Origin of the sequence: Glycomyces arizonensis DSM 44726, from assembly GCF_000482705.1 — a bacterium.
In the GTDB taxonomy this organism is placed as follows: domain Bacteria; phylum Actinomycetota; class Actinomycetes; order Mycobacteriales; family Micromonosporaceae; genus Glycomyces; species Glycomyces arizonensis.
The window spans coordinates 55950-113620 of the sequence record NZ_AXWO01000017.1 but is presented as its reverse complement, the minus strand read 5'-3'; the positions used below and the strand labels follow the sequence as shown (position 1 = coordinate 113620).

At 70.4% G+C, this 57671-nt stretch carries 47 protein-coding genes and 1 pseudogene (2 of these 48 cut by a window edge); 25 read left to right on the top strand and 23 right to left on the bottom strand.

The window, feature by feature from the left end:
• From H613_RS0113505 to H613_RS0113490, 4 genes and pseudogenes are all read left to right on the top strand, one after another.
• Nucleotides 1-52, top strand: a pseudogene (locus H613_RS0113505) (transposase family protein); its annotated part reaches 200 nt to the left of the window's first position; the annotation flags it as partial.
• A gap of 374 nt (nt 53-426) precedes the next feature.
• Complete coding sequence (locus tag H613_RS0113500) at nt 427-612, top strand: ricin-type beta-trefoil lectin domain protein (RefSeq protein ID WP_026924221.1); 186 nt, start codon at nt 427-429, stop codon at nt 610-612.
• A 126-nt stretch (nt 613-738) separates the two neighbouring features.
• Complete coding sequence (locus tag H613_RS0113495; protein WP_156926019.1) at nt 739-2199, top strand: arabinofuranosidase catalytic domain-containing protein; 1461 nt, start codon at nt 739-741, stop codon at nt 2197-2199.
• A gap of 238 nt (nt 2200-2437) precedes the next feature.
• Nucleotides 2438-4033: a lectin gene (locus H613_RS0113490; protein ID WP_026924219.1), complete on the top strand. Its 1596-nt coding sequence runs from the start codon at nt 2438-2440 to the stop codon at nt 4031-4033.
• Between the two features lie 234 nt (nt 4034-4267).
• Here the strand turns inward: H613_RS0113490 and H613_RS32385 are convergent, their stop codons facing one another.
• Nucleotides 4268-4402 carry a hypothetical protein gene (locus H613_RS32385; RefSeq protein WP_281171193.1) on the bottom strand — a complete coding sequence of 45 codons (135 nt, stop codon included), beginning with the start codon at nt 4400-4402 and terminating at the stop codon, nt 4268-4270.
• 105 nt (nt 4403-4507) lie between these two features.
• Nucleotides 4508-4927: a VOC family protein gene (locus H613_RS0113480; RefSeq protein ID WP_026924218.1), complete on the bottom strand. Its 420-nt coding sequence runs from the start codon at nt 4925-4927 to the stop codon at nt 4508-4510.
• Between the two features lie 111 nt (nt 4928-5038).
• On the opposite strand from H613_RS0113480, the gene H613_RS26450 reads away from it, so the two are divergent.
• The 4 genes from H613_RS26450 to H613_RS0113460 all read left to right on the top strand — a co-directional run bounded on the left by H613_RS26450 (nt 5039) and on the right by H613_RS0113460 (nt 9549).
• Nucleotides 5039-6070 (top strand): helix-turn-helix transcriptional regulator, encoded by a 1032-nt coding sequence (locus H613_RS26450; RefSeq protein ID WP_051393323.1) that lies wholly within the window; start codon nt 5039-5041, stop codon nt 6068-6070.
• The gene (locus H613_RS0113470) at nt 6045-6641 is read left to right on the top strand and encodes a YdeI/OmpD-associated family protein (protein WP_026924217.1); all 597 of its coding nucleotides are present in this window, start codon (nt 6045-6047) and stop codon (nt 6639-6641) included. The genes H613_RS26450 and H613_RS0113470 overlap by 26 nt, the downstream gene beginning before the upstream one ends.
• 1142 nt (nt 6642-7783) lie before the next feature.
• Complete coding sequence (locus tag H613_RS0113465) at nt 7784-8149, top strand: nuclear transport factor 2 family protein (RefSeq protein WP_026924216.1); 366 nt, start codon at nt 7784-7786, stop codon at nt 8147-8149.
• Nucleotides 8150-8541: 392 nt separating this feature from the next.
• A complete protein-coding gene (locus H613_RS0113460; RefSeq protein ID WP_026924215.1) occupies nt 8542-9549 on the top strand; it encodes a LacI family DNA-binding transcriptional regulator in 1008 nt (335 codons plus the stop codon).
• Between the two features lie 33 nt (nt 9550-9582).
• On the opposite strand, the gene H613_RS0113455 is transcribed toward H613_RS0113460, so the two are convergent.
• The gene (locus H613_RS0113455) at nt 9583-11631 is read right to left on the bottom strand and encodes a cellulase family glycosylhydrolase (RefSeq protein WP_156926017.1); all 2049 of its coding nucleotides are present in this window, start codon (nt 11629-11631) and stop codon (nt 9583-9585) included.
• 312 nt (nt 11632-11943) lie between these two features.
• On the opposite strand from H613_RS0113455, the gene H613_RS0113450 reads away from it, so the two are divergent.
• Nucleotides 11944-12747, top strand: a complete 804-nt coding sequence (locus tag H613_RS0113450; protein ID WP_026924213.1) for an alpha/beta fold hydrolase — start codon at nt 11944-11946, stop codon at nt 12745-12747.
• Between the two features lie 90 nt (nt 12748-12837).
• On the opposite strand, the gene H613_RS26445 is transcribed toward H613_RS0113450, so the two are convergent.
• From H613_RS26445 to H613_RS29300, 3 genes are all read right to left on the bottom strand, one after another.
• Entirely contained in the window at nt 12838-14748 is a 1911-nt protein-coding gene (locus H613_RS26445; RefSeq protein ID WP_169731995.1) for a carbohydrate binding domain-containing protein, read from the bottom strand.
• A 143-nt stretch (nt 14749-14891) separates the two neighbouring features.
• Nucleotides 14892-15740 carry a phosphotransferase gene (locus H613_RS0113440; protein WP_026924212.1) on the bottom strand — a complete coding sequence of 283 codons (849 nt, stop codon included), beginning with the start codon at nt 15738-15740 and terminating at the stop codon, nt 14892-14894.
• Between the two features lie 195 nt (nt 15741-15935).
• Nucleotides 15936-17963 carry an OmpL47-type beta-barrel domain-containing protein gene (locus tag H613_RS29300; protein ID WP_051393322.1) on the bottom strand — a complete coding sequence of 676 codons (2028 nt, stop codon included), beginning with the start codon at nt 17961-17963 and terminating at the stop codon, nt 15936-15938.
• 936 nt (nt 17964-18899) lie between these two features.
• On the opposite strand from H613_RS29300, the gene H613_RS31720 reads away from it, so the two are divergent.
• Complete coding sequence (locus H613_RS31720) at nt 18900-20777, top strand: peptidase inhibitor family I36 protein (protein ID WP_211234814.1); 1878 nt, start codon at nt 18900-18902, stop codon at nt 20775-20777.
• 114 nt (nt 20778-20891) lie between these two features.
• Nucleotides 20892-21776 carry a sulfotransferase domain-containing protein gene (locus tag H613_RS0113425; protein WP_026924211.1) on the top strand — a complete coding sequence of 295 codons (885 nt, stop codon included), beginning with the start codon at nt 20892-20894 and terminating at the stop codon, nt 21774-21776.
• Nucleotides 21777-21826: 50 nt separating this feature from the next.
• Here H613_RS0113425 and H613_RS0113420 read toward each other — a convergent pair whose 3' ends face one another.
• Nucleotides 21827-22222, bottom strand: a complete 396-nt coding sequence (locus tag H613_RS0113420; RefSeq protein WP_026924210.1) for a RidA family protein — start codon at nt 22220-22222, stop codon at nt 21827-21829.
• Between the two features lie 125 nt (nt 22223-22347).
• Here H613_RS0113420 and H613_RS0113415 point away from each other — a divergent pair, with 125 nt between their 5' ends.
• Nucleotides 22348-23331 (top strand): helix-turn-helix transcriptional regulator, encoded by a 984-nt coding sequence (locus H613_RS0113415; protein WP_026924209.1) that lies wholly within the window; start codon nt 22348-22350, stop codon nt 23329-23331.
• Between the two features lie 78 nt (nt 23332-23409).
• On the opposite strand, the gene H613_RS0113410 is transcribed toward H613_RS0113415, so the two are convergent.
• From H613_RS0113410 to H613_RS0113385, 6 genes are all read right to left on the bottom strand, one after another.
• Nucleotides 23410-25584 (bottom strand): heavy metal translocating P-type ATPase, encoded by a 2175-nt coding sequence (locus H613_RS0113410; RefSeq protein ID WP_245598555.1) that lies wholly within the window; start codon nt 25582-25584, stop codon nt 23410-23412.
• Between the two features lie 177 nt (nt 25585-25761).
• Nucleotides 25762-26610, bottom strand: a complete 849-nt coding sequence (locus tag H613_RS0113405; RefSeq protein ID WP_035738055.1) for a S1 family serine peptidase — start codon at nt 26608-26610, stop codon at nt 25762-25764.
• A 156-nt stretch (nt 26611-26766) separates the two neighbouring features.
• Nucleotides 26767-27909 (bottom strand): Gfo/Idh/MocA family protein, encoded by a 1143-nt coding sequence (locus H613_RS0113400; RefSeq protein WP_439330248.1) that lies wholly within the window; start codon nt 27907-27909, stop codon nt 26767-26769.
• A gap of 26 nt (nt 27910-27935) precedes the next feature.
• Entirely contained in the window at nt 27936-29051 is a 1116-nt protein-coding gene (locus tag H613_RS0113395; RefSeq protein ID WP_026924205.1) for a Gfo/Idh/MocA family protein, read from the bottom strand.
• Nucleotides 29048-29818 carry a ThuA domain-containing protein gene (locus H613_RS0113390; protein ID WP_026924204.1) on the bottom strand — a complete coding sequence of 257 codons (771 nt, stop codon included), beginning with the start codon at nt 29816-29818 and terminating at the stop codon, nt 29048-29050. Before H613_RS0113390 ends, H613_RS0113395 begins: the two co-directional genes overlap by 4 nt.
• 88 nt (nt 29819-29906) lie before the next feature.
• Complete coding sequence (locus H613_RS0113385) at nt 29907-30971, bottom strand: LacI family DNA-binding transcriptional regulator (protein ID WP_026924203.1); 1065 nt, start codon at nt 30969-30971, stop codon at nt 29907-29909.
• A gap of 232 nt (nt 30972-31203) precedes the next feature.
• Here H613_RS0113385 and H613_RS26420 point away from each other — a divergent pair, with 232 nt between their 5' ends.
• Nucleotides 31204-34521 carry a DUF4132 domain-containing protein gene (locus H613_RS26420; protein ID WP_156926016.1) on the top strand — a complete coding sequence of 1106 codons (3318 nt, stop codon included), beginning with the start codon at nt 31204-31206 and terminating at the stop codon, nt 34519-34521.
• A gap of 10 nt (nt 34522-34531) precedes the next feature.
• On the opposite strand, the gene H613_RS0113375 is transcribed toward H613_RS26420, so the two are convergent.
• Complete coding sequence (locus H613_RS0113375) at nt 34532-35533, bottom strand: LLM class flavin-dependent oxidoreductase (protein ID WP_026924202.1); 1002 nt, start codon at nt 35531-35533, stop codon at nt 34532-34534.
• A 150-nt stretch (nt 35534-35683) separates the two neighbouring features.
• Here H613_RS0113375 and H613_RS0113370 point away from each other — a divergent pair, with 150 nt between their 5' ends.
• The 8 genes from H613_RS0113370 (at nt 35684) to H613_RS0113335 (ending at nt 44384) form a co-directional block, all read left to right on the top strand.
• Nucleotides 35684-36697 (top strand): LacI family DNA-binding transcriptional regulator, encoded by a 1014-nt coding sequence (locus H613_RS0113370; protein ID WP_026924201.1) that lies wholly within the window; start codon nt 35684-35686, stop codon nt 36695-36697.
• Between the two features lie 272 nt (nt 36698-36969).
• A complete protein-coding gene (locus H613_RS0113365) occupies nt 36970-38226 on the top strand; it encodes an ABC transporter substrate-binding protein (protein WP_156926015.1) in 1257 nt (418 codons plus the stop codon).
• A gap of 63 nt (nt 38227-38289) precedes the next feature.
• Nucleotides 38290-39246 carry a carbohydrate ABC transporter permease gene (locus H613_RS0113360; RefSeq protein ID WP_026924199.1) on the top strand — a complete coding sequence of 319 codons (957 nt, stop codon included), beginning with the start codon at nt 38290-38292 and terminating at the stop codon, nt 39244-39246.
• Nucleotides 39243-40097, top strand: coding sequence for a carbohydrate ABC transporter permease (locus H613_RS0113355; RefSeq protein ID WP_026924198.1), 855 nt, complete (start codon nt 39243-39245; stop codon nt 40095-40097). The genes H613_RS0113360 and H613_RS0113355 overlap by 4 nt, the downstream gene beginning before the upstream one ends.
• Nucleotides 40094-41440, top strand: coding sequence for a family 1 glycosylhydrolase (locus tag H613_RS0113350; protein ID WP_084546598.1), 1347 nt, complete (start codon nt 40094-40096; stop codon nt 41438-41440). Before H613_RS0113355 ends, H613_RS0113350 begins: the two co-directional genes overlap by 4 nt.
• A 168-nt stretch (nt 41441-41608) precedes the next feature.
• Nucleotides 41609-42280, top strand: coding sequence for a GPP34 family phosphoprotein (locus H613_RS0113345; protein ID WP_084546597.1), 672 nt, complete (start codon nt 41609-41611; stop codon nt 42278-42280).
• A gap of 39 nt (nt 42281-42319) precedes the next feature.
• The gene (locus tag H613_RS0113340) at nt 42320-43819 is read left to right on the top strand and encodes an APC family permease (RefSeq protein ID WP_035738053.1); all 1500 of its coding nucleotides are present in this window, start codon (nt 42320-42322) and stop codon (nt 43817-43819) included.
• A complete protein-coding gene (locus H613_RS0113335) occupies nt 43809-44384 on the top strand; it encodes a GNAT family N-acetyltransferase (protein ID WP_026924194.1) in 576 nt (191 codons plus the stop codon). Before H613_RS0113340 ends, H613_RS0113335 begins: the two co-directional genes overlap by 11 nt.
• A 233-nt stretch (nt 44385-44617) precedes the next feature.
• Here H613_RS0113335 and H613_RS0113330 read toward each other — a convergent pair whose 3' ends face one another.
• Together H613_RS0113330 and H613_RS0113325 are read right to left on the bottom strand one after the other, a co-directional pair.
• Complete coding sequence (locus tag H613_RS0113330) at nt 44618-45823, bottom strand: FAD-dependent monooxygenase (protein ID WP_026924193.1); 1206 nt, start codon at nt 45821-45823, stop codon at nt 44618-44620.
• 185 nt (nt 45824-46008) lie between these two features.
• On the bottom strand, nt 46009-46659 hold the full coding sequence (locus H613_RS0113325) for a PadR family transcriptional regulator (protein WP_026924192.1): 651 nt from the start codon (nt 46657-46659) through the stop codon (nt 46009-46011).
• Nucleotides 46660-46828: 169 nt separating this feature from the next.
• Between H613_RS0113325 and H613_RS0113320 the strand changes: the two genes are divergently transcribed.
• The 3 genes from H613_RS0113320 to H613_RS0113310 are packed head-to-tail and all read left to right on the top strand — an operon-like array spanning nt 46829 to nt 49171.
• Nucleotides 46829-47926, top strand: coding sequence for an alcohol dehydrogenase catalytic domain-containing protein (locus H613_RS0113320; RefSeq protein ID WP_026924191.1), 1098 nt, complete (start codon nt 46829-46831; stop codon nt 47924-47926).
• A 31-nt stretch (nt 47927-47957) separates the two neighbouring features.
• Nucleotides 47958-48710, top strand: coding sequence for a 3-oxoacyl-ACP reductase FabG (gene fabG, locus H613_RS0113315; RefSeq protein WP_026924190.1), 753 nt, complete (start codon nt 47958-47960; stop codon nt 48708-48710).
• Entirely contained in the window at nt 48707-49171 is a 465-nt protein-coding gene (locus H613_RS0113310; protein WP_026924189.1) for a MaoC family dehydratase, read from the top strand. Before fabG ends, H613_RS0113310 begins: the two co-directional genes overlap by 4 nt.
• 77 nt (nt 49172-49248) lie before the next feature.
• Here H613_RS0113310 and H613_RS0113305 read toward each other — a convergent pair whose 3' ends face one another.
• Both H613_RS0113305 and H613_RS0113300 read right to left on the bottom strand, forming a co-directional pair.
• On the bottom strand, nt 49249-50472 hold the full coding sequence (locus H613_RS0113305) for an acetyl-CoA C-acetyltransferase (protein ID WP_026924188.1): 1224 nt from the start codon (nt 50470-50472) through the stop codon (nt 49249-49251).
• Nucleotides 50473-50501: 29 nt separating this feature from the next.
• On the bottom strand, nt 50502-51674 hold the full coding sequence (locus H613_RS0113300) for an acyl-CoA dehydrogenase family protein (RefSeq protein WP_035738051.1): 1173 nt from the start codon (nt 51672-51674) through the stop codon (nt 50502-50504).
• Nucleotides 51675-51814: 140 nt separating this feature from the next.
• Here H613_RS0113300 and H613_RS0113295 point away from each other — a divergent pair, with 140 nt between their 5' ends.
• Nucleotides 51815-52240 carry an acyl-CoA thioesterase gene (locus tag H613_RS0113295; protein ID WP_026924186.1) on the top strand — a complete coding sequence of 142 codons (426 nt, stop codon included), beginning with the start codon at nt 51815-51817 and terminating at the stop codon, nt 52238-52240.
• Here H613_RS0113295 and H613_RS0113290 read toward each other — a convergent pair.
• The 5 genes from H613_RS0113290 to H613_RS26415 all read right to left on the bottom strand — a co-directional run.
• Nucleotides 52230-53816, bottom strand: a complete 1587-nt coding sequence (locus tag H613_RS0113290; RefSeq protein ID WP_026924185.1) for an AMP-binding protein — start codon at nt 53814-53816, stop codon at nt 52230-52232. The two genes, H613_RS0113295 and H613_RS0113290, sit on opposite strands and share 11 nt — an antisense overlap.
• Nucleotides 53817-53838: 22 nt before the next feature.
• Nucleotides 53839-55047 (bottom strand): acyl-CoA dehydrogenase family protein, encoded by a 1209-nt coding sequence (locus H613_RS0113285; RefSeq protein WP_026924184.1) that lies wholly within the window; start codon nt 55045-55047, stop codon nt 53839-53841.
• Nucleotides 55047-56108 carry a phosphotransferase family protein gene (locus tag H613_RS0113280; protein WP_026924183.1) on the bottom strand — a complete coding sequence of 354 codons (1062 nt, stop codon included), beginning with the start codon at nt 56106-56108 and terminating at the stop codon, nt 55047-55049. Before H613_RS0113280 ends, H613_RS0113285 begins: the two co-directional genes overlap by 1 nt.
• 72 nt (nt 56109-56180) lie before the next feature.
• On the bottom strand, nt 56181-57467 hold the full coding sequence (locus tag H613_RS0113275) for an ABC transporter substrate-binding protein (RefSeq protein ID WP_035738072.1): 1287 nt from the start codon (nt 57465-57467) through the stop codon (nt 56181-56183).
• Between the two features lie 36 nt (nt 57468-57503).
• Nucleotides 57504-57671 carry the final stretch of a branched-chain amino acid ABC transporter permease gene (locus H613_RS26415; protein WP_084546596.1) on the bottom strand. Its footprint extends 900 nt past the window's final position, so the window shows 168 of its 1068 coding nt (coding positions 901-1068); its start codon lies beyond the right edge, outside the window — the gene reads right to left on this strand; it ends in the stop codon at nt 57504-57506.

Below are 57671 nucleotides of genomic sequence, written 5' to 3'. Positions count from 1 at the left end.
CCTCCGCATCGAACGACCCCACCGCCTCGTTCCCACTCAGCGCGCCGCATGACTCGCCCAGAAAGGCTCAGTAATGCCAAGTGTCGCAGCAGTACTCAATGCCCGATTGCTTCGTCGTGTTCGCGAGTGGCCGTGCCGGGACTTGCCAAGATATTGAACCTCATCTATAGTTTCAGGCAAGTAATTTTCGAACCACACTCAGAAAATTTCGAAGATCGCGCCCCTGCGGCACCTCGGATCGGCAATGCCGCCACCCGGCACTGACGACCGCGTCCACCGAGGCTCCGTTACTCGCGGCACGAGCTCCCCGAAGGGCGGACGGTCACGTCTGTCATCAAGTTCGCGAAGCATGGAGCGACCGTGAAAATGAGATCGATAACATGACTCGACGGCGTCCCGACGGCATTCGCCGCGGCGCTGGCACTGGTGCTGGCGATCCTGGTCCTGCCGCGGCTGGACCAACCGCGGTGGAACCTCAACCCCGACGGCACCGTCACCAGCGCCCAGTCCGGGCGGTGCCCGGACGTGGAGGAAGCCGCCATCGCGAACGGCACCCCGGTGATCCTGTGGGGCTGCAACGGCGGCGACAACCAGCAATGGGTCCACGGATGACCCGGTGCTCGGTAGAAGGACGGTGATCCCGTGTCAGGGATCGCACCAGCATCTCTCGGCCGGTTCCGCTGAACGATCGAGCTGAGGACGGCGGAGCCGACCGACCTCTCACTACAGGAGCAATCGATGAAGAACAAGAAGAGTAGATTCCGCCGCCTCATCGGCACAATGATGTCGCTGGCGCTCGTCGGTGCCGGAATCGGAGCGATCTCCACCGCGCAGCCGGCGGTGGCCGCCACGACGGGGCCGTGTGACATCTACGCCTCGGGTGGTACGCCGTGCGTGGCCGCGCACAGCACCACCCGGGCACTGTACGATTCGTACAACGGCCCGCTCTACCAGGTCCAGCGCTCGTCGGACAGCGCCACCCGGGACATCGGTGTACTGAGCGAAGGCGGGGTCGCCGACGCCGCCGCCCAGGACTCGTTCTGCGCCAACGCGGACTGCCTCATCACGATCATCTACGACCAGTCCGGCCGGGGCAACCACCTCACCCAGGCGCCCCCCGGCTATTGGCCCGGCCCCCTTCCGGGCGGCTGGGACAACCTGGCCGACGCGAAGGCGGCCCCGATCACCATCGGCGGCCACAAGGCGTACGGCGTCTACATCGCTCCCGGCACCGGCTACCGCAACAACAACACCGACGGGGTCGCGACCGGCGACGAGCCCGAGGGCATCTACGCCGTCGTCGACGGTACGCACTACAACGAGTGGTGCTGCTTCGACTACGGCAACGCACAGACCGACGGCATCGCCGACTCCCCCGCCATCATGGAGACCGTCTACTTCGGCGCCGACAGGCAATGGGGCTACGGGGACGGCGCCGGCCCCTGGATCATGGCCGACCTGGAGTGGGGACTGTTCTCCGGAGTGAACGCGGGGTACAACCCCCTCGCCCCCATCAACCACCGCTTCGTGACCGCCATGGTCAAGGGCGAGCCGAACCATTGGGCGATCCGGGGCGGCAACGCCCAGGCGGGCGGTCTGACGACTTACTTCGACGGCGTCCGCCCTGATGGATACGACCCGATGAAGAAGGAAGGGGCCATCGTGCTCGGTACCGGCGGCGACAACAGCGTCTCCGGTCGCGGCACCTTCTACGAGGGCGTGCTGACCTCCGGCTACCCGTCGGAAGCCACCGAGAACGCGGTCCAAGCCAACATCGCGGCCGCTGGGTACGCGACGGGCGCCGGACAGCAGAGCACCATGCTTGTCGGCGGTCAATCCGGTCGGTGTATCGACGTGCCGGACGGCACCACCACCAACGGCACTCAGGTGCAGTTGTGGGACTGCTGGGGTGGGGCGATGCAGCGCTGGACGCCCACTTCGAGCGGGCAGCTCCAGGTGTACGGCGACAAGTGCCTCGATGCCGAGGCCAACGGCACGGCCAACGGCACGGCGGTGATCATCTGGGACTGCCACGGCGGGGCCAACCAGCAATGGAACCTCAACGCCGACGGCACCATCACCGGCGTCCAGTCCGGACTCTGCCTCGACGCGGAAGGCGCCGAAACCGCGAACGGCACCAGACTCATCCTGTGGTCCTGTAACGGACAGCCAAACCAGCAATGGAGCCTGCGTAGCTGATCACGCGGCAACACCCGGCCGGTCGCGTCGCCGTACATGATCGTCCCCGGCGAGACCGGGAGTGTCTCGTCGGCATCGAGACCGGCCGCACCTGAGATCACATCGCCTCGCGTCGATCACGAACCGAGATGAAAAGACCTCAGTCCGTACTTGGCATTGAGCTACCTCGATGTAAGCGTCAATTTGCACGATGATCTCAACAAGAGTCATCGGAACACGACAAAAGGAGGATTCCCTCATGACGATCCGATCACGTTGGCGGCGCCTCGTCGCCCTCGGGACGGCGGCGCTGATCACGGCGGTCACCGTTCCCGTCCTGCTCGTCAGCGCGTCCCCGGCACAGGCGCTCGACAACGGCCTGGCCTTGACGCCGCAGATGGGCTGGAACAACTGGAACACCTTCGGGTGCAACGTCAGTGAAACGCTGATCCGCCAGACCGCGGACCTCCTCGTCTCCAGCGGCATGGCCGAGGCCGGCTACGAGTACGTCAACATCGACGACTGCTGGATGGAACGCGAACGCGACGCGGACGGCAACCTGGTCGCCGACCGCGAAAGGTTCCCCAGCGGCATGAAGGCGCTCGCCGACTACGTCCACGGCAAGGGCCTCAAACTCGGCATCTACTCCTCGGCCGGGACGACGACATGCGCCGGCTATCCCGCCAGCATCGGCTATGAGCGGCAGGACGCCGCGCTGTGGGCTTCCTGGGGCATCGACTACCTCAAGTACGACAACTGCGGGGACCACCTGGGCCAATCGGCGCAGGAGCGGTACACCGCCATGCGCGACGCCCTCGCGGCCACCGGCCGCCCGATCCTGTACAGCCTGTGCAGCTGGGGCCTGGACAACGTCTGGACCTGGGGGTCCGAGGTAGGCAACTCCTGGCGCACCACCGGCGACATCACCGACAGCTGGGGCTCGGTGATGGGCATCCTCGACTCGCAGGTCGGCAAGGACGCCTACTCCGGGCCCGGGGCCTGGAACGACCCCGACATGCTCGAGGTCGGCAACCCGGGACTGTCCGAGACCGAGTCTCGCGCCCACTTCAGCCTCTGGTCACTGCTCAACGCGCCGCTGCTGGCCGGCAACGACCTCCGGTCGATGTCGCAGACCACCGTCGAAATCCTGACCAACAGTGAGGTCATCGCCGTCAATCAGGACTGGGGCGGCCGTCAGGGCCACAAGATCAGCGACAACGGCGATCTCGAGGTCTGGCGCAAGCCCATGTCCGACGGCTCGGTCGCGACCGTCCTGCTCAACCGCGGAGGCAGCGGCGCGAACATGTCCACCACCACCGACGCGCTCGGCCTCGGCGACGCCGACTCGTACTCGGTACGGGACCTGTGGGCGCACACGACCAGTTCGTCCACCGGCACGATCAGCGCATGGGTACCGGCGCACGGCGCGGCGATGTACACCGTCACCGGCGGCGGTCTCGTCGAACCCGAGACGTTCGCCCTCAGGGGCGAGGAGTCCGGTCGGTGCCTGGACGTGTCGGGCGCCTCCCAGACCAACGGCACCGAAGTCATCATCTGGGACTGCAACGGCCAGGCCAACCAGGCCTGGACTGCCACGATCACCGGGGAGCTCCGCGTCTTCGGCGGCAAGTGCCTCGACGTCTCAGGCGGGGACACCGCCAACGGGACTCCTGTGATCATCTGGGACTGCAACGGCCAACCCAACCAGCAGTGGCGGTTCAACGACGACGGCACCATCACCTCGGTGAGCGCGGGCAAGTGCCTCGATGTCTTCGGCCGGGGCACCGCCAATGAGACCGCCGTGATCATCTGGGACTGCAACGGCCAACCCAACCAGCAATGGAGCCGCGCCTGAGCTCGCTCCTCGGCCACCGCCTGATGTACCCCTCCGCTCCGGTAAGGAGCCAAAGGGCAGGCGGTGGCCGTGCGACCGGGCCCGTGTCCGTGCGTGTTCGTGTGCGATCACGGCGCCTGGTCATTCGGCTCGGGCAAGTTCCGCGATGAGGCAACGCGTCCGAATCGACGAATTGCCAACGATAACTTGGTGGTTCGCCGCTCCAATCGACCACACTGAGCCTTTCTGGGCGAGTCATGCGGCGCGCTGAGTGGGAACGAGGCGGTGGGGTCGTTCGGTGCGAAGGAGGGCGAGGCGGGCCTTGGCGATGGTCCCGATCCGCCCCGGGTTGAGCGAGACCTTCTGCAAGCAGCGGAAACGCGTCTTCATGACGTTTTCCTTCCGTGGGTTCGGTGGTCCGTTTGCTCGGTGTCGTGACGGGTGCGGGCCGCCCGAGACCGGTGTGGCTCGGGCGGCCATGTGGTGGTCTGCGCCTCAGGTGGGGTTCTCGGTGGCGATGTCGAGGACCCAGGTGATGCCGAACTTGTCGGTGAGCTGGCCGTAGAGCGGTGCCCACTGCGAGGGTCCGATGGGCTGCTTGATGTCCGCGCCCTCGGCGAGCTTGTCCCAGTAGCCCTGGAGTTCGGCGGGGTCGGTGCCGCGGACGGACACGAAGAACGGGTCCTGTCCCTGGTCCCAGGGCAGGTGGGGGTAGACGTCGTAGGCCATGATGCGGAAGCCGCCTTCCGCGGTGAGCTGCCCGAAGGTGACGTGGTCGGCGGTGGCGGGGTCCGTATTGCCCACGTCGGCGTAGCTGGCGATGGTCAGCTCGCCGCCGAACACGGACTGGTAGAACTCCAGGGCCCCGCGGGCGGTGCCGCGGAAGTTCAGATGAGGCGTGACGTTGACGGACACGGGTGACTCCTTGCTTTCTTGGTCGTGATGAGCCGGTCGATTTCCGACCGCGAGATGAGCCTCGCAGCAGTACCGGTCATCCGGTGTCCGCTTCTTGGAGAGAATGGGTGCATGACCCGATCACCGTCGCGGATGCTGACGTTGCTGTCGCTGCTGCAGACCCGCCGCGACTGGCCCGGCCGCGTGCTCGCCGAGCGCCTGGGGATCAGCGACCGCACCCTGCGCCGGGACGTCGACCACCTGCGGGAGCTCGGCTACCGGATCAGGGCGGTCAAGGGACCCGACGGTGGCTACCGGCTGGAAGCGGGTGCCGAGTTGCCGCCGTTGCTGTTCGACGACGACCAGGCCGTCGCGATCGCCCTCGCGCTCGGGACCGCCGCCGGTTCAGGAGCGGCGGACGGCGAATCAGCGCTGCGGGCGCTGAAGACCGTGCGGCGGGTGATGCCCTCCCGATTGCGGCACCGAATCGATGGCATGGCGTTCACGACCCTCCCGACCGAGAGCGCCGCCCTCGTCGCACCGGAGGTGCTGGTCGCGGTGAGCGCGGCGGTCAGCGCCCGGGAGGTGCTGCGATTCGACTACCTGGCCGTGGGGCGCGACCGGGACGCTCCTGAGGCGCGGCGACGGGCGGAGCCGCATCATGTGGTGTTCAGCGACGGACGCTGGTACCTCCTCGCCTGGGACCTCGATGCCGATGACTGGCGGGTGTACCGGATGGACCGGATGCGCCCTCGGATACCGACGGGCCCCCGCTTCACCCCGCGCGAGGTGCCCGGGGGCGACGTCCACGACTTTCTCGCCGGCCGGTTCAAGGGCTCGGGCGGCGGGAGCGCATGGCCCTGTACGGGCGAGGTCGTCCTGGAACTGCCCGCGAGGGAGGCGGCACCGTTCGTTCACGACGGCGTCGTCGAAGAACTCGCCCCCGACCGGTGCCGTCTCGTCCTCGGCGCCTGGTCGTGGACGGCGTTGGCCGCCGCGATCGGCCGTTTCGACGCGCCCGTCGCCGAGGTGGCGCCTCGCGCGCTCGCGGACGCCTTCGCGCTGCTCTCGCGGCGGTTCGCCGACGCCGCCCAGGCCCCGCGCATCGGCGAGTCCGCACTCGGTCCGGGAAGGAATGATGAGGAGGAGGGGTCGGGTGACTGAGCAGACGTTGACGGTTCGGGACGCGGCGGCGTGGCGGGCTTGGCTTGATGCCAACGAGGAGGTCTCGGACGGCGTGTGGGTGGTGCTGGCGAAGAAGGGAACGCGCTCCCCGACATCGCTGACCTACGCCCAGGCACTCGACGAAGCCTTGTGCAGCGGATGGATCGACGGGCAGCGCAAAGGGCGTGACGAGATGACTTTCGTGCAGCGGTTCACCCCGAGGCGGCGCGGGTCGATCTGGTCGCGGCGCAACGTCGGTCTGGTGCAGTCCCTGATCGGACAAGGGCGGATGCGGCCACGGGGACACGACGAGATCGACCGTGCCCGACACGACGGCCGCTGGGACCGCGCCTACCCCGGATCGGCGACCATCGACATCCCCGAAGACGTCACCGCAGCGCTGACGGCATCACCCGCCGCAGCCACACGATTCGCGGCCCTGACCGCCGGCCAGCGCTACCCCCTGCTGCTTCCTATCATCACGGCGGAGCCCAGACTGCGCCCGCAACGCATCGCCGCCATGATTCGACGACTCCAGGATCCCCGGCTCCGGGGCTCGTCGGAGGACTGATGCTCCGCACGGACCCGAATGCCTCCACCTGGGCAGAACCGAGGACGTCTGTGGTCGATCCGGACATGGAAGGAGCTGTCGGAGACGAAGGGGTGCGTCAGGTGACGGGAAGAGCGTCCTCAGCCGAGCGATCGCAGCCCGGCTGTCGGTCGCAGGCGGCCGCCTGTGCGCCGGGGCGTCGTTCCGCGGTATGGACGGGAGTCGAACCCGCCTGTGCGAACCTGCCACACCACCGCTCCCTGTCGGCCGGGAGCGCTGCTATGAGGGTGCGGCTGTGTCATCCGCGATTGCATACTCTCCGATCGTCCCGCGGCGCGCGGCGATCATTTCGTATCCCTGTTTGCGCTATCGAGATCCGGCCTTGCCGCTGCCGTGTCCCCACTGGCCTATGTCCCCGAAACCGGTTCTGCCACAGCGGAAAGAGAAGTCGCCCTTCATCGGCTGGATCATTATGCACATGCGACCGGCCTCGCAGTGAGGCCGTCGGTGTTCGTGTGGGCCCCGCAGGTCTCCGCTGCGGTCGTGCCGGATGGCCGGTCGCGCCTCACGAAGTTCCTACGGCTCCGCGCAACTATAGAATGCGGTCTTTTTGCAGGTCAAATCCAGTTGTCAGGGAGTGGCCCGTACGTTTGGGAGCGCTTGGCATCGGGCTGTATGCGTTTTCCCTGACTGCCGGGTAGCGGCCCTATGGCGCCGAATCGAACCACTCGTTCCTGTTTCGGGCCTCGGATGGACCGATTGGTCCGATTGGGGGACGCGGCCGGCTCGGTCGATGGGACGAGAACGACATCGACTGAACGATATTGTGTGCACGGTCACAATTGCGTGGAGTCCAGGACCGATCGGCGGGTCCGGGCTCGGCAGCGCCGGGCCACCGCACTCGGTCGAAGGCGGCGGCCCGATGCCGGTCGCGACCCCGCCGGCCGAACCGCTCGGCCACATCGGGAACCGCGCCGAGGCGGCCATCGTCGCCCGGCGCGGCATCCGGGGCCAGACGGTCCACCATATATTTCCAACCTTAAATGTCATTAATTACGGTGCGTGTCGGCGATCGGCGGCCCTAAGCATCTCGGAGCGCCCGCGGCTCGAGTGTCACATGGTGGTGTCAGGCTCGGGTGGTCCCCGAGCCCGCTGGAGGCGGCATGTCCATCGAAACTGAGGTCCAGGCTGTGGCGGAGGGATTCGACCGCGCGCTGCTCGCCAACGACGCGCCCCGAATCGCCGACCACTTCACCGACGACTGGAGGTACGTCGGCCCCGACGGCATGGTCGCCAAGACCGACCTGATCGAGTGGATCGCCTCGGGCCGCCTCGCGCACCACACCATGGAGGCGGCCGGGCCCGAGCACACCGTCGCGACGCAAGACGCGCTCCTGGTCACCTGTCGGCGCGTGAGCACCGGCGCCTGGGAGGGCGAGCCCTACACGGCCGACGAGTGGATCACCGACCTCTGGGTCCGCAGCGGCGAGACCTGGCGGTGCGCCTTCAGCCAGAAGACTCCTGCTTGATGCTTCGGACCGCCTGAAGTCCCAGGCCCCACGCTGCATCGCTCAGCGAGATGTACCGGCCTTTGCTCCTCACCTTGCCGTTCGGTCTCCCGCTCCTGGCTTCGCGCTGGCCTCAGGCGAGTGGAAGAACTATAGCGAGAACCTGATCTGAGGTTTTGAGTTGTGGTAAGCGACTGAAACGTCCGCACTGTTGGCCCCCTCGCGGGGCCCATGTGACCGCCTGCTTTCGGTGGCGCCTCCAGCCCGCGCATGGAGGGGAAGGGCCGGTTCGCATCATCTGGACACCGGCCCGGTTCTTGGGCTCCCGCGTCCGGGGACGGTGTGCCCTGTTCGGTTCGGTGTATCTTGACCTGGAAGTGCGCAACCGCTTCCAGTCTCGGCAGGAGGATCGTGTGGCCAGGTCGGGCGCGGCGACGATAGTGGACGTGGCGCGCCTCGCCGGAGTCTCCCCCGCCGCGGTCTCCAAGGTCATCCGCGGCGCCTACGGGGTGAGCCCGTCGATGCGGGAGCGCGTCGAGGCGGCCATAGAGCAGCTCGCCTATCGCCCTCGCGTCGCGGCACGGGCCATGCGCGGCTCCACCTTCTCCATCGGCATCGAGCTGCCGCACCCGGGATACCACTTCTTCACGACGATCCTGCAGGGGGCGACGGCCGCACTCGGCCACACGCGGTACCAGCCGATCGTCGTCCCCACGGCCACCGAGGCCGAACGCGACGGGCGCGCGCTCGACCTGCTCGCCGACCGCCAGGTCGACGGCATCGTGGCGGTCTCGCCGCTGGTCTCGCCGGACCGGCTGGAACGGCTCGCCGCCCGGATCCCGGTGGTGCTGCTCGGCCGCCATGACCGCACCGCCTCCTACGACACGGTCACCGGCGACGATGTCGAGGGCACCCGGCAAGTCATGAAGCACCTGCTCGGGCTCGGCCACCGCCGCATCGCGTACCTGGTGCAGGAGGGGCAGGCCGCGATGCCCGGCATCAGGACACCGCAGGAAACGCGCATGGAGCAGTACCTCGAGCACATGCACCGGGCGGGGCTCGGCGCGGCGGCCCGCGTCGTCCGCACGGTGGACGGCGACGTCGTGCCCGAGAGCGCGGTCGAAGCGCTGCTCGCTCCCGAGCGCCCCACCGCGATCCTCGTCGGCCGCCACGAACTCGCCCTCGAAATGCTGCAGGCCGTCACCGCACGGGGTCTCGACGTCTCCGTGGCCGGATACGACGACACCTGCCTCGCCGGACACCCGGCGATCAGTCTCACCTGCGTCGACCAGGACGGCGTGGAGATGGGCGCGAAGGCGATCCGGTTGCTGCTGGAGCGCATCGGCGGCCGGACCGAGGCCGCGCACCTCACCGTCGAACCGACGCTGAAGGCGCGCGCCTCGACCCGGCCGGTCCGGTAGGACCCTGCCCAGTGCCCAGTGCCGAGTGCCGAGTCAGATGGCGGTTCCGGTGACGGCGTCGCCGGACTCGACCACCTGGTAGGCGACGGTCTCCCCGCTCCAGAAGTGGAAGGTGAGCGTCACCGGCCGATCGTCTTCGACCGCGTCGAAGAACGCCGGCGGCATCACGATCGTGCCGTCTTCGTACTCCGGTTGGAAGGCGGAGCCGTACTCCTGGTACGGGGTCCAGTTCGTCGGCCCGGCGGCGGTGCCGTCGTCGTACACCGACTCCATGGTGGCCAGCTGGTCCCCGTTGAACCGCGTCGGGATCGCGAACGAATCGGTCGTCCCCGCCGCGTCCGCGGCGCTCGGCTCGTCGTAGGCGATGACGCTGATCCGCCAGGGCACCCCTTGGGAGAAGTCGGCGTACAGGTCAGTCTGCTCGCCGTAGCCGCCGGCGGCGACGATCCGCTCCAGGGTCGCGGCCTCGATGGTGAGCTGGTCGCCGGAGACGGTGTAGTCCTCGCCTTCGACCAAGGACGTGTCGCCTTCGCGCAGGCCCTCGAAGTCGAGCCCGTTCAGGTTCAGCGTGAGCGTCGCGTCGGTGACGGCACTCGCCCGTTCGACGAACACCTGGTCCGAGGAGGCGGTGCCGGACCGGCTCGTCCAGCTCGCCTGGAACATCTCCCACAGCTCCTGGTCGCGCCAGGCGAAGTCCCAGCGGTCGAAGTGCGGGGCGACGTCCCAGAGCATGACGGTGAGGTCCCGCTCCTCGGCGTACCAGTAGGCGTATTCGAGGAACTTGAGGGTCTCGCCCTGTTCGACCTTGCCGCCCGGTTGATAGCCCAGCAGGCTCCACTCGCCGATGATGACCGGGATGCCTCTGGCGACGAAGGCGTCGTGGGTGCGGTCGTAGGCGTCGATGATGTGCCGGCGGACCTCGTCGTTGAACGTGGTGTACCCGGCGATGTTGACGCTGAAGGGCCAGAAGCCGTAGAAGTGGATGGTCGCGGCCACGTTCGGGTCGTCGATGGCGTCGAACGTGGCGTTCAACGCGTCCAGACGCGCCTGCTCGTCGTTGGTGTACAGCGTCGGCAGGACCAGGACCCGGTCGGCGTTGGCGCCGCCGGAGTCGCGCACGATCCGGTGGAAGGACCGGTTGAGCTCGTCGAGCAGTCCGTAGGCGGTCGCGTCGTCGACGTCGTTGAACTGCGGTTCGTTGACGCTCTCGAACAGGACCGTGTCGGGGTAGTCGCGGAAGCGCTCGGCGATGGCCGTCCAGAGGGCCTCGTACCGGGCCAGGACCTCTTCGTGGTCGCTCTGCATGTCGGCCATCCAGATCCACGAGTCGTGGTGGACGTTGACGAGCACGTACAGGTCTTCGTCCAGGGCGTAGTTGACGACCTCCTCGACGCGGTCGAGCCAGGCCTCCTCGACGGCGTAGTCGCCGGTCTTCTCCTGGTGGTAGTCCCAGGTGACCGGGATGCGGACGCTGTTGAAGCCGTAGTCGCGGATGCTCTGGAGGAACTCGGGGGTGATGCGGGGGTAGCCCCAGGCGGTCTCGTCGGCGCCGACCGCGTCCAGGTTGTTGCCGAGGTTGAAGCCCGGTTGCATCGCATCGACGATCTCGGTCGCGGACGCGTCGCCTCCCGGTGGCGGGGTGGTGGGCTCCTCGGCCGCGCCGGTGCAGACGAGGCCGTTGAGGCGGAACTCTGTGGGGGCCTCGTTGGCGCCCGACCAGGTTCCGACGAAGCCGAACGTCGTCGAGGCGTCCGAGGCGATTCGGGCGTTGTAGCTCAGGTTCATGGCGGTGACCTGATCATCGGAGGTGCCGACCTCGGCGTTCCATGCCTGGGTGACCCGCTGGCCGGACGGGAACCGCCAGGCCAGGTCCCAGCCGTCGACGGCATCGCCGAGGTTGGTGACGGTCACGTCGGCGGTGAAGCCGCCGGGCCATTCGTTCTCGACCTGGTACTCGACCTCGCAGCCGGTGGCGGCCGATGCGGCCGTCGGCACGACGAAGCCGAGTCCGGTGAGCGCGGCGACCATGGCGCCGACGAGCAGGACAGCCCGCCTTCGCGCGCGTAGCACTGTGCCTTGCATAGCTCTCCTTCAAAGTGGGTGTGAGGGCGACGGGCGTGCTCCCAACCGGATGAATCGATACCCATCGATGAGAAGCCTAAATTCCGGGACCGTGTTTTGTCAAACGTTCTACACACTCTTTGCGCAGCGCAAGCAGGCGATCGATTCGGCGTACCGGCGGTCGTCGGCAGCGGTTTCGGTCGGGTCGGCGGGGCTGACACCGATTCCTGTCGCGGTGTCAGCGTCGGGACAGGACCGTGACAGGACGGGGGGCGAAAGTTATCGCCATGAGCGGGGAACGCCCCCGCGACACGACGACGAAGGACGCGAACGATGACCACTGGCAACGCTCCCTGGACCGGCCTGATCCCGACCGAAGACACCGCCCTCGCCTGCACCGACACCGGCGGCGACGGCACCGCGATCATCTACCTCAACGGCCAGTTCGCCACCCAGGGCTACTGGCGCAGGACCATCGCCGAACTCGGCCCGCAGTGGCGCCACATCACCTTCGACGAGCGCGGCCGCGGCCGCAAGTCGAGGACCTCCTCGGACTATTCCCTGGAGGCCGCGGTCCGCGACGTGGACGCCGTCCTCGCCGCCCGCGGTGTGGAACGCGCCGTGGTCGTCGGCTGGTCGTACGGCGCGGTCGTCGCCGCCCACTGGGCGCACCGGAACCCCGGGCGCGCCATCGGCACGGTCCTGGTCGACGGCTGCTACCCGTACGACTGGATGGACGAGGCGATGGAGCAGCGGATCCGCAAGCTGTTCAAGCGGATGCGCCCGGTCATGGCGGCGCTGCGCCCGACCGGCCTCACGCCGCGACTCAACGCCGACGAGCAGGCCGAGAGCAACATCGAACTCGGCTGGCTCTCCCGCGCCGACACCCTCGGCCCGGTCCTGGACGCCGTCCAGGTCCCCACCCGGTACGTGGTCGCCTCGGGCACCTCGCTCGGCAGCAAGGGCGACGAGCAGGAGCGGATCCGCACCAGCCTCACGGGAGTGACCGCGCGCAACGCGAACATCGAGATCGCCGCGAAGGTCCCGAGCAACCACGGCGCGATCCTCAGCAAGGAATGCCGCGCCATCGCCGACGCGACCCGCGAGGTCGCCCGCCTCGGCGAGAAGAGCCACTAGAACGATCTGCGGCTACCGCGAACACGGCCAAGGGGTGCTTCCGTTCGGAAGCACCCCTAAACGGCCCGTCGGCGGGACGACGTGCCGCCGTCAGTCGGCGTGCGCGCCTCCGCAGCGCGGCGAGTCGGCGATCTCCAGGGTCACCAGCGACCTGGCCGGCAGTTCGACCGTCGTGCCCGACCGGTTGAACCGCGAGTCGTCCACCGCTTCGAGCGAGTGCTCCTCATCGGTCACGTACGTCGTGATGCAGGTGCCCGGCTTGACGCCTTCGAGGTCGAGGTCGATGGCGGCCTGCGAGCCGCGGTTGTTGATCACGTTCACGATCCGGCTGCCGTCGGCGTTGCGGTAGGCCGAGATCTTCAGCAGCGCCCCGTCCGTCGCGGCCTCGACCCGGTAGGCGTCGGGCCGGACGAAGCGGCTGTAGGCCGCGGTGGCCCACAGTCGCTTGGAGACGTTGTAGTCGGCTCCGTCCAGTTGGATGGGCGCGGCGGTGTTGTTCAGTGACGCGCCGAACCAGGAGATGTAGGCGTTGGCCTCTCCCTTCGCCATGGTGTCGTGGATGTGGTTGGCCAGTGCCAGTCCGGAGGTGGCGCCTCCGGCGTCCCAGGCGGGGTTGAACGTCCCGCTCGCCGAGGGCGCGTACTCCGACATCCAGACGGTCGCGTCGGTCGGCAGCGGGTGGGTCGAGGCCGACGCGTAGCTGTGCCCGGCGTGGATGTCGACCCATTGCGACGCTTCGGGGTCGGACTCGATGGCCTCGGTGTAGCCGGACTGCTCGTTCCATCCGAACGAGTCGCAGCACACCAGGTTCATATCGAGCCCGGATTCGTCGATGGTCGGTCCCATGACCTGCACGAAGTCGTTGATCTGCTCGTAGTCGAACCGCATGGACGCATACGAGGTGGTGAAGTCGGGCTCGTTGGTGAAGCCGATGTCGGTGATCGCGATGCCCTCCTGCTCGTAGAACCTCGCGTACTGGATCAGGTAGTCGGCGTAGGCCTGCCGCCAGTCCTCTTCGCAGTCGGTGCCCGGGAGGCCGCACAGTTCGCCGCCGTTCGCGTTGTCGCCGTTGGTCTTCATGTAGCCGGGCGCGCTCCAGGCGTCCGCGTAGAACCGGTCGACGCCGTATTCCTGAGCCTGCCGGGCCAGCCAGACCTGGCCGCCGTCGTAGCCGTCCCAGACGTATTGCGGTTCGGCGTCGGGGCCGCCCGGGTCCTCGGGCTGGATCGATTGCATGTGGTCGTACACGTCGTCGTTCGAGGAGCCGATGCCGAGCCGGAGGATGCTGAAGCCGGCGCCGGTCTCGGGGTCGAGCAGCAGGTCGAGGACCTCCCGCTGGTGTTCGGGCGTGAGCCCGTTGAGGCCGTTCATGACCGCGGCGCGCTGGAACGCCTGGGAGAATCCGAAGCCGTCGATGCGCTGGTGCTCGGTGCCGAAGTCCACCGACGCGGCCGCCTCGGGCGGGAGATCGGCGTCCGGCGGGGGCTGGAGCATCGTGACGGCGACGTCGTCGATGTGGTACGAGGCGGTCTCGCTGCCGCTCTCGACGTAGAACTGCATCTCGAAGGCCGGCTCGGGCGGGGTGTACTCGCCGATGACGGTGGTCCAGCCGGTGTCGGTGACCGAAGCGGCCGAGGCGATCTGCGTCCAGGTGGTCTCGCCGGTGCTCTCGGGCACCGACTGCATGGTGAGCGCGATCGGCGCCTCCCCCTGGCCGTCGGCGAGGCGGACGCTGACTTCGAAGCGGTAGACGGCCTGGGGTTCGAGGACGTCGAGGAGGTTGTAGGCCGGTCCGTGCCAGCCCGCGGTGCGGCCGGTGGTGAGCAGGCTGTACTCGCCGGAGTGGGCCTGGGCGGTGCTCGCTTCGAGTTCGGCGCCGCCGCGGCTGATCCAGCCTTCCGTGGTTCCGGTCTCGAAGTCGCCGGTGAAGACGGCTTCGGGGGTCTGTGCCCGACTCGGTGCCGCAGTGGTGATGGCGGCCGCCAAGCCGACCACCGCCATTGCAGCAATCGCTTTCAATCCGGGTCGCATCGCGCCTCCGAGGTGCCTCGTTGAAAGTTTCGGAAGAGTTTCCGATATTTCAATGAATCTATCGGTGGCGTCAAAGGAACGCAAGGGGCGGCTGCGATGATCCGGCGAAAGCCCTACGGGTGCGCCGGCCCGTCATGGCCGAGCGCCGCTCGGATCCGGTCGAGCCACTGCACGCCCAGTCGGCGGCCGTTCGGGAACCGGTCGTCGCGGTCCCAGCGCCAGGCGGTGGCTATCGCGAGCGTGAGGATCCGGCACTGGCGCAGCAGGTCCGGATCGGCACTGGGATAGTGCTCGCCGACTTCGTCCGGCGCATGGGCGATGTCGAACTCGACCGGTCCGCGGCAGCAGGTCTCCAGGTCGATGAACAACGGTCCCCGCTCGGTCATGAGCAGGTTGCCCGGATGCGGCTCGCCGTGCAGCGGCTGCGCATCGGCGCCGCGCTCGCCGATCGCGCGGCTGAGGCGTGCCAGCGTGCCGCCGAGCAGTCCGCGTCCCGACTCATCGAGCTCCGGCGTGAGCGCGGGGGTGTCGACCAGCCGCTGCGCCTGCGCGACCCGATCGGTGAAGTGCGGTGCGGGAACGTCGATCCGCCGCATGCCGGCATGCAGCCGCACGAGTGCCCGCGCGTACTCCTCGGGCGCGATCTCACGTGGCACCGGCTCGTAGTACCTCCACAGCGTGACCGCGAAGCCGTCGCGCACGTGCGCACGGGGCTCGACCCGAGGCTCGAGTTCGGCCACCGGGCCGTCGGTTCCGGCGAGTCGGCGGGCGACCTCGACTTCGAACTCGGCGCCCGCCCGATGCGCGACGGGCGCGACCCGGGCGAGAACGCCGCAGGGCAGCAGGCGCACCGCGATCCGGTTCGAGTCGTGCAGGACGACCGCGTCGTCGGCGCTCAGGCCGCACGCGGTGGCCGTGGCGATCGCCGCGGCCACCGCACGCGGCATGTCCGATGCCTGCATCGCGCCTCGCTCTCGTTCGCAGACGGTCGCGCCGGAACGGCGGCGGCGTACTCGGTCCGGTACACCTTACGGCTCGCCGCGCTGTCTGACGAGGGCATTTTTCTTCGCGCGACGCGCGGCGAGCGAGCCTCGCGTGAGGCTCGCTCGCCGCGTCCGATTCATCGCATCGGGTCCGTGCGCCCCTGAATATCACACCTAGGGCCGGTCGCCCTTCCGCGTCACGGTGAGGACGGGAGCGGTGTTGCCGGCGTGGTCGGTCGCGCGCGCCTCGACCACGTCGTGCGGGCGGATGTGGATCTCGCCGGAGTACACCGTCCATTCGCCGCCGTTGACGCGGTACTCGATCGAGGCGACGCCCGATCCCTCGTCGCTCGCCTCGAAGGCCAGCAGTTTCCTGGACGGCGACTGCCAGCTGTGGGAGAGCTCGGGAGCGGTGGTGTCCTCGCTGGGCAGGAGGTACGCGTCCGTCCCTTGGACTTCGGTCCGGGTGGTGTCCTCGAGCAGCCAGCGCGTGCCGTTCTCGGGGTCGGTCAGCGTCATCGAGGTGCCCGACTCCGCCCGGCCGTCGAGGGCGAGCGCGCGCCCGTTCGCCGCGTTGACCAGCATGCCGTCGTAGCGGTTCGTCTCCGTCGCGGTGGCGGGGACGAACGTCCACTCCTGGCTCGGATCGCCGCTCGGTTCGATGCCGAGGTAGGCGACCTCCGTGTCGGACACGGCCGCAAGGACGCCGCTGCCGTCCGAGGCGCTGATCGTGTACCGTCCGTTCTCGTAGTCGAGGCTCCAGACGCCGCCGCCCCACTTGACCCAGACGACCATGTCGCGTTCGGGGTGCTCGGCGTCCCCCGCGTACCGGTCGATCTGGTATTCGGCGCCGAGGCTGTCGGTGATGATCCGGAAGACGTCGCTGTCGAAGTCGACGTTCTCGGCGGTCTCCCGCTCGGGCAGCCGCGGTTCCTCCGTGTAGTCGCCGTGGTACTCGTCCGGGGCGGGCTCGTCCCACGGGGCCGGCAGGGTCAGGTCCGCGGGGTAGACCTTCGCGAAGAACTCGTACGCCATCGGGTCGTACTCCTTGAGCTCCGCCCTGGTGTTGATAGGGCTGCGCACGCCGTCGGTCCAGTCGGGCTTCTCCGCCATGACGTCGAACCAGACCGCCGAGAGCGTGGCGAAGTACTCGTCGCTGTTGCCGATCGCGTAGGTGTTCGGCCACAGGCCGGTGTTGTAGGCGTTCGCGTAGACGGCGTAGAACTCGTCGGACAGCGACTTGTCGTCCTGCGTCTCGATGCCGACGAGGCGGACCGCGTGGCCGAACTCGTGGATCAGGATGTTCTCGTTCGGGTAGGCGGTGTTGAGGAACTCGTTGTCGTTCCCGCGGGTGCGCAGGACGTTCCGCTCGGAGATGGACGAGACGCAGCCGTTCCAGGTGCTGCCGCCGTACCCTTCGACGTCGTACATCTCGGGGTCGTAGCCGCCTCGGTGCTCCGGGACGAGGTAGGCGTTCTCGCGCGAGGCGTACACCGCGAGCGAGCAGCCGAAGTCGGCCATCGTCTCAGCGATGCCGTTGTCTCCCTTGCCGAGCTCGACGTCGACCTGTGCCGCAGCGATGTCCAGTGTGGCCGGGTCGACGCGCGGGTTCGCCTTCACCACGATGCCGGTCCCGGTCGTGACCGACTGGGTGTAGTAGTCGAGCTTCGGCACGCCGGTGTAGGTGGCGTCCGCGGCCGCCCTGCCGTCGGCGTCCTCGATGTTCGATCCGGTGATGGTCAGCGTCAGGGGCTGATCGGGGTCGATGGTGCCCGTGTACGCGATGCTGGCCAGGTGCAGGTCGTCGGGGAGGCGGGCCATGCTGTTCGCCTCGGTGGCCGCGATCTGCTCGTTGTCCTTGTCGAAGAAGATGGTGTCGGTGGGGCCCGTGGCCGGCTTCGGCTGGAGGGCGATGTCCGTGTCGCCGTTGGTCAGCGTGATGTTGTCCGGGCTGACGGCGGCCTCCTCGTCCACGTAGCGGTCCCAGTAGATCTCCAGGAATTTGCCCTCGTTGATGACGCGGACCTCGGTGACCTGCGGCCCGTCGAAGGACGGGTCGGTGGCGACGGTCCCGTCCTCGCCGACCGGGATCTCGGTCGTGGCGCCGGTCTCGGCGAGCGCTGGACCCGCCCCTATGAGCAGCGAGGCGAGCACCAGCGATGCGACCGCCGCGCTGCCCGTTCTTGACTTGAGAGTCTTCACTTCGATCGCTCCGTTCGTGATGAGGGCCGAACAGTTCGGTGCGCCGGTCGGGCGCTCGGTGTCGCCAGGGCCGACCGGGGCATGGGGAGGGCCGTGGCATTGGCGCGCAAGGCGTTGCTGCGACGGTTCATAGGCGGTGTCCTTGAAGGGGGGTTCGCGGTGACACTCTTTCGGGCGCTCGCGTCCTTCGCGAGCCCTAGTAATGTGTAACATATTACAGAGCTCCTGTAAACCCGATCCACGTTGGAACGTCAGGGAAGCGCGGCCGGACCACCGCGCGGCCACCTCGGACACGGAGCCGCACCCGCCTCACACCGCCGCCGAGCAGGGCTCCAGTGTGATCATTCGGGAAATGTCACAAACCTACACCCTCAGGTGAACTGATGAAAAATTCTTGTCATCACAGGCCCCAATGGAGCAGAACCTGCGATACGCTCATGAAGTGATGCGAATCACTTGCATTGCGATGCAAGCGGACGCACCGCGCTGGTCGACAAGTGTGACGCCGAGGAACGGATTGGGCGCCATGGATACGCGGGCGAGAACGATGCGAGGACCTGGGGAGCGCGGCACGCTGCGCCGGTCACGGTCGTTGCCGCCGGTGTCGCGACAGTGCCGACGTGATCGGCGGCGGGCGGCCCCATGGACGGTGGAGACGCGCGAGGGGACCCGGTTCTCCGTGGCGCGGACGGGGGTCCGGCCGCGGAGTGGGGGAAGCGGCGCACGGGGACGGATCGACATGCGTCCCGAGCAGTCGACGGCAGTACTCGAACACGTTTCCGTACACGGCTTTCGCGGTCGTCGGGGGATAGTGCGGATTTTGCCTTTTTCGAAGCGATGCAAACATGACGAAGGGAAATTCGAATGACAAGGGCGCGTATTGCGCTTCTCGCACTGGCCTCGATGTTGGCCTCGATCGTGGGGTTCACAGTCGTCATGGCGGAGCCGGCGGCCGCCTCGGCCCGTGACGGCTCCTGCGAGAGCGGAGAGTTCTGCTACTACTACAACAGCAATAATGAGGGATCGGTCTCGGACTTCACGGACTCGGTCAGCGACTACGGCACCACGCAACCCTCGTGCTATGAGTTCAAGGGCTCGGGCAGCGGACAGGGCGAGTGCGTCAAGAACAACGCCGCATCCGTGTGGAACCGGTCCAGCACGACGGTCCGCGTCCACTTCAACACCGGTTACGGAGGGGACTACCAGGACCTGCCGCCGGGATACAAAGGCCAGTTGAACAGCACGCTGTACAACAACAACGCCTCGCACCAGTTCCTCCCGGTCTCCAGCGGCGGCAGCTCTCGCGACGGTTCCTGCGACCGCGGCGAGTTCTGCTACTACTACAACAGCGACAACCAGGGATCGGTCTCGGACTTCACCGGTTCCGTCAGCGACTACGGCACCACGCAACCCTCGTGCTATGAGTTCAAGGGCTCGGGCAACGGACAGGGCCAATGCGTCAAGAACAACGCCGCATCCGTGTGGAACCGATCCGACAAAACGGTGCGCGTCTACTTCAACAGCGGTTACGGAGGGTCGTACCAGGACCTGTCGCCGGGTTACAAGGGCCAGCTGAACGGCACGCTCTACAACAACAACGCCTCGCACAAGTTCTTCACCTTCGACGGAGGCATCGACGGCGCGCGCAACGGCTCCTGCGGCGACGGCGAGTTCTGCTACTACTACAACAGCTACAACGAGGGATCGGTCTCGGACTTCACCGACTCGGTCGGCAATTACGGCACCACGCAGCCGTCCTGCTACGAGTTCAAGGGCTCGGGCAGCGGACAGGGCGAGTGCATCAAGAACAACGCCGCGTCCGTGTGGAACCGATCCGACACAACGGTGCGCGTCTACTTCAACAGCTACTACGAAGGGTCTTATCAGGACATCGCACCTGGCTACAAGGGCCAGCTGAACGGCACGCTCTACAACAACAACGCCGGACACCGGTTCCTCTCGGGCTCCGGAGACGGCGACGACGACGGCGGCACCAGCGGCGCTCGCAGCGGCACCTGCGAGAGCGGCGAGTTCTGCTACTACTTCAACAGCGGCAACGAGGGGTCCATCTCGGACTTCACCAAGTCGATCGGCGACTACGGCACCACGCAGCCGTCCTGCTACGAATTCAGGGGCAGCGGCAGCGGACAGGGCGAGTGCATCAAGAACAACGCCGCATCCGTGTGGAACCGGTCCGACAAGACCGTCGGCGTCTACTTCAACAGCTACTACGGCGGCGTCTGCCAGGACGTGGAACCCGGATACAAGGGCCAGCTGAACGGCACGCTCTACAACAACAACGCCTCGCACCGCTTCCTCACCGACGCCGACGACTGCGAGGCCGGCGGAAACGGCGGCAGTGGCGGTGGCGACACCGGCGGCACCGACTCCGAGAAGATCGAGCGCGTCATCGAAGCCGCGCTGTCGCAGACCGGGCAGGGTTACTCCTATTCCTGGGCCGGCGGCAACAAGTACGGCCCGACCTACGGCGTCTGCTGCAGCCCCGGCGGCTGGGACGACAGGGGCCGGTTCGGCTACGACTGCTCGGGCCTGACGCAGTACGCGTTCTGGCAGGGCGCCGGGATCGACATCGGCGGCTGGACCGGCCCGCAGCAGCACGCGGGAACGGTGGTCTCGATGGGCAACCTGCGGCGCGGCGACATGATCTTCTGGGGCAGCCCGGGAGGCAGCACGTCGCACGTCGCGATATATCTGGGCAACGGCCAGATGGTCGAGGCCGCCCCGCCTCGGGGTTCGTACAGCGTGCACGTGACCAACGTGTACGGCGGCAATTTCGGCGTCCGGGTGTTCTGACGGATCCGATCCCGGTCCGGTGAACCGGGGATGACGGGCGGGTCTCGCGCGAGGCCCGCCCGTCTTGCCGGAGGGCGGGAAGCGGACCGGTCGGAAAGCGCCTACGCTCTTGCGGTGACCCCCTACCGCTACCGCTCCGAGATGGAAGACAGCCACCGCTGGCTCGACTTCCCGATGCGCGACGACGACATCGTCATCAGCACCCGCTCCAAACACGGCACCACCTGGACGCAGATGATCTGCGCCCTCCTGGTCTTCCAGACGCCCGACCTCCCCGCACCGCTCTCCGAGCTCTCCCCGTGGCTCGACTGGACCATCGCGCCCAAGGAGGCGGTGTTCGCGAAGCTCGCGGCGCAGCGGCACCGCCGGTTCGTCAAGACGCACACCCCGCTCGACGGCATCCCGATCCATCCGACCGCCCGCTACATCGTGGTGGCCCGGCATCCGCTCGACGCCGCCGTGTCGCTCTACCACCAGGGCTCCAACCTGCGGCGAGAGCGCATCGCCGAACTCACCGGCGTGCCCGTGCCCGAAGCCAAGAAGCGACCGCGACCCGAGCCGCGCGACTGGCTGGTGCGCTGGACGCTCACGGACAGCGACCCGCGGGAGTTCCCCGAGATGTTCCCGGGCGTGATGGCGCATCTGAGCGATGCGTGGGCGCGGCGAGCGGAGCCGAACCTCCTCCTGGTCCACTACGCGGACCTCTCGGCCGATCGCGAAGGCGAGATGCGGCGCATCGCCGACTGGCTCGGGATCGAGGTGCCCGAGACGCGCTGGGCCGATCTGGTGCGGGCCGCCGGTTTCGCGGAGATGAAGGCGCAGGCCGAGACGATGGCTCCGGATCCGGTGGGGCTCATGCGAAGCCGTGACGCGTTCTTCCGCCGGGGCGAATCGGGCGCGGCCGCGGCGCTGCTGAGCGCCGAGGAGCTGGCCGCGTACGAGGCGCGCGTGGCGGCGCTGGTGCCGGAGGACTTGGCGGCCTGGCTCCACCGGCCGTGACCACCCGCCTCCGCCGCTCGTGCCGGTTCGAGCGGCGGAGGCGGATCGCCTCACGCGACGGCGGTGCCTTCGAGCTCGACCATCTGGCCGGGGACCGCCAGTCGCGTCACCCCGAGCATCGTGGTGGCCGGCGCCGCCCCGGCGGCGCCCAGCCGCGACGCCAGCACGCCGTAGTGCGGGAACAGCAGATCGACGTCGGTGGTGTAGACGCCCAGCCGGACGAGGTTCGCGAGGGACATGTCGGCCTCGCCGAGCACGGCCTCCAGGTTGTCGAGGCTCAGCGCCAGCTGGGCGGCCATGTCGCCGTCATGCAGGGGCTTGCCCTCGGCGTCCATCGCGGTCTGTCCGGAGCAGTACAGGGTCCGGGTGTGCCCGGAGACGAGCTCGCCCTGGTTGAATCCCATCTCCAGCGACCACGTCACCGGGTTGACCGCCGTTCGTTCCATTGCCACATCGGCTCCATTCGTTGCGAGTGTGTACGCCGATCGGCTCGGGAGCCGTCGACGTCGTGCCAACGAGCCTCGCAAGAAATCACGACATCCTGTGTCGTGTATTCCTGTAGAGTTTTCGCATGCGCGCCGATCGGCTGGTCTCACTGGTGCTGCTGCTGCGCCGGCGCGGTCGGCTGACGGCGGACACGCTGGCCCGCGAGCTGGAGGTGTCCACCCGCACCGTGCTGCGCGACATCGAGGCGCTGTCCGCGGCGGGCGTCCCGGTCTACGCCGAACGCGGCCGGCACGGCGGCTTCGCGTTGCTGCCCGGTTTCCGGACCGAGCTCACCGGCCTGAACCACGACGAGGCCCTCGCCCTGCTGACCGCCGGATCGGGACGCGGCGAGCAGGCGTTCGGCCTCGGCTCGGCGCTCGCCTCGGCCATGCGCAAGGTGGTCGACGCGCTGCCCGAAGGCCATCGGGCCACCGCGAACGACGCGGTCCAGCGGTTCCTCGTCGAGCCGGAGACCGATCTGCTCTCGCGTCGCCTGGCCGCCGAGAAGGTGCCCGATGCCGTGGTGACCGAGGTCCGGCGCGCGGTGCTCGCCGGGCACCGGCTGCGCCTCCACTACGCGGCCACGGGCCAGAGCCCGAAGTGGCGCACGGTGGACCCGATCGGCCTGGTCACCGTCCGCGACCGCGGCTACCTGCTGGCCACCAGATCCGGTGCGGACCGCACCTACCGGCTGTCGCGGATATCGGCCGCCGAGGCGCTCCCCGAACCGGCGCGGCGACCGAGCCGGGTCGACCTGGACCGGGTCTGGCGCGAACGCGCCGCCCGGTTCCTGTCCGACGGCCATATCACCGTGCTGGTGCGGGTGGCCCCCGAGCGGCGGGAGGACCTGCTGGACACCGCGCTGGCCGTCCGCGCGGAGGCACCCGACGCGGACGGCTGGCTGCGACTGGAGGCGACCTTCCAGGACTCACGGCACGCCGAGTGGGCACTGTGGCAGCTCAGCACGGACGCCGAGGCCCTGGCCCCCCGATCGCTGCGCGACTCCCTGCGCGACCGCGCCGCCGCGGTCGCCGCCCGCTATGGAGACGGGGACCGAACCGGCGCGTGAGCGCGTCGGCTCGTGCTCGACCCACGCGAAGGCCCGTCGGCGCCTCGTGCGGGACGGGCGCCGGCGGGTCTTCGCCCTTCAAGACTTCGGTGTCAGTTCGACGCGGCGCAGGAGTTGGGCGTTGAGGGCGACCACGATCGTGGAGGCCGACATCAGCACCGCGCCGATCGCCGGGCTGAGCGTGAACCCGGCCCAGGCCAGCACGCCCGCCGCGAGCGGGATCGCGACGATGTTGTAGCCCGCGGCCCAGCCGAGGTTCTCGATCATCTTGCGGTAGCTCGCCTTGGACAGCCGCACCACGCCGCCGACGCCGCGCGGGTCCGAGGAGGCCAGGACGACCCCGGCGGACTCGATCGCCACGTCGGTGCCCGCCCCGATCGCGATGCCGACGTCGGCCCTGGCCAGAGCCGGGGCGTCGTTGACGCCGTCGCCGACCATCGCCACCCGCAGGCCGCGGGACTGGAGGTCGGCCACCGCCCGGTCCTTGTCGGCGGGCAGCACCTCCGCGAACACCTCGTCGCGGCCTTCCACGAAGCCGAGATCGGCGGCGACGGCCTCGGCGACCGGGCGGGCGTCGCCGGTGATGAGCGCGATGTGCTGAATCCCTTGGGCCCGCAGGTCGGCGATGGCCTGCTTGGCCTCGGGCCGGACCTCGTCCTCGAGCGCGATCGCGCCGAGCACGGCCGGTTCCGCTTCGAGGGCGATGAGGTAGAGGACGGTCGCGCCGCGGCCCGACCAGGCGCCGGTCTCGCCTTGCAGCGCCGACGGCGGTTCGAGGCCGAGCTCGCGCAGCAGCGCCGGTCCGCCCACCGCGTGCCTGCGGCCGTCGACGGTGGCCTCGACGCCCTTGCCGGTGCGCGAGCGGAAGTCGGTCGCGTGCGCGCCTTCGCCGTGGGCGTGGCCGTGGTGGGCCACGATCGCGCGGGCCAAGGGGTGCTCGGAGTCGGACTCGACCGCCGCGGCCAGGTGCAGGACCTCGTCGGCGTCGACACCGGCGGTTCCGGCCACTCCCGCGACGGTGTGCTCGCCCCTGGTCAGCGTCCCGGTCTTGTCGAACAGGACGGCGTCGACGGTGCGCATCCGCTCGATCGCGATCCGGTCCTTGACCAGGATCCCGGACTTGGCCGAGACGGCCGTGGTGATCGCGACGACCAGCGGGATGGCCAGCCCCAGGGCGTGCGGGCAGGCGATGACCAGGACCGTGACGGTCCTGACCACGCCCGAGGTGAGGTCGCCGACGAGCGACCAGACGGCGAAGGTGATCACCCCGGCGCCCATGGCGATGTAGAACAGCAGGGCCGCGAACCGGTCGGCCAGGGCCTGGCCCCTCCCCCGCGAGGACTGCGCCTGCGAGACGAGGCGCTGGATGCCCGCCAGGGCGGTGTCGTCGCCGACCGCGTCGACGCGGACCCGGATCGCCGAGTCGGTGGCGACGGTCCCGGCCACGACCCGCTCGCCCGCCGCTCGCGCCACGGGCCTGGACTCGCCGGTGATCATGGACTCGTCCATCTCGGCCTCGCCGCTTGCGATCTCGCCGTCGGCCGGGACGCGGGAGCCCGAGCGGACCAGCACCACGTCGCCGACGGCGAGATCACCGGCGGGGACGGTCTCGGTCGAGCCGTCGTCCTGGACGCGCTCGGCCTCGTCGGGCAGCAGCGCCGCGAGCGCGGCGAGCGCCCCCTGGGCCTGCCCGATGGCCTTCATCTCCTGCCAGTGGCCCAGCAGCATGATCGACACCAGCGCGCCGAGCTCCCACCAGAACTCGAGGTCGAACAGGCCGAGGCTGGTCGCCAGCGAGGCGACGTAGGCGACGGTGATGGCGGTGGCGATCAGGAGCATCATGCCGGGGGCGCGATCGCGGACCTCGTTGACGCCGCCGACGAGGAAGGGCCGGCCGCCGTAGAGGAAGACCGCCGAGCCGAGGACGGGGCCGATCAGCTCGATGCCGGGGAAGTCCAGTGTGTACCCGAACCAGTCCATGACCATGGGGCTGGCGACGATCAGCGGGATCGTCAGGATCAGGCTGAGCCAGAACTTGCGGCGGAACATCTCCGGGTCGTGTCCGGCGTGCTTGTCGTGGCCTTCGTGGCCGCCGTGCGCGCCGTGGCCCTCGTGCGCATTGTGGGTTTCGTGGATGGTGTGGGTTTCGTGGGGCTCGGGCCCGTCGGCGGACGGGGGCTCGCCGTGTCCCGCGTGTCCGCCGTGGCGCTCGTGGCGCCTCGCGTCTTCGCCGTGGGCGTGGTGGGTGCTCACCGGGGGCTCCTTCCGTGTCGGTGGCCGCTGTCGGAACCGTATACCCTAGGGGGGTATATTTGCAAGCCGGTTCAACGGTGTCCGCCCGTGGGTTGTTCCCTCTCCGATCCGGCGGAAACGGCGGCGGGGCCGGGAAGGCGAACCCTCCCGGCCCCGTCCAGCGGTTTCCCGCGGGGGTCACACGTCGACGTCCCAGTCGTCCAGGACGTCGTCGATCGCGCTGTTGAAGTCGGCCACCTCGGCGTACACGCCCGGGCTGCCGGCCTCGGCGCAGACGGTGCCCCAGCTGACGATGCCCGCGAGGAACTGCTCGCCGTCCTCGTCGCGGGCCATGATCGGGCCGCCCGAGTCGCCGGAGCACGCGTCGACCCCGCCGTTCTCCAGGTCGCCCGCGCACAGCATCGTGGCCTCGTCGATCCAGCCCGGGTACGCCTCGGCGCAGGCCTCGTCGTCGACGAACGGCACCTCGGCCCATCGGGCGACGGTCGGGTACTGGGCCGTCTCGTCGAGGCCCCAGCCGGCGATCTCGAGGGTGTCGAACTCGGTGGGCTCGGTGCCGACCTCGATCGGCTCGACGTCGACCGACTCGTCCAGGAGCAGCAGCGCCCAGTCGTTGGCGAGCTCGACCGGCTCGTTGTAGTCGTGGGCGATGTGCGCCTCCTCCACCGCGGTCTCGACGATCGCGTCCGATCCGAGGTCGACCGAGCCGGAGAAGACCGCGAGGTCCTCAGGGTCCTTGTCCTCGACGCAGTGCGCGGCGGTCATCACGACGTTCTCGGCGATGACCGAGCCGCCGCAGAACCACCGCTGCACCGGGTCGCCCTCGCCCGCGTAGCCGAGGGCGACGAGCCAGGGGTACTGGCCCTCTTCGGCCTCTTGGCCGCCGATGACCTGGATTTCGAAACCGCCGTCGGTGGACGGCTCCTGCGCATTGGCGGCGGTGCCGGCCCAGGCGAGGGCGGCGGCGCCGACACCCGCGGCGACGCCGGTGCCGAGGCGGAGCAGGTGCTTCCTCTTCTTGTCCACTGTGATCCTTTCGGGGTGGATGTGGGGATTGGGCCGTTTGGCCTTCCTGATCCCGAAAATACCCACATCGCGCCGGGACCCCTCCCGATCGGAAGTGCCGCAGCGGGAACGGGGCCCGGCCGCGTTCGCGACCGGGCCCCGTTCACCGTGGTCCGCTCAGACCTGTGTCCAGCGGCTCTCGTCCGCGGCGCTCGCCTCGACCGCCGCCAGGACCCGTTGGACGCCGAGCGCGTCCGCGAACGACGGTGTGGGCTGCTCGCCGCCCGCGATCGCCTCGACGAGGTCCACGACCTGGTGGGTGAAGGCGTGCTCGTAGCCGAGCCCGTGCCCCACCGGCCACCAGTTGCCCGTGTACGGGTGCTCCGGCTCGGTCACCTGGATGCGCCGGAATCCGGCGTTGGGCTCGTCGTCCGCGTCGTAGAACCACAGCGAGTTCATGTCCTCGAAGTCGAACGCGAGGGACGCCTTCGAGCCGTTGAGCTCCAGGCGCATCGCGTTCTTCCGTCCGAGCGCGAAGCGGGTCGCCTCGAAGACGCCGACGGCGCCGCCGGCGAACCTGGCGGTGAACATCGCGGCGTCGTCCACGGTGACCGGGGCCTTCGGTCCGTCGGCGCCGCCGTGGCCGCCCAGCCCGACGAAGTCCCCGCCGACCGGGCGCTCGGCGACGAACGTCTCGAGCGTCGCCGAGACGCCGGTGACGTTCGCACCGGCGATCCACTGCGCGGCGTCGATGATGTGCGCGCCGATGTCGCCCAGGGAGCCCGAGCCGGACTTCGACTTGTCGAGCCGCCAGGTCATGGGCGCGTTCTCGTCGGTGAGCCAGTCCTGGAGGTACTGCGCCCGCACATGGCGGATCTGTCCGAGCGCGCCGGAGGCCACCAGGCGCTTCGCGAGCGAGAGCGCGGGCGTGCGGCGGTAGCTGAAGCCGCACATCGCGAACGCGCCGCGGGCCTTCGCGGCCTCGGCGGCGTCCGTCATCCGCTCGGCCTCGACCACCGAGTTCGCCAAGGGCTTCTCGCACAGCACGTGCTTGCCCGCGTCGAGCGCGGCGATGGCGATCTCGGCGTGCAGGTCGCCGGGGACGCAGATGTCGATCAGGTCGATGTCGTCGCGCTCGATCAGCCTGCGCCAGTCGGTCTCGGCCGAGTCCCAGCCGAGCTTCGCCGCCGCGGCGGCGACCCGCTCGGGGTTTCGCCCGGCGACCGCGGTCATGCGGGGCGCGAGCGGCAGATCGAAGAAGCGCGGCGCGGTGCGCCACGCGTGCGAGTGGGCCGCGCCCATGAAGGCGTAGCCGACCATGCCGACGCGGAGGGACTCGGGTTCGCTCACTGCGGCTCCTTTTGACTCAGGGCATCGCGGACGGATGGCCAGGCTTTCATGACGGCGAGCACTTCGGCGTTGCGCTCGGTGGCGAGCGCGGCGTCGTAGGAGCGCTCGAGCACGTCGTCGATCGCGACGCGCCGCCCCTGCGACGCGCTCTGCGTCGCGGCCTCGACCATAGCGAGGCTCATGACGTTGGCGTGCACTCGCCCCATCGGTTCGCTCCCGTGGCGCAGGGCGGCGGTGAACTCGCGCAGCGATCCGGCGATCTCGCGCCCGGGGTCGTCCACTGTCGGCACCGCCTCGTCCGGGTCGGCGCCGGGTTCGCCCTCGCCGTCCCACAGGACGGTGCCGCGCTCGGCCGAGAGGCGCCACGAGCCGTTCCAGGAGGTCTCGAAGCCGGGGCTGCACCAGCTGCCGTTGAAGACGAAGCGGGCGCCGCCCTCCATCGCGAAGACGGCGGTGGCGGCCGCGTCGCCGGTGTACCAGCTCCAGGCGGGGTTGTACTCCTCGCACGAGACCGAGACGGGGTCGGCGTCGAGGAGGAACCGGGCCATGTCGAACTGGTGGATGGCCATGTCGAGCAGGAGCGGGCTGGCCATCTCGTCGCGGAAGCCGCCGAAGTGCGGCGCCTTGAAGAAGTCGACCGCGACGACGCCCACGGCGCCGAGCGTCTCGAGCCGCCGCTTGGCCTGGTGGAGCGAGCGGTGGTAGCGGCGGGACTGGCTGACCATGAACAGCTGCCCGGTGTGCTCGGCCGCGGCGGCGAGCGAGAGGCCCTCGGCCACGCTGGCGGCGACCGGCTTCTCCCCCAGCACCGGGAGACCGGCCAGGAGCGCGGCCGTGGTGACCTGGTGGTGGGCCTCGGGGATGGTGGCGTTGACGACGGCGTCGGCGCCGGTGCGGCGGGCGAGTTCGACCGCGTCGGAGCCGAGCGCGAGGCCCCGGATGCCGGTCTCGGCCGCCGCCGCTTCGGCGGCGGCGGGCGCGAGGTCGGCGATGCCGACGAGTTCGGCGTCGTCGTGGGCCTGGATGGTGCGGGCCCAGGCCCGGCCCATGCCGCCCGCGCCGACCACGACGAGACGCAGTGGCCCTTCGGTGTCGATGGTGGGAGAGGTCATCGCTCGAACGCTCCCTTGTAGCCCTGGCCGCCCCAGAAGTCGTCGGTCTCGTAGCGCAGCAGCGTCGGCGTCTCGCGCTCCCGGTCGGGCCGGGCCCATTCGATGCCGTTGGCGATCACGTGGTTCACGTCGGGGTGGTGGTAGACGGGGAAGTCCTGGTCGCCGGGGCTGAAGTAGAAGATCCGGCCGAAGCCGCGGCGGTAGGTCATGCCGCTGCGGAAGACCTCGCCGCCGGTGAACCCGGAGATGAAGACCAGCTCGTCGGGGGTGGGCACGTCGAAGTACTCGCCGTACATCTCCTGCTCGGGGATGACGATCGGGTTCGGGATGCCGCGGGCGATCGGGTGCTGCGGGTTCACCGTCCACACCAGTTCGCGGTCGTGCTCTGAGCGCCAGCGCAGCGTGCAGGTGGTGCCCATGAGCTTGGTGAAGATCTTGGACCAGTGCCCGGAGTGGAGCACGACCAGGCCCATGCCCGCGAGGACGTGGCGGTGGACGCGCTCGACGACCTCGTCGGCGACCTCGTGGTGGGCGGCGTGGCCCCACCAGACGAGCACGTCGGTCTCGTCGAGGACGTCGGAGGTCAGCCCGTGCTCGGGCTCGTCGAGGGTGCGGGTGGTGATGCTCGCCTTGTCGCCGAGCCATGCGCCCGCGCCCTTGGCGATGGCGCCGTGCATGCCGTCGGGGTAGCGCTCGGCCACGGACGGCTCGACCTGCTCGTGGCGGTTCTCGCCCCACACGACGACTCGGATCGGTTGATCGGCCATTTCCCGGTTCTCCTTCTGTTCTGGTTGCATTGTGAGCTTAAAATCCTGGGGCCGCGGCGGCTTCGCCGGAGTTCATGAGGCCCGGTGGTCATGCGGCCCGGTCCGTGCTGGAGCGCGGCGTGAGCCGGGGCGGCAGCAGCACATGCTCGGGGCCGCCCGGCCGGTCGATGATGAGGCGGACGAGTTCGGCGGCGATCGCCGCCGAGGCCTGCCGGACCGAGGTGATGCCGACCGGGCCGAACGAGGTCAGCGGCGTGTCGTCGTAGCCGGTGACGGCCACGTCCCGGCCGGGGACGAGTCCCCGGCTCTGCAGCGTGATGACGGCGCCCGCGGCGACCTGATCGGACACGCAGATGAGCGCGGTGGGGGCGGCGGAGCTCGCGGCGGTGTCGTTCGTGGCGGCGCCGAGGAGGTCGGCGGCGGCGCGGACGCCGGAGGCCAGGTCGCTGCCGGAGTGGACGATCCGGCCCGCGGCGAGCGAGCCGTCGAGCCCCAGGCGGAGGCAGGCCTCGCGGTAGCCGTGCTCGCGCTGGACCATGGTGACGCTGGCGTGGTCGGCGCCCACGAACGCCAGTTCGCGGTGCCCGCGTGCGGCGACGTGGTCGACGGCCATCGCGATGCCGAGCGCGGCGTCGCCCTCGACCCAGCTCCAGGGGCTCGCGAACGCCTCGCCGGTGCGGCCGTAGGCCGCGAACGGGATGCCGCGCTTGCGCAGTTCGACGGGCCGCGGGTCCTCGGTCCCCACGTTGGAGATGACGAAACCCGCCACCGATTGTCCGAAGTAGAGGTCCTCGCAGGCGGTCATGAGGGCGTCGGTGCCGCGCTCGGTGATGAGGGTGAGGTTGCGGTCCGCCGCCTGGCAGGCGGCGGCGAGGTCGTGGAGGAACGCGTCCATGTACTGGTTGCCGACGGCGTCCTGGGCGGGGAGCACGTAGCCGATCTGCCGCGGCTGCGCGAGCCTGAGGCTGCGGGCGACCAGGTTGTTGCGGTAGCGCAGTTCGCGCATCGCGGCGTGGACCTTCGTGCGGGTCGCCTCGGCGACGATCTGGGGCCGGTTGATGACGTTCGAGACCGTCATGACCGAGACGCCCGCGAGTTCGGCGACGTCGGTCATGCTCGCCTTGCGCCGCGCGGCGGACGACTTGCCGCTCACTGGCCGTCCTCCGTTTCGTGTTCGTCGGCGCGCCGCCTCCTGCCACGGCGGCGCGCCGACGGCGATTTTAAGCATAAATTTTTCGGACGGTCAAGCGCGCCGCCGCAGACGCCGTCGGCGGCGCCGGCCGCCGCTGCCGTTCGGCGGCTCTGACGGGCCGTACCGTCTTCTCGCGGCCGCATTGCGCACCAATGAGAGCACCATGTCGTACCCGGTTCTTAGACTGTCGCCCGTGATCGAATCCGAGAGCCCCGCAACCGACGCCCTGCCCGATGAGGACCGCTTCGCCTTCCCCGCGTCCTGGAAGCGCTTCGTCCAGCCCCGCCGCGGCCAGGGCAAGCCGCGCCGGATCGAGTTCGAGGCCGAGCCGGGGCGGCGGTTCCGCGCCGACTGCGAGCCGAAGGTCCGCGAGTGCCTCTCTCGCGAGGCCAACCGCGAGTACGAGGCCGCCGTGCTGGCATTCCTCGGCGGCGAGAGCGACGTCCTCGGCGCCGCCGCCGTCATGGCGCTCACGCCGCCCGCGGCTCCCTCCGTGCCGCTGGCGGACCGCCTGGCCTTCGACATGACCGCGGCCGAGCACGGCCTGCCCTTCGCCGTGGCCGCCTTCGCCGAGTCCCTCACGCTCGAAGCCTCGACGGACGGCCCCGGCGAGGGCGTCGACCTCCTCCGCAGGGAGCTGTCCAGTCAGCGCTGGTGGGCACTGCACAGGTACAGCAAACTGCCGGCGATCCGGGCGCACGTGGCCGCCGCCTCGGACGCCGATCACGCCGCGGTCGTGGCCGCACTGGCCGAGCACCGCACCGACCCCGCGCGCCGCTTCGCCGTGAGCCTCATCGCGCCCGACGAGGAGGCGTGGTTGGACGAGGTCTGCGACGAGCACGGCGAGCAACAGCCGAGCCGAGCCTGCACGCAGCTCCTTTTCGACCTCGTCACCACGGCCGAGCAGTTGGGCGCCCTCGACGTGCACTCGATGGGCCGCCACTGGGTGCAGGTCGCCGAGATCGCCGACCTCCTGCACCGGCTCGGCGCCGCCGCCCTCCCGGTCCTCGAATGGCACCTCGACGGCTACTGCGACGCCGGCGAGAAGAAGACGCTGTTCCGGGCGATCGCGGCGATTCCCACCGACGAGGCGCTGGGGCTGCTCGTCGACCGGCTCGGCGATGCGGCCGCGATGGGCTTCGCGATGGAGGCCGCCGCGAGGTTCCCGCAGCGGACCCTCCGCGCCGTCGCCGCCCGCCTCCCCGAGGCCGACGCTTCCGCGCGCGCCCGGTTCACGGCGCTGCTGCATGCCGACCCGATCCTGCTCGAGGACGCGCTGCCGCTCCAGGACGAGACCGTCCGGGAGGCGATCGCGGGCCTCACCGCGGAGAGCCCGCGCCTCCCCGAGGCGAGCGCCGACGCGGTGCCGAAGCTGCTCGCCTCGCCGCCGTGGGACGAGACGGGCGCCGCAGGCGAAGCGGTCGTGGTCAAGGGCCTGACCCCTCCCGCGATCAACCGGGTCGTCTGGGCCGAAGGCGAGCGCGAGGCGTGGTCCGAGACCGAGATCCCCTCGCGGCAGCACGACCGCGACTGGGAGCAGCGGGCGCGGTCGTTCGACACGGACAACGAGTTCGGCAAGGTGTACACGCTGGCCTTGGCTCCCAGGGAGGTCGGCGCCGACCTCCTGCCGCGCTGGGAACCCGGCGACATGCTCGTCGGCGGTGAGTACCTCAAGCGGATCCTCGCGAAGTACGGCGCCGACGCCGCCGAGCAGCTCACGGCGGCGGCGACCGCCGACACCTCGCTGCGCGAGTTGCTGCTGCCGATCGCGAACCTCACGGCCGCCAGAGTCGTGGCCGACGCGCTCGTACGGTTGAAGACCATGCGCGCCTTCGCGTTCGACTGGCTCGACCGGCACGGCGCCGACGCCGCGGCGCTGCTCGTGCCCGACGCGCTCGGCAAGGCCAAGAAGCGGCGCACCGCCGCCGAGGCCGCGCTGCGCTACGTCGCGGCGAACGGGGGCGCGGACCTCGTGCGCGAGGCCGCCGCCCAGTACGGGGACGAGGCCACGGCCGCCGTCGCGGCCCTGGTGGACGTCGACCCGCTCGCGCCCGTCGGCGTCCCGGTCCCCCGCCCGGGCGCGTGGGTCGCCGCGCCCGCGCTCCCGCAGGTGCTGCTCGCCGGGCGCGGACGCGCGCTGCCGAACGCGGCGATCCGCCCCCTCGCCACCGTGCTGGCCTTGGGCACGCCCGACTTCGAGTATCGGGGCGTCGCGGTCGTGGCCGAGACCTGCGACCGCGCGTCCCTGACCCGGTTCTCCCTCGCGCTGTTCGACCAGTGGCTCACCGCCGGGGCCCCGTCCGACGACGCGTGGGCGCTGACGCAGTTGGCGCACTTCGGCGGCGATGAGGCGGTGCGCCTCCTCGCGCCGCTGATCGCCCGCTGGCCCGGCGAGAGCAGGCACCATCACGCCGTCAAGGGCCTCCAGGTGCTCGGCGCCATCGGCTCGGAGGCGGCGCTGCGAGCCATCCAGGGCATCGCCGAGCGCGCGAAGTTCTCGGCCATCAAGGCCGAGGCGGGCGACCAGATCGACGCGATCGCCGCGAGGCTCGGTCTCTCGGCCGAGCAGCTCGCCGACCGGCTCGTGCCCGACTTCGGGCTGCGGGAGGAGTCCGCGCTCGTCCTCGACTACGGGCCCAGGAAGTTCAGGGTCGGCTTCGACGAGTCGCTCAAGCCGTTCGTGACCGACATGGACGGCAAGCCGCGCAAGACGCTGCCGAAGCCGGGCGTGAAGGACGACGAGCTGGTGGCGGGCGAGGCCTACCGGCGGTTCGCGGCCCTGCGGAAGGAGCTGCGCACCGTCGCCGCCGACCAGGTGAAGCGGCTCGAACGCGCCATGGTGGAGGGCCGGACGTGGACGCTCGGCGAGTTCATGGAGTACTTCGTCGACCACCCGCTCGTGTGGCACCTGGCGCGGCGTCTGGTGTGGATGGCCGAGGCGGGCGCCGGGCCGGTCTCGTTCCGCCTCGCCGAGGACCGGAGCCCCACCGGCGTCGACGAGGAGGAACTGGAGCTGCCCGAGGCCGCGGTGATCCGCCTGGCCCACCCCGCGATCCTCGGCGGGGAGGTCGAGACGTGGGCCGAGGTCTTCGCCGACTACGAGATCCTGCAGCCGTTCACGCAGCTCGGGCGGCCGGTCATGGCCTTCACCGACGAGGAGCTGGCGACCGGCCGCCTGGCCCGCTTCGAAGGGGTCAGCGTGCCGGTGGGCAGGCTCCTCGGGCTCGTCGGCAAGGGCTGGGTGCGCGGCGCGCCGCAGGACGCGGGGATCGAGGCGGGCATGTCGTGCCGCCTGCCCGGCGTCGGCCACCTCGTGATCGCCCTCGACCCGGGCATCGTGGTCGGGGCCGTGGACATGCAGCCGCAGCAGACGCTGCGGGAGGTCGTGGTCGCCGAGCGGGACCTGCACGGCTGGAGCGTCCCGGGGCCGAAGGGCGGCTTCGGCCCGGTCGACCCCGTGGCGGCCTCGGAGGTCCTGGCGGCCCTCGCCAAGGCGACCGAGGCGGCCTGAGGGCCGGGTCCTACGAGGAGGCCGCCGACAGGGCCTCGGCGGTCAGCTCGACCGAGCGGATGCGGTCGGCGGTCCGCTCGGCGTGGTGGGCGGTGATCAGCTCGTCGGCACCGGCCGAGGCGGCGAACTCCTCCAGGAAGGCGCGGACGTCGCCGGGGTCGCCGACGGCGGTGTACTCGGTCATCGCCGCCAGCTGGCCCCCGTTCGGGGAGGCCAGGAACGCGTCGATCTCGTCGTCGGTGAAGTCGCCTCCGCCGCCGGGGCCGCGCGCGATGAACGCGCGCGCCCGGTTGCGGTAGGCGATCCGCCGCTGGGACTCGGCGGCGTCGCGGTCCTCGGCGGCGAACACGTTGACGCCCGCGATCACGTACGGCTCGGCCAGCTGCTCGGACGGCGTGAACTGCTCCCGGTAGGCGGCGACCGCCTCGTGGAGGTGGGCCGGGGCGAAGTGGGAGGCGAACGCGTACGGCAGGCCGAGCCTGGCGGCGAGCTGGGCGCCGAAGAGCGAGGAGCCGAGGAGGTAGAGGGGCACTTCGCCTTCGGGACGCGGCACCGATTGGACGCCCTGCACGCGGGAGGCGCCGCGCAGGTAGCCCTGGAGTTCCAGCACGTCCTGCGGGAAGGAGTCCGACGAGGCCGGGTCGCGGCGGATGGCGAGCATGGTGGTGCGGTCGGTGCCGGGCGCGCGGCCCAGGCCGAGGTCGATCCGGCCGGGGAAGAGGGTCTCCAGCGTCCCGAACTGCTCGGCGATGACCAGCGGCGAGTGGTTGGGCAGCATGATCCCGCCCGCGCCGAGCCTGATGGTGTCGGTGTGCTCGGCGACGTGGCCGATCACCAGGCTCGTCGCGCTGGAGGCGATGGTGGGCATGTTGTGGTGCTCGGCGTACCAGACGCGCCGGTAGCCGCCGCGTTCGGCGGCGCGGGCGAGCTCGACGCTCGATGCGAAGCTTTCGCGCGCGGAGCGGCCCGGTGCGATGGGCGCCAGGTCGAGGATCGACAGTGCGATTGTCATGTGCGGCCGCCTTTCTCAGGTTCCGAAGCTATCCCGCCGCGAAGAGCGCGGCATCATGACCCTCGTCACCGCAGCTCGGAGGCGCGCTTCGCCGGGCGGCAGGCCGGCGATATGCATCGTTGTAGGATCGCGATGGAACGAGGAGGTGTCATGGCGGCGACCCTGCGCGATGTCGCGGACCTTGCGGGGGTGTCGTTCAAGACGGTCTCGAACGTCGTCAACGGCTACCCCCACATCCGCCCGGCCACCCGCGAGAAGGTCGAGCGCGCGATCGACGAGCTCGGCTACAAGCCGAACCTGAGCGCGCGCAGTCTGCGCTCGGGCCGCACCGGCGCGATCGCCTTGGCGGTGCCGGAGCTGAACCTGAGCTACTTCGCCGAGCTCGCCGGGTTCGTCATCGCGGCCGCGGAGCGGGCCGATCTGGTCACGCTGGTCGAGCAGACCGGTGGCGACCGCGCCCGCGAGCTGGCGCTGCTCCAGAGCCCGCGGCTGCGGATGACCGACGGCCTCATCCTCGACCCGCTCGGCATGCGCCCGGAGGACGCCGCCGCGCTCGACGTCCCGTTCCCGCTGGTGGTGCTGGGCGAGCGGACCTCCGACTGGCCGAGCGACCACGTCACCATGCGCAACGTCGACGCGACGCGCGCGGGGACCGAGTACCTCATCGCATCGGGGCGGCGGCGCATCGCGGTCATCGGCGAGCACGAGGACGAGGTGATCGGCTCGGCCCGGCTGCGGCTGCGCGGGTACCGCGAGGCGCTCGAGGCGCACGGCATCGACTACGACGAGCGGATCGTCGCGCGGGCGGCCCTGTGGCACCGCGCCGACGGCGCGCGGGCGATGCGCGAGCTGCTGGACCGCGGCGCCGAGTTCGACGCGGTCTTCGGGTTCAACGACACGCTGGCGCTGGGCGCGATGCGGGTGCTCCAGGAGGCGGGGCTCCGGGTGCCCGAGGACGTGGCGGTGCTCGGCTTCGACGACCTGGACGAGGCCGCCTACTCGATCCCCTCGCTGACCACCGTCGATCCGGGCCGCGAGTGGATCGCGCGCACGGCGGTCGAGACGCTGCTCGAGCGCATCGGCCGGGGCGGCGCCGAGCTGCCGCCGCGCACGAAGCTGGCGGATTTCAGGATCGTCGAGCGCGAGTCCGCGCCGCGCGCCTGACCACGGCACCCGCGGATGCCTCGGGACGGGCTCTCGACTTCGTTTCTACAACGTTGTAAGATGGGCGTGTCGCATAACGGGGCAATCGCACCACAGCCGTCGGCCCACGATCACGAAATGGCGACGAACCTCCGGCATCGGCCGTACGGTATTGACAGCCGGACGGGCGGGTTCGTAGGATCCCAAAAATTACAACGTTGTAGAACGATGGTTCGGAGCAACGTGACACAAAGCGCGGACAGCGCAGTCTCGCACTGAGGGAGCACTCGGATATGACACGCATGCGAAGCCTGCTGGGCGCCGGAGCCGCGGCGCTCACGCTGATAGGGGCCGGCTGCTCGGGCGGCGGTGACGACGGCGGTCCCGTCGAGCTGACGTTCTGGCACGGATACACCGAAGCCGACGGCGACGTGCTGGAGGGGATCGTCGACGACTTCAACGCCTCGCACGACGACATCACCATCAACACTGAAGTGAAGACCTGGGACAGCATCGACGACACGCTGCTGACGGCCCTGTCCGCCGGCGAAGGGCCGAACATCGTCGCGATGCCCGCCGAGCGGCTGCCGGTGTACGCCTCGAAGGGCGCGTTCGCGCCATTGGACGACTTCTACGCCGACGAGGGCGGCAACACCGCGAACCTGAACCCCGGCGCCGTGGCCATGGAAGAGGTCGAGGGCACGAAGTACGGCGTGCCCAGCGGGTTCGTGCCGTTGGCGGTCTACTACAACACCGCGATGTTCGAAGAGGCCGGGATCGACGGGTTCCCGCAGACGTGGGACGAGTGGGTCGAGGCGGCCAAGAAGCTGACCGTCGACGAGAACGGCGACGGCACGCCCGAGCGGTACGGCGTCGCCCTGCCCGACCACGCCACCGTCGCCAACGGCCTGTGGCCCTCGCTGTTCTACGGCAACGGCGGCGGCATCGTCCAGGACGGCGAAGCGGTGATCGACTCGCCGCAGAACGCGGAGACGCTCGAATTCTGGCGCTCGGCGATCGCAGGCGACAAGATCTCGCCGACCGGACTCGACGGCATCGGATCCGACGAGCTGTTCAGCGGCGGCAAGGCCGCGATGACCGTCGGCGGGCCGTGGATGGCCTCGATCGCCACCGAGAACGACATCGACTACGCGATCGCGCCGATCCCCGCCGGACCCGAGACGCAGGCGGCCTCGGCCATCGGCATCTCCATGGCGACGACCGTCGACTCCAGCGACGCCGAACTGGCCGGTGCCGAGGAGTTCTTCTCGTTCTTCCTCAACGACGAGAACTCGGTGAAGTGGTCGCTCGGCTCCGGATGGCCGCCGCTGCGGACCGACATCCCCGCCGAGGCGGTCGCCGAGAACCCGGTGGTGGCCGCGCTCACCGAGATGTCCGACCTCGGGCGGCCGCTGCTGCCCGGCGTCGTCAACAGCGTCGACGTGCTCAGCGCCGTCGACGAGCTCACCCAGAAGGCCGTCGCCGGGGAAGACGTCGGCGCCCTGCTCGGCGAGGCGCAGACCGAGATCCAGAACGCGCTCGAGGACTAGCGCTTCAGGGGACGGGGACGCTCGGTCCGGGCGTCCCCGTTCCATGGAGGTTGAGAGGAACCCATGAGTGTTGACAATGCGCCCGCGCGCCGGTACCGCCCGCCTGCGCCGCTGGGCGGGCGGCGCCGCGCCTCCTGCGGCGGCCTCCTGCGCCGGAACACCAGGGCCTTCGCGTTCCTGGCCCCCGCGCTGATCATCCTCGGCCTGTTCGTCGTGTGGCCGATGATCTCGGCCCTGCGCCTGTCCTTCACCGACGCCAGCGGCTTCGGCCGGGAGGAATGGGTCGGCCTGGAGAACTACGCGACCGTCTTCACCGACCCCGACATCCTGAACGCGGTGGGCAACACGCTCCTGTACACCGTGCTGTTCACGCCGACCGCGGTCATCGCCGCACTCGGGCTGGCGCTCCTGCTCAACAGCCCGCACATGCCGTTCCGCTCCTTCTTCCGCACGGCGCTGTTCATACCGTTCGTCGTCTCGTTCGCCGTGGCCGCCTTCGCGTGGAGCTACCTCATCGATCCGCAGGTGGGCCTGCTGAACTACTGGCTGGGCGGCCTGGGGATCCAGATGGGCAACGTGCTGGAGGACCCGACGCTGGCGATGCCCGCCGTCGCGTTCGTCGCGGTGTGGAAGCTGTTCGGGTTCTACTTCGTGATCTTCCTGGCCGGGCTCCAGGACATCCCGTCCTCGCTCTACGAGGCCGCGCGGGTCGACGGCGCCCGGGCGTGGTCGCGGCTGCGGCACATCACGCTGCCGCTCTTGTCGAACACGATGGCCTTCGTGCTGATCTTCGCGATGATCGCCGCGCTCCAGGCGTTCGACCAGATCTACGTGATGACCGGCGGCGGGCCCTACGGCAACACCCAGACCGTGGTGATGGAGATCTACGAGTCCGGCTTCCGCAAGCTCGACATCGGCTTCGCCTCCGCCCTGTCGTACGTCCTGCTCATCGCGACGCTGGTGCTGAGCCTCGTGCAATTCCTGTTCTTCGGCCGCAGAGAGAAGGACCTGTCCTCATGAGCGCCGCCACTGTGTCGCGGAAGCGACCGCGCACCGTACGCCCCGGCACCGTGCTCGCCGTGATCGCGCTCGTCGTCGTCAGCGCCGTCGTGCTGCTGCCGATCGCGATCATCGTGTTCACCGCGTTCAAGCCGACCGCGGAGGTCAACGCCTTCCCGCCGAGCCTGCTGCCGGACGAGTGGACGCTGGACAACCTCAAGCAGATCACCTCCGAGCTGCCGTTCCTGCGCTTGATCGGCAACAGCTTCGCCTTCGCCGGGGGCGTGACGGCGTTCGCGCTCGTCTTCGACTCGCTCGCGGCCTACGCCTTGGCGCGCATGGACTTCACTGGCCGCCGCGTCCTGCTCATCGCGATCATCGCGACGCTGATGATCCCGTTCCAGGCGACGCTGATCCCGCTCTACCAGCTGGTCTCCGACCTCGGCTGGGTGAACACGTACGCGGCGCTCATCGCGCCGCGCGCGGCGGACGCGTTCGGGATCTTCTTCCTGCGCCAGTTCTTCCTGGCGCTCCCGCGCGACATCGACGCCGCGGCCCGCATCGACGGCGCCTCGGAGTTCCGCATCTTCCGGTCGGTGGTGCTGCCGAACGCCATGCCCGCGCTGCTGACGCTCGGGCTGTTCACCTTCGTGAACAACTGGAACGACCTGCTGTGGCCGCTGGTGTTCACCACCGACTCGGAGATGGGCACGATCACCTCCGGGCTGACGCTGCTGACCGGCCCGGGCGGGATCATCCCCCACGGCGTGATGATGGCCGGTTCGCTCATCGCGATCCTGCCGCTGGTCGTGGCGTTCCTCCTCATCCAGCGCCGGTTCATCGAGAACATCGCGACGACAGGACTCAAATGACCGACTCCCACCATCGGCACACCGCCACCACCACTACCCATGGCGACGCCTGCGGAGCCGTCAATTGGCACACCCACGCCGACGCCCGCGGAGCCGTAAATTGGCACGAGGACGGTTCACTGCACTTCGCCGTCGGGATCGAGGACACCTTCGTGCCGCAGTCGGGGCCCGGCGAGCGGCCGATCGACGAGTACGCGCTCACCGAGCACTACGCGAAGTGGCACTCGGACCTCGCTCTGGCCAAGGACGTCGGCGCGGAGCTCGTGCGCTGGGGCGTGCCGTGGTACCGGGTGCAGCCCGAGCCGGGCCGGTGGGACTGGGACTGGCTCGACCGCGTCATGGGCCGCTTCGCGGAGCTCGGCCTCCGACCCATTGTGGACCTCATGCACTACGGCACGCCGCTGTGGCTGGAGCGGCAGTTCGCGCACCCCGACTATCCGTCCCTGGTGGCCGAGTACTCGGCGCGCGTGGCCGAACGCTATGCGGGCTACGGCATCACCGACTACACACCGGTCAACGAGCCGATCATCCACGCCCAGTTCTCCGGGGAGTACGCGTACTGGCCGCCGTACCTGTCGGGCCCCGGCGGCCTCAGCTCGATCGTCTCGCAGCTGGCGCGCGGCTTCGTGCTCTCCCAGCGCGCCATGCGGGACGTGCTCGGCGAGCGGGCGGTGTTCGTGCACGTCGACGCGGGCATGCGCTACGTCGGCGACACCGACGCCCCGGAGCACCGGGAGCTCGTCGCGCGGCTGAGGGAGCAGGTCTTCCTCGTCGAGGACCTCGTCACCGGCCGCGTCGACGCGTCTCATCCGCTCGAGCCGTTCCTGCGCGCCAACGGATGGCGCGACGAGGACCTGGCGTGGTTCGCCGAGGCCGCGGTGCGCCCGGACGTGGTCGGGGTCAACTACTACCCGCTCCACTCGACCGAGGTGTTCGAGGCGGGCGTCTTCCACTCAGGAGGGTTCCCCGATCCGCGCCCGACGCGGGACGACGGCGCCGAGGGCCTGGTCGAGCTGCTGCGGACGGCGGCGGACCGGTACGGGGCGCCGGTCATGCTGACCGAGACCTGCGTGACCGATTCGGTCAAGGCGCGCGTCGACTGGCTCGACGAGTCGGTGGCGGCGGTGCGCGGCCTGCGAGAGTCCGGAGTGGACGTCGTCGGGTACACGTGGTGGCCGCTGTTCGACATGTACGAGTGGACGTTCCGGCATTCGACGCGGCCGCGCGAGGCGCACCGGTTGACGATGGGGCTCTGGGAGCTCCGTGAGAGCGGCGAGGGGCTCGCCCGGGTGCGGACGGCCGTCGCCGACCGGTTCCGCCACCACGCCGCCGGGGGACGGTGACCGCGACACGGGGACGCGGTCACCGCGGGTGTTCGGATGCCCGCCTTGCAGGGAGAACTCTCGGTGGGACCGACCGGAGCAAACCACCCGGAACGCCGATAACCGGCCCGCAAATGGCAACGGTATGGTATTCGGGTGAATCGCCCTGTGTAGGAAGGACTACCCCCGGTGCCCGAAGCACCCACCCCCCGACTGGTGTATGACGCCCTTTTGATCACCTCGCACAACGACTTCTACAAACCCGCCGTCGCGCCGCGCGTCATCGGGCTCGGACTGGGTGCGGCGCTCATAGCCGAGCTCGTGCTCTCGGGGCACCTCGACGTCTGGACCCGCGAAGGCTCCAAACTGGTCTGCAGCGACCGCGGCGCGCCCCCGCCCTCGGATTCGCTGGGGCTCTGGCTGATCGAGCTCGTGCGCGCCGAGCCCGCCAACCTGGCCGTGCCCGAATGGCTCGAATACCTCGCCCTCGTCGACATCTACGCCAAGACGGCCGAGCACATGGCCGTGGCGGGATTGATGGTGCGCACCCAGCGCCGCACCCGCTGGCGGCAGCGCACCCAGGTCGCCTACGAGGCGTCCGACGCGCTCACCGCCCAGGCGCCCTTGGCCCGCATGCGCCGCTACCTGACCGCCCTGGACACTCGCATGTCGCTTGTAGACACATTCCTGCTCGCGCTCACCGAGGCCGTCGGACTGTCCAGATCGCTCTACCTCCAGACCCCCGCCCGGGCACGCGAATACGCCGAAGCCCACGTCAGAGCACTCCCCGCACCGCTCCAGACCGTCCGGGGACACCTGGCGGCCGCCGTGGCCACCACCGCCCTCACCGGCAACCTCTGACACCCCCACCAGAAATCGCATAAAGGAGAGACCGCCTCTATGTCCACCCCACCCGCACCGCCCAGCATGATCAGGTCCGCGCTGGCGCGCGACAAGCTCGGCACGTTCAGCCTCCTCCACTTCTCCCTCACCGCCGCCACGCCCCTGACGGTCATCGCCGGCGGCGTCGTGGTCATGTTCGCCGTCGCCGGCCAGATCGGCATCCCGCTGGGCTACATCGTGATCGCCGCCTGCCTGTGGCTGTTCAGCGTCGGCTACACCACTATGGCCAGGCACATCACCAACGCGGGCGCCATGTACGCCTTCGTCTCGCGCGGTCTCGGCCGCATCCCCGGCGTCGCCGCCGCCTGGGTCGCGGCGACCTCCTACTGCGCCCTCCAGGCCAGCCTCTACGGCCTGCTCGGGCTCACCGCGCAGAGCGTCCTCGAACGCATCGGCCTCGACGTGCCGTGGTGGGGCGCCGCCCTGGTCGCGTGGCTGCTCATCGGCCTCCTGGGCACCCGCGCGGTCGACATCAACGCGAAGGTGCTGGCCGTCCTCCTGTCCATTGAGATCGCCGTCATCCTCCTGTTCAGCGTCTCCAACTTCCTGCACCCGGCCGACGGCGTCTCGTTCGCGGCGCTCTCCCCGAGCGCGCTCGGCGGCGAGGCCGCCGGGGCCGTCCTGGCGCTGGCCGTCATCGGCTTCATCGGGTTCGAAGCGCCCACCGTCTACGGCGAGGAGGCCCGCGACCGGCGCCGCACCGTCGCTCGGGCCACCCTTGCCACCATCGGCATCCTCGCCGTGGTCTACGTCGCCTCGTCGTGGTCGATCATCACCGCCGTCGGCGACGGCAACATCGTCTCGGCCGCGGTCGGGGACCCCGACCTCATGTTCACCCTCGCGGGCGACCAGCTCGGGAGCGCCTGGGGCACCATCGGCGAAGTGCTGCTGCTGACCTCGGTCACCGCCGCCGCACTGTCCTTTCACAACACCACCGCCCGCTACCTGTTCGCCCTCGGACGCGAGCAGGTGCTCCCGGCCAGGCTGGGCCGCACCTCGGCGCGCGCCTGCGCGCCCGTGGCGGCCTCGGTGGCGCAGACCGCCGTCGGCGGCGTCGTCATCGTCATCTGGGCCGTGTTCGAACTCGACCCGCTGACGCACCTGTTCTACTACATGGGCACCGCGGCCGGGATCGGCCTGATCGCACTCATCACCACGTGCGCGATCGCCGTGGCGGTGTACTTCGCGCGCGACCAGCGCGACGAGCCGGTGTGGAACACGCGCATCGCCCCGCTGCTCGCCTGCCTCGCGCTGGCGGGCGTGATGTGGCTGTCGGTCATCCACTTCCACACGCTCCTGGGCGTCGAGAAGGGCTCGCTCCTGCCGCGCCTGGTGCCGATCCTGTTCGCGGCCCTGGCGCTGCTCGGCGCGGGCTGGGGCGCGTACCTCAAGCAGGTCAAGCCGGAGGTGTACGCGGGCATCGGCTACGGCGCTCAAGCCACGCTCGTGCAGTCCGCCGAACCCGAGGAGACGGCGGAGGTGGCCGGTGGCCGGTAGTCCGCACGAGGGGAGCGCGGTCGCGGCCATGCTGGCGCAGGCGTTCCTCGACCTCCCGACCGCCCTCTGGCTCGTCGCCGACCCCGACGAGCGCCTCAAGGCGGTCCGGGGCCAGTTCGAGCTCCTGGTGGAGCACGCCGAGGCCCACGGCGGCATCGTCACCGCGGGCGAGCTCGACGGCGCGGTGGTCTGGTTCGACCACACCAAGCCGCCACCGCCCATCCCCGACTACGAGGAGCGGCTGCGCGAGGCCTGCGGCGAGCACGTCGAGCGGTTCGCCCGCCTCGACCGGGTCATGGAGCACCACCACCCCACCGAGCCGCACGCCTATGTGGCGCTGGTCGGGGTGCGCGAGGAGCGGCGCGGCCGGGGCCTGGCCACCGCCATGCTGCGCGAGATCAACGAGCGGCTCGACCACGAGGGGACCGCCGCCTATCTGGAGGCGGTGTCGCCCGGAGTCGCCCGGCTCTACGAGAGCCTCGGCTACCGGACGCATGCGAAGCCGTTCCACCTCGAGGACGGCGGCCCCGCCCTGTATCCGATGTGGCGCCAACCGGCGCGCTGAACCGGCACCGCGCGGCCGGTCCCGGGCTTTGGGCCCGGGACCGGCCGCGCGGTCGGCGTCTCGCCGTGGCGGCACGTTCACCGTGGAGTCCTACCGGCGTCGAGCCGACACCGCACAGGTTATAGGCTATATAATTATTATAGGTTATAGAATATAAGATATAACCTATCCTAAAGTGATGGTCCGCTCCATACGGGGCCGCGCCGGAGTTCGTCGCCGCCCCGTGTCCTCGGTCAGGCTCGGGCACGGTCCGCGGTGGCCGGGGCGTCCCAGTCGATGCGGTAGCGCTGGGCCGGTCCGATGGTCTTCTCGGGATTCATGGCCGCCTTGATGAACAGCGGCATCAGCAGCGGCATGATCTTCTGGGCGACCGGGCCGGGGGCCTTGGCGCGGTTGGTCTTCGCCGCCATAGCGGCGATCCGCTCCACCCGTGGGCGCCGCAGCCGCTCGTAGGCGGCGTAGGCCTCGCGCACCCGGTCAAAGTCGCGCAGGCACCGTGCCAGTTGGATCGCGCTCTCGATGGCGAGCGAGGCGCCCTGGCCGGAGCTGTTGGACGGGGCGTGGACCGCGTCGCCGACCAGGACCATCCGCCCGCGGTGCCAGTGCGGGACCGGCGGCATCATGTGCAGCGCGCCCACCACCTGGAGACCCGCCGGATCGGTGCGGCGCACCAGTTCTCCGCCGGGGGTGTCCTCGCCGTAGGTGGTGCGGAGCGTCGCCATCCACTCCTCGTTCGGCGTCCGGCGCGCCTCGGTCAGCGACAGCGGCCGGTGCGGCAGGTTGGCGCCCCACCTGGTGCCGCCCGTGGCCTCGCGCCAGTACAGGTAGTAGGCGCGCTTGCCGAAGGCGAACGTCATGGTCTCGCGGTCGACCGGCGGCTCGAAGTCGGCGAGCCCCTCGAATCCGAGCATGCCGGTGAAGCGCGGGCCTGGCGCGGCCGGGTCGATGAGGCGGCGGACGGCGGAGTGGACGCCGTCGGCGCCGATGAGGACGTCGGCGGTGGCGCTGGTGCCGTCCTCGAACAGGGCGGTCACCGCATCGCCGCTCTCGCGGGCGTCGACGAGGCGCTTGCCGTATTCGGTGCGGACGCCGTGCGCGGCCGCCCGATCGTGGAGCGCGCGGTACAGGTCGGAGCGGTGCACGATGCGCAGCGGCCCGACGTCGGGCAGTCCCGGCAGGGCGAAGTGCTTGCTGTCGCCGACGGCCATGGCCTGACGAGAGATGGGCTGGGCCGCGGCCTCCACCGCCTCGGCGGCGCCGACGATCTCCAGTGCCGCGAGGCCGTTGGGGGCCAAGGCGAGCGTGCCTCCCGCTCCGTCAGAGCGGGTCGGATGGGACTCGTAGACGGTCGCCTCGACCCCGGCCTTGCGCAGGGCCGAGGCGACGACGGGTCCGGCGATGCCGCCGCCGATGACGGCCGCCGTTCGTACTGTTGCCATTGTTCGCTTCTCCTCAGGTGGTGCGGTTCGCGTGGTGCTGTTCGTTGCGCGGACCGGCACGGGAGAAGACCCGGTTATCCTCGAGGTTGCCGCCTTCGGGCCGGATTCGTGCTCCCGCATGAGCGCCGGTTCGGGGTTTCGGAGGCCCCGGCGCCGGTGCTGCAACACCGGTGCCGGGGCCGCTGTCATCGCTTGTCCTCCTCGGCGCTCCTTTCGGCCAGTTCGCGCAACTCGTCGGGGATCTCGCCGCTGGCGTGGAACTTCCGCCAGTCCCCCAGGCCGGGGAACGAGCCGGATTCGACCTCAGTCAGCAGTGAGCGCACCCAGGCGGTCTCGGCCTCGGCCATGGCGAGGTCGTACTCGTTCTCGACCAGGAACAGCCGCGGTACCTCCGCCCACTCGGCGAGCGACTCGCGGAGCTCCTCGGCCTGCGCCTCCAGCGCCGCGAGCCGCTGCCGCAGGAGCGCGGCCACCTCGTCGGGCGGGAGGGCGGCCATGACCGACAGGCCGGCGCGGAAGTGCGGGAACTCGCGCTCGGGGGTCGCGAGCAGCTCACGGGTCCAGTCGACCAGCTCTTCGCGGCCCTCCTCGGTGATCCGGTAGACGGTCCGCTCGGGGCGGCGGCCCTCGCGGGACGTCCCGGCCTCTTCGAGCAGTCCGCGCTCGGCCATGCGCTCCACGACCGAGTACAGCGAGCCCCACTTGACCGGCATGTCGCGGTCCTTGCCCCAGCCGCGCAGCGCCCTGGCCATCTCGTAGGGGTGCATCGGCCGGTGCGCCACGACGCCGAGCACCGCCAGCGCCGTCAGGTTGCCGACCTTGCGCCGCTTCGCCACCAGAACCGCCTCCTCTTCACATACTCGTTTTCGAGTATACGTATTAGAGTAATGGCGTGCAAGCGGATCAGGAATGTGGGTGGCACAACATACCGGATGGTCGGTATGATGACAGCACCCGTCACCGACCGCCATCCGAAAACCCAGCCGCCCTTGACAGGAGGCCTCCGTGCAGATCACCGGTGCCGTGCTGGAGCGCTGCGGCGCTCCGGCGCCGTTCGCAGCGTCCGAGCCGATCACCATAGGCCCGCTCGAACTCGACCCGCCGGGTCCCGGCGAGCTCCTGGTGCGCATCGAGGCCGCGGGCGTGTGCCACTCGGACCTGTCCGTCGTGGACGGCAGCCGCGTGCGGCCCGTGCCGATGCTGCTCGGGCACGAGGCCGCCGGAATCGTGGAGGAGGCCGGTTCCGGCACCGGGATCGCGGCCGGACGGCGCGTCGTCATGACGTTCCTTCCCCGCTGCGGGCACTGCGACGCCTGCCGGACCGAGGGCCGCCTCCCCTGCACCGTCGGCAGCGCCGCGAACGCAGCGGGCACGCTCGTGGGCGGCGGGATCCGGCTGCGCCGTGACGGCGCGGCGGTGAACCACCACCTGGGCGTGAGCGCGTTCGCCACGCACGCCGTGGTCGCGGCGGCGTCGGTCGTCCCCGTCGACGACGACGTGCCGCCCGACATCGCCGCACTGCTCGGCTGCGCCGTCCTCACCGGCGGCGGCGCCGTGTTCAACGCCGGGCGCCCCGGTCCCGAGGACGCCGTGGCCGTCGTCGGGCTCGGCGGCGTCGGCATGGCCGCGCTGCTCGTCGCGATAGCACTCGGCCACAAGGCCATCGGCGTCGATGCCGTGCCCGCCAAGCTGGAACTGGCACGGGAGCTCGGCGCGGCCGCCGCCTACACTCCCGCCGGGGCCGCCGACGCCGAACTGCGCACACCAGTCGTGATCGAGGCCGCCGGCTCGGCCCGCGCCTTCGAGACCGCCTGCGCCGTCACCGCGCCGGGCGGCACCACCGTCACCGTCGGCCTGCCGCACCCCGACGCCCGCGCGAGCATCGCGCCGCTGGTCCTCACCGCCGAGGCGCGCACCGTCGTCGGCTCCTATCTCGGCTCGGCCGTGCCGAACCGCGACATCCCCCGCTACGTGGCATTGTGGCGCTCGGGAAGACTGCCGCTCGACCGGCTCGTCTCCGACCGCATCGCCCTCGCCGACCTGCCCGCCGCGCTGGACCGCCTCGCGGCGGGCACGGCACTGCGGCAGCTCGTCACCTTCTGACACCGTCCGACACTGGAGAAAGGACCGATACATGACCGCTCGCACCGCCATCGTCACCGGCGCCGCCAGGGGCATCGGGGCCGCCACGGCCCGCCGCCTGGCCGCCGACGGCCACGCCGTCGCCGTGCTCGATCTGCTCGAAGACCAGGCCCAGGCCACCGCCGAGGCCATCGCCTCCGAAGGCGGCCGGGCGCTCGCGGTCGGCGTGGACGTCGCCGACGAGGCGGCCGCGGCCGCCGCCGTCGACCGGGTCGCCGCCGAGCTGGGCGCGCCCGCGATCCTGGTGAACAACGCCGGGATCCTGCGCGACAACCTGCTGTTCAAGATGTCCGCCCAGGACTGGGACGCCGTTCTCGGCGTGCACCTGAGAGGAGCGTTCCTCATGTCGCGGGCCGTGCAGTCGCACATGGTCGAGGCGCGGTGGGGTCGGATCGTGAACCTGTCGAGCACCTCGGCGCTGGGCAACCGCGGGCAGGCCAACTACGCCGCCGCGAAGGCGGGCATGCAGGGCCTGACCAAGACCCTCGCGTTCGAGCTCGGCAAGTTCGGCGTCACCGCGAACGCCGTGGCCCCCGGGTTCATCGAGACCGAGATGACCAGGGCCACCGCCGAGCGCATCGGCGTGTCCTTCGAGGACTTCCTCGCCGGGGCCGCCGCGGAGACGCCCGTGGGCCGCGTCGGGCAGCCGGAGGACATCGCCGCCGCGGTGGCGTTCTTCTGCTCCGAGGAGGCCGGGTTCGTCTCCGGGCAGGTGCTGTACGTGGCGGGAGGGCCCAAGGCATGAGCGGGCGGATCGAGGCCGACTCCCCCGCCGCGCTCGCGGGCGCGGTCGGGAGCCGGGCCACCGGCGAGTGGTTCGCGGTCGAGCAGGCGCGCATCGACGCCTTCGCCGACGCGACCGGCGACCACCAGTGGATCCACGTCGACCCCGAGCGCGCCGCGGCAGGGCCCTTCGGCGGGCCGATCGCGCACGGCTACCTCACGCTGTCGCTGCTCCCGCGGCTCCTGGGGGGCCTGATCGAGATCGGCGGCCTCGCCATGTCGGTGAACTACGGGCTGGACCGGCTCCGCTTCCTCCGGCCCGTGCCGGCCGGGGCCCGCGTGCGGGCCGCCGTGGAGCTGGCCTCCGTCGAAGCGACGGGGCGCGGCGTGCGCGCCGGATACGACGTGACCGTGGAGATCGAGGGCGCCGAGAAGCCCGCGCTCGTGGCGAGGACGATCACGCTGTACGTGCCCGAGCCTTGATGAGCACGGCCTTGAGTGAGCACGAGAAGCGGCCCGGACGGCTTGTGGCCGTCCGGGCCGCCCGGGTTCACAAAGGTCTAGAGCTTTTCGAGGACCATCGCCATGCCCTGGCCGCCGCCGACGCACATCGTCTCCAGGCCGTAGCGCCCGCCGGTGTCGGCGAGCGCGTTGATGAGCGTGGAGGTGATGCGCGCGCCGGTCATCCCGAAGGGGTGGCCGACGGCGATCGAGCCGCCCTTGACGTTCAGGCGCTCCTCATCGACGCCGAGCATGCGCGCGGAGGGGATCACCTGGGCGGCATAGGCCTCGTTGATCTCGACGAGGTCCATGTCGTCGATCGCCAGACCGGCCCGCGCCAGGGCCTGCGCGCTGGCGTCGACGGGACCGAGGCCCATGATCTCGGGCGAGAAGGCGCTCACGCCGGTGGAGACGATGCGCGCCAGGGGTTCCAGCCCGAGTTCGTCCACGATCCGCTCGGAGACGACGACCACGGCGGCGGCGCCGTCGTTGAGCGGGCAGGCGTTGCCCGCGGTGACGGTGCCGTCGGGGCGGAAGGCCGGTTTGAGGGTCGCGAGGACCTCGACGGTGGTGCCCGGCCTGGGGCCGTCGTCGGCCGCGACGACGGTGCCGTCCGCGAGCGTGAGCGGCGTGATGTCGCGTTCCCAGAACCCGTCGGCGATCGCCCGCTCGGCGCGCTGCTGGCTGCGGGCGGCGTAGGCGTCCTGCTCCTCGCGGGTGATCCCGCACAGCCCGGCCACGTTCTCGGCGGTCTGGCCCATCGCGATGTAGACGTCGGGCAGTTCGCCGCTCAGGCGCGGGTCCTCCCAGACGGCGGTTCCGGCCCCGGAGCGGTCGTCGCTGCGCTCCCGCGCGTCGTTGAAGACCGGGTTGGTCAGGTCCTCGCCGGGGATGTGGTCGCTGGAGCCGCGGTCCATCCTGCTCACCGACTCCACGCCCGCCGAGACGAACACGTCGCCCTCACCGGCCTTGATCGCGTGGAACGCCATGCGGGTGGTCTGGAGGCTGGACGAGCAGTATCGCGTGATCGTGGCGCCCGGGACGGTGTCCCAGCCGAGCATCACGGCGACGTTGCGCGCCATGTTCATGCCCTGCTCGCCGCCGGGCATGCCGCAGCCCAGGAGCAGGTCGTCGACGCGCGCCGGGTCGAGCCCTGGGATCTTGCCCATGGCCGCTGCGGTCATCCGCGCCGCCATGTCGTCGGCGCGGACGCCGGTGAGCGATCCCTTGCCCGCCCGCCCGATGGGCGAGCGCGCGGTGGCGACGATGTAGGCCTCGGTCATGTGGTCCTCCTTGAGGGTGGTGGGAAAGGTCAGACGAACGCCTGGCGTCCGGTGATCGCGCGGCCGACGATGAGGTTGTTCATGTCGCGGGTGCCTTCGTAGGAGTAGACGGCCTCGGCGTCGGCGAAGTGGCGCGCGACGCCGTGGTCGAGCTGGATGCCGTTGCCGCCCAGGATCTCGCGGCAGCGGCCGACGGTCTCGCGCATGCGCGCGGTGACGAAGGCCTTGGCGAGGGCGGAGTGCTCGTCCCGCTGGCGGCCCTCGTCCTGGAGCTGGGAGACGCGGACGCACGTGCCGAGGCTCGCGGTGATGTCGGCCAGTGAGTTGGCGAGCTTGTCCTGCACGAGCTGGTAGGAGCCGATCGGCTTGCCGAACTGCTCGCGCTCGGCGGCGTAGCGCACGGCGGCCTCGTAGGCGCCGATGGCGATGCCGACGGCCTCCCAGGCGACGCCGGTGCGGGTGAGCGTGAGGATCTTCGCGACGTCGCGGAAGGAGTCGACGCGGGCGAGCCGGTCGGTTTCGGGGACGGCGGCGTCGGTGAGCGTGATGTCGGCATTCTGCACCGAACGCAACGACTGCTTGCGTTCGATCTTGACGGCCTCGAAGCCGGGCGTGTCCTTCCGGACGAGGAAGCCCTTGACCTGGCCGTCGGCGGTGTCCTTGGCCCAGATGACGGTGACGTCGGCGAAGGTGGCGTTGCCGATCCAGCGCTTGGCACCGTTGAGAGTCCAGGTGTCGCCGTCGCGGGTGGCGGTGGTGCGCAGGCCGCGGGCGACGTCGGAGCCGGACAGCGGTTCGGTCAGGCCGAATGCGCCGATGACCTCGCAGCGGCCCATGCGCGGCAGCCATTCGGCGCGCTGCTCGTCGGAGCCGCCGACGCCGATCGAGGTCATGGCCAGGCCGCTGGTGACGCCGACGAACGTGGCGAACGAGGCGTCCACGCGGGCGAGTTCGAGGCCCGCCCAGCCGCGGAAGACGGCGCTGTTGGCGAAGCGGGCCGACTCGGGCCAGGCCGCGCCGACCACGCCGGTCTCGGCGATGCCGGGGATGAGGTGGTGCGGGAACTCGGCGCGCTCCCAGTACTCGTCGGCGATGGGGCGGACCTCGCGCTCCATGAACTCGCGCAGTCTGAGCACGGCCTCCAGCTCCACGGGCGTGAGCAGGTCTTGGAAGGCGTAGCAGTCGGCGTCCAGCAGCGTCATGGTCTCTCCGTTCCTCCGCCGACCCGGCCCGAACATTCCGACCGGTCGGTCTGTGTCTAGTATGCAACATTATCCGCGGTGTCGGGCCTAGCCTAGATCGGGTCGCCATCGCGTGGCACCGCAATCCCGAAGGAGCGACCATGACCGGTTACCGCCACCCGTTCCCGTTGCGCTGGAACGACAACGACCAGTACGGCCACATGAACAACGCCGTGTACTACGAGGCGATGGACACCGCGGTGAACACCTGGATGGTCCACCGCGCCGGCCTGGAGGTGTCCGGCCCGGTGATCGGCGTGGCGCGGGCGTCGTCGTGCGAGTTCCTCGCCTCGGCGTCGTTCCCCGAACGGCTCGAGGTGGACGTCGCGGTCGCCCGGCTCGGGCGCACCTCGATCACCTGGGACCTCGCCGTCCTGCGCGAGGGCGCGCCCGACCGGGGCGAGCCGGTGGCGCTCGGCACCTTCACCCACGTGTTCGTGGGCCGGGACGACCGCCGCCCGGTGCCGGTCCCCGAGGCCATCAGGTCCGCGGTGGTCGAGCATCTCGAGGTCCTCGCTACGGCGTGAACCGCTCCACCAGCTCCCGCTTGAGGACCTTGCCGCTCGCGCCGATCGGGAGCTCGTCCACCACGTGCACCACCCGCGGGTACTTGTAGGCCGCGACCTTCGCCTTCATGTGGGCCACCACCGCTTCGGCATCCACAGTGGCGCCCTCGGCGGGGACGACGGCGGCGTGGACCTCCTGCCCGTGCGTCTCGTGCGGCAGCCCGAACACCGCGGCGATCGCGACGCCGGGATACCGGGCGAGCACGGCCTCCACTTCGGATGGATAGACGTTGTAGCCGTTGCGGATGATCATGTCCTTCTTGCGGTCGACGACCGTGACGATGCCCTCGGCGTCGACGGTTCCGAGGTCGCCGGTGCGGAACCAGCCGTCCACGACGGCGGCCTCGGAGGCGTCGGGGCGGCCGAGGTAGCCCTTCATGAGGTTGTGCCCGCGCACGACGATCTCGCCGAGCGTGCCGGGCTCGTCGATCAGTTCGATGCGGCCTTCGGTCTCCGCCTCGGCGACGGCGACGTCCACGCCCCACATGGGACGGCCCACGGTGCCGGGCCGGATCGGCTCGAACACGGTGTTGAAAGTGCACGACGGCGAGGTCTCGGTGAGCCCGTACCCCTCGTGGACCTCGGCGCCGTAGGCCTGCTCGAAGGCCTCCAGGAGCGCGGGAGGCAGCGCCGCGCCGCCGGAGACGGCGTACCGCAGCGGCGGGCGCTCGGCCTTCCTCGCGGCGGCCGCCACCATGCCGGCGAAGTTCGTGGGGACGGCCGTGAACAGGGTCGCCTGGTGGCGCACGAGGAGTTCGAGCGCCTCGTCGGGGTCGAACTTCGGCAGCAGGATGATCGACGCGCCGACGCGAAAGGCGATGTTGAGCACGGCCATCTGCCCGAAGGAGTGGAAGAACGGCAGGCCGCCGTAGATCACGTCGTCGGGCCGCATGTCGAAGGAGTCGATGAGCGAGCAGTGGACCTGCTCGACCATCGCCAGGTGCGAGCCGACGGCGCCCTTGGGCGTGCCGGTGGTTCCCGAGGTGTAGAGGACGGTGGCGGCGGCGAGCGGACCCACGGGGGCCTGGCGGGCGATCGGCGTCGCCGCTGCGGCCTCGGCCTCCAGGCGCGCGACGGGCGATCCGCCGACCTCGAGTCCTTCGGGGGCCAGGACCGTCACCAGCGGCACGCCCGCGCGGGCCGCGGCCGGGGCGGCCTCGGCGAGCACGGGCGCGGCGGCCACGGCGAGGTCGGCCTCGGCGTCCTGGAGCACGAAGGCGATCTCGTCGGCCTTGAACAGCAGGTGGATCGGGACCACGACGGCGCCGAGCGCCAGGGCGGCGTAATAGACGCGCGGGAAGTCGGGCACGTTCGGGACGATCATCGCCACGCGCGAGCCGGGGCCGATCCCGCGGGCGGCGAGTGCCCCGGCGTAGGCGCGGGTCTGGTCCCACAGTGCGCCGTAGGTGATGGTGCGGCCCATGAAGTGCAGGGCCGGGCGGTCGGGGGCGCGGCGGGCGGTCTCGGCGAGGATGCTCGCGATCGAGAGGGTGCCGTAGCCGGGGCCGTCGACGGCGGGGTCGTTTCGGTGCGTCATGGTTGCCTCCAAGGGGACTCGTTCATGGTTGTCGTCGCAGCTCGGTCTTGCCCAGCGCGGCCAGGTGGACCTCCTCGGGGCCGTCGGCGAGGCGCATGGCGCGCGCGGCGGCGAACATCGCGGCGAGCGGCCGGTCGCAGGAGAGTCCGGCGGCGCCGAACAGCTGGATCGCGCCGTCGAGGAGGCGCTGCACGGCACGGGGAACGGCGATCTTGATGGCCTGGATCTCCGTCATCGCCCGCTGGTTGCCGACGGTGTCCATGAGCCAGGCGGTCTTGAGGACGAGCAGCCGCAGGGCCTCGATGTCGATGCGGGCCTCGGCGGCCCAGGCGCGGACGGTGCCCTTGTCGGCGAGGGGCCCGCCGAAGGCGACGCGGTCGTTCGCCCTGGCGCGGACGAGACCGAGGGCGCGTTCGGCCATGCCGAGCGCGCGCATGCAGTGGTGGACGCGGCCGGGCCCGAGGCGGGCCTGGGCGATGGCGAAGCCGCCGCCTTCGTCCCCGATGAGGTTGGCGACAGGCACGCGGACGTCGTCGAAGGCGATCTCGGCGTGGCCGCCGTGGTCGCGGTCGTCGTAGCCGAAGACGGTCAGCGGCCGCACCACGCGCACGCCGGGAGTGCCGCGCGGGACGAGGACCATCGACTGCTGCCGGTGCCTGGGCCCTTCGGGGTCGGTCTTGCCCATGACGATGAGGACCGCGCAGTCGGGGTTCATGGCGCCGGTGGCGAACCATTTGCGGCCGTCGACGACGTACTGGCCGCCTTCGCGGCGGATGCGGGTGGCGATCTGCGAGGCGTCCGAGGAGGCCACGGCGGGCTCGGTCATGCAGAACGCCGAGCGGATCTGCCCGTCCAGCAGCGGTTCGAGCCATTCGGCGCGCTGCTCGGGCGAGCCGAACTGGGCCAGGAGCTCCATGTTGCCGGTGTCCGGTGCGGCGCAGTTCATCGCGACGGGGGCGAGCCTGGGGCTGCGGCCGGACAGCTCGGCCACGGGCGCGTATTGGAGGTTCGTCAGCCCGCCGCCCGCTTCGCCGGGCAGGAACAGGTTCCACAGCCCGCGTTCGCGGGCCTCCTTCTGGAGCGAGCGGACCACTGGGCGCAGCGACCAGTCGCCCGGCGTCGACTCCACTTCGGCCTCCAGGACCGGTTCGGCGGGGAGGACGAGCTCATCGAGGAAGAGGCGCATGTCCCTCGTCTTCGCCTCAGTGAGCGCGTCGGGGGCGAAGTCCATCACGCGTCCTTTCCGGCCGACGCGCGCGCCAGCCCCTCGTCGGCCAGCGGCGCCACGAGCGCGCCGATCCTGTCGAAGCCCTCGCCGACGGTCTGGCCGCCGGTGTAGCGGTAGTGGATGCCCTCGAGGATCACCGCGAGCTTGTAGCAGGCGAACGCCCGGTACCAGGACAGGTCCGGAACGGCGGCCCCGGATCGGGCCGCATAGGCGTCCACCACTTCGGCGAACTCGGGGTAGCCCGCCCCGGGCACGATCGCGCCCGAGGCGGCCCCGCCGCCGGGCAGTTCGCGGATGTGCCAGTACATGCCGAGCATGCCGAGGTCCACGAGCGGGTCGCCGAGCGTGGCCATCTCCCAGTCGAGGACGGCGGCGACGCGCGGCGCGCCGGGCTCCCCGGCGACGATGAGGTTGTCGAGCCGGTAGTCGCCGTGCACGACGCCGGAGCGCGCCCCGCCCGCGGGCACCGATCCGGCGAGGCGCTCCTGGAGCGCGTCGAGGGCGGGCAGCTCGCGGGAGCGGGAGGCGTCGTACTGGCGGCGCCAGGTCGTCATCTGCCGGTCGAGGTAGCCGCTGGGCCTGCCGAAGTCGCCCAGTCCGACCGCATCGGGGTCCACGGCGTGCAGGTCGGCCAGGACCTCGGCCAGTTCGATGCCGAGCCGTCGCAGGCCGCCTCGTGTCCATCCGGCGTTCTGCGCCGGGCGGGACAGCACCTGGCCCGCGACATGCTCCATGACGAAGAAGTCCGTGCCGGTCACCTCGCCCGCGCCGGTGTCGTCGACGAGGTCGACGGTGGGCGGCACGGGGACGATGCCCCGCAGGGCCGTGATGACCCGGTGCTCGCGGCGCATGTCGTGCGCCGTGGACAGCACGTGGCCCAGCGGCGGGCGTCGCAGCACGAGCGGCACGGCCGCGCCGTCCACCCGGTAGGTGAGGTTGCTGCGCCCGCCGTCGATCAGCGCGGCCCTCAGCGGCCCCTCACCGGTCAGCTCCGGGTGCTCCCGAGTCAGCCACCGGCCCAGCCCGTCCACGTCGAGGCCGGGCACCGCGGTCGACTTGGCCATGCGGTCTCCTTTCCAGTCGTCCGCTCGGGCGCCCCTGTTCGCGAACACGGTCCAGCGGCGCCCGAGCGCGGTTCACTCGTCCGAGCCGTCCCCTTGGGGCGGCTGCGGGATGCCGTCGTTCTCCAGCGGCACCGGCTGGGCCTCGACGGCCGTCACCCGGCCCGCGCCGACGCTGTAGACGGGGCCCGCGTAGTCCTGCACGCCCTCGTTCACGACCGTGATGCCGACGCTGCGGTACGCGGCGTGGTCGTCCTCGCTGTAGGCGAGCGGCACGATGCCGTTGCCGACCAGGTCGCCGGATTCCACGGCCGCGACGAGCGATTCGCGCGTCGGGTCCGCTCCGGCGGCGGCGAGCGCCTCGGCGAACAGGTAGCCGACGCTCATGCCGAAGACGGTGTTGCCGGTGAACGGCGCGCCGTCGTTGTACTCGTCGTTGATCCGCCTGAACAGCTCCACCCACTCGTCGTCGGGACTGAACGGCAGGTAGTTGACGCTGACCATGCCCTGGAGGACGAGGGGGGCGACGTCCTCGCCGAGGTAGCCGACGAGCGTCGGGTAGTCGCCGCCGGAGGAGGAGACGTACCACTGCGGGAACCAGTCGAGCTCGGCGGCCGTGCCGACGGCGAGCGCGGTGAACCCGTTGATGGTGCCGAGGACGTTGACCTCGCAGCCGGCCTCCATCATGGCGCCGATCTGCGCGGTGACGTCCTGATTGGAGGTGGAGTAGGTCTGGATCTCGGCGAGTCCGTTGCCGCCCACGACCATCTCGACGCCTTCGAGGATGCCCTCGCCGTAGTCGTCGTCCTGCCCGAGGACGCAGATGAGCGCCCCGGGGTGCTGATCCACGGCGTACTGCGCCAGGGCCGCGCCCTCGGTGACGTAGTCGGCGTTGAAGGCGAAGGTGTTCGGGTAGACGCCGGGCTGGTTCCACGTCAGGGCCCCGGAGGAGACGAACAGGTCGGGCACCTCCTGCTCGTCGAGGTAGTCGAGGACGGCGCTGTGGGTGGGCGTGCCGAGGCCGTTGACGATGGCGAAGACCTCGTCCTCGGTCACCAGTTCGCGCACCGCGGTCTGGGTCTGGGCCGGGTCGTAGGCGTCGTCCTTGACGACGTATTCGATGTCGCGGCCGTGGATGCCGCCGTTGTCGTTGACGTAGGCGAAGTAGGCCGCCGTGGCGGCGGAGATCGTGGAGTATCCGGCCGCGGCCGGGCCGGTGAGGGGCTGGTGGGTGCCGATGGTCACCGTGTCGTCGGTGATGCCGGGGGTGTCGTCTTCGTCGGGGGTGCTGCAGGCGGCCGCGCCGAGGAGCGCCGCGGCCGTCAGGGCCGCGACGGCCGTTCTGCTGGTGGGGGTGTGCATTCCGATCACCTCTCTGTGTTCATGAAGGCTCTGTGCTCATAAAAGCTTTGTGCTCTTGGAAAGCGCTGTCGTGGAAAGCGGTGCGTGGTTCGACGGGGCCGTGTCGTCAGTGGACGGTCTCCGGCGCGGGAGGCGGTTGAGCAGTCCGGCGACGCCGTCGGGCCGGGCGAGGACCACGGCGATGACGACGGCTCCGAAGAGGAG

Coding starts and splice junctions, on each gene's coding strand:
- H613_RS0113375 (WP_026924202.1), bottom strand. CDS start 35,533: ATGACAATCGCACTGTCGATCCTCGACCTGGCGCCCATCGCACCGGGC.
- H613_RS32385 (WP_281171193.1), bottom strand. CDS start 4,402: ATGAAGACGCGTTTCCGCTGCTTGCAGAAGGTCTCGCTCAACCCGGGG.
- H613_RS0113365 (WP_156926015.1), top strand. CDS start 36,970: ATGACACGCATGCGAAGCCTGCTGGGCGCCGGAGCCGCGGCGCTCACG.
- H613_RS0113355 (WP_026924198.1), top strand. CDS start 39,243: ATGAGCGCCGCCACTGTGTCGCGGAAGCGACCGCGCACCGTACGCCCC.
- H613_RS0113390 (WP_026924204.1), bottom strand. CDS start 29,818: ATGGCCGATCAACCGATCCGAGTCGTCGTGTGGGGCGAGAACCGCCAC.
- H613_RS0113280 (WP_026924183.1), bottom strand. CDS start 56,108: ATGGCCAAGTCGACCGCGGTGCCCGGCCTCGACGTGGACGGGCTGGGC.
- H613_RS31720 (WP_211234814.1), top strand. CDS start 18,900: ATGGCGGAGCCGGCGGCCGCCTCGGCCCGTGACGGCTCCTGCGAGAGC.
- H613_RS0113415 (WP_026924209.1), top strand. CDS start 22,348: ATGCGCGCCGATCGGCTGGTCTCACTGGTGCTGCTGCTGCGCCGGCGC.
- H613_RS0113330 (WP_026924193.1), bottom strand. CDS start 45,823: ATGGCAACAGTACGAACGGCGGCCGTCATCGGCGGCGGCATCGCCGGA.
- H613_RS0113495 (WP_156926019.1), top strand. CDS start 739: ATGAAGAACAAGAAGAGTAGATTCCGCCGCCTCATCGGCACAATGATG.
- H613_RS0113465 (WP_026924216.1), top strand. CDS start 7,784: ATGTCCATCGAAACTGAGGTCCAGGCTGTGGCGGAGGGATTCGACCGC.
- H613_RS26450 (WP_051393323.1), top strand. CDS start 5,039: ATGACCCGATCACCGTCGCGGATGCTGACGTTGCTGTCGCTGCTGCAG.
- H613_RS0113285 (WP_026924184.1), bottom strand. CDS start 55,047: ATGGACTTCGCCCCCGACGCGCTCACTGAGGCGAAGACGAGGGACATG.
- H613_RS0113400 (WP_439330248.1), bottom strand. CDS start 27,909: ATGGTCGGCTACGCCTTCATGGGCGCGGCCCACTCGCACGCGTGGCGC.
- H613_RS0113305 (WP_026924188.1), bottom strand. CDS start 50,472: ATGACCGAGGCCTACATCGTCGCCACCGCGCGCTCGCCCATCGGGCGG.
- H613_RS0113395 (WP_026924205.1), bottom strand. CDS start 29,051: ATGACCTCTCCCACCATCGACACCGAAGGGCCACTGCGTCTCGTCGTG.
- H613_RS0113450 (WP_026924213.1), top strand. CDS start 11,944: ATGACCACTGGCAACGCTCCCTGGACCGGCCTGATCCCGACCGAAGAC.
- H613_RS0113290 (WP_026924185.1), bottom strand. CDS start 53,816: ATGACGCACCGAAACGACCCCGCCGTCGACGGCCCCGGCTACGGCACC.
- H613_RS0113300 (WP_035738051.1), bottom strand. CDS start 51,674: ATGACGCTGCTGGACGCCGACTGCTACGCCTTCCAAGACCTGCTCACG.
- H613_RS26445 (WP_169731995.1), bottom strand. CDS start 14,748: ATGGCGGTGGTCGGCTTGGCGGCCGCCATCACCACTGCGGCACCGAGT.
- H613_RS0113420 (WP_026924210.1), bottom strand. CDS start 22,222: ATGGAACGAACGGCGGTCAACCCGGTGACGTGGTCGCTGGAGATGGGA.
- H613_RS0113440 (WP_026924212.1), bottom strand. CDS start 15,740: ATGCAGGCATCGGACATGCCGCGTGCGGTGGCCGCGGCGATCGCCACG.
- H613_RS0113490 (WP_026924219.1), top strand. CDS start 2,438: ATGACGATCCGATCACGTTGGCGGCGCCTCGTCGCCCTCGGGACGGCG.
- H613_RS0113455 (WP_156926017.1), bottom strand. CDS start 11,631: ATGCAAGGCACAGTGCTACGCGCGCGAAGGCGGGCTGTCCTGCTCGTC.
- H613_RS0113350 (WP_084546598.1), top strand. CDS start 40,094: ATGACCGACTCCCACCATCGGCACACCGCCACCACCACTACCCATGGC.
- H613_RS0113295 (WP_026924186.1), top strand. CDS start 51,815: ATGACCGGTTACCGCCACCCGTTCCCGTTGCGCTGGAACGACAACGAC.
- H613_RS0113310 (WP_026924189.1), top strand. CDS start 48,707: ATGAGCGGGCGGATCGAGGCCGACTCCCCCGCCGCGCTCGCGGGCGCG.
- fabG (WP_026924190.1), top strand. CDS start 47,958: ATGACCGCTCGCACCGCCATCGTCACCGGCGCCGCCAGGGGCATCGGG.
- H613_RS0113360 (WP_026924199.1), top strand. CDS start 38,290: ATGAGTGTTGACAATGCGCCCGCGCGCCGGTACCGCCCGCCTGCGCCG.
- H613_RS0113340 (WP_035738053.1), top strand. CDS start 42,320: ATGTCCACCCCACCCGCACCGCCCAGCATGATCAGGTCCGCGCTGGCG.
- H613_RS0113370 (WP_026924201.1), top strand. CDS start 35,684: ATGGCGGCGACCCTGCGCGATGTCGCGGACCTTGCGGGGGTGTCGTTC.
- H613_RS0113470 (WP_026924217.1), top strand. CDS start 6,045: ATGAGGAGGAGGGGTCGGGTGACTGAGCAGACGTTGACGGTTCGGGAC.
- H613_RS0113275 (WP_035738072.1), bottom strand. CDS start 57,467: ATGCACACCCCCACCAGCAGAACGGCCGTCGCGGCCCTGACGGCCGCG.